The organism is Pseudomonas syringae group sp. 243L2, assembly GCF_032587875.1.
Classification (GTDB): domain Bacteria; phylum Pseudomonadota; class Gammaproteobacteria; order Pseudomonadales; family Pseudomonadaceae; genus Aquipseudomonas; species Aquipseudomonas amygdali.
Window position 1 is genome coordinate 57,672 of sequence record NZ_JAWHPL010000031.1, and the last position, 54,883, is coordinate 112,554.

Below are 54,883 nucleotides of genomic sequence, written 5' to 3' on the forward strand. Positions count from 1 at the left end.
CCTTGTGGATGAAGTAACGGTCGTACAGGGTTTGCAGGCCCAGGTAGGTGAACTGCTGATCGCGCTCGTGGTTGATGGCCTTGCCGAGTTTTTCGAGGTCGAATTCGGCCAGTACAGGGTTGAGCAGTTCGAACTTGATACCGGTGGCGACGTAGGCAGGCAGCGCCTTGGCGTACAGGTCGGCCATTTCGTGGTGGGTGGCGCTGTCGGCGACACCGAGGAAACCCAGGCCTTCGGCGCGCAGGGTGTCCATCAGCAGGCGGGCGGTGACGAACGAGTAGTTCGGCTCACGCTCGACCAGGGTACGTGCGGTCATGACCAGTGCGGTGTTGACGTCTTTCAGCGCCACGCCGTCATACAGGTTTTTCAGGGTTTCGGTCTGGATCAGGTTGGCGTCGACTTCAGCCAGGCCTTCACACGCTTCGGTAACGATGGTGTTCAGACGACCCATGTCCAGCGGCGCAAAGCTGCCGTCGGCGAGGGTGATGCGGATCGACGGGTGAGCCTGGACCTGATCTTCAGGGGCACGAACGGCACGCTCCTTGGCGCGCGAATCACGGTAGATGACGTAGTCGCGAGCCACTTTCTGCTCGCCGGCACGCATCAGCGCCAGTTCGACCTGATCCTGGATTTCTTCGATGTGGATGGTGCCGCCCGAAGGCATGCGCCGTTTGAACGTGGCGCTGACCTGTTCGGTCAGGCGTGCAACGGTGTCGTGGATGCGCGACGAGGCGGCAGCGTTGCCGCCCTCAACTGCAAGAAACGCCTTGGTGATGGCAACGGTGATCTTGTCATCCGTGTAAGGAACGACAGTGCCGTTACGCTTGATCACGCGCAGTTGACCGGGAGCAGTGGCAGACAGGTCCTGTGGGGTCTGGCTGGCCTGCGGCGCGCCGGTCGGCGAGTTCTCGCGAGTTGTGTCTGTTTGCATGTGTGACTCCACGTTCCTTTAAGTTTGTTCGGGCATTGCTGCCCACCGTTTCGTTTCGAGCAGTAAGTCGCAAAAGGCGACTCAAGGGCTCCAAAACGAAGGTGGAAGCGGGAGGTGCAGCCGCTTCCAGGTTTTGAAGCCAAAAAGGACCGGGCTGTGCCCGATCCTTTGAAAATCTGATGAAGAATGCGTGTTCGATGTTGCAAAACGTATACGGGATGGCTCTGGCTCAAGCGCGAGCGGTTTGGGTGCCTAAACCGGCTTGAAGTTCAACCCCTCAGACGCAACAAAAATGCTTGAATTTCCCATTTGAGTTGTGCTGGTGTTTTTGCGAAAAACCCCACATGTAGGGTGTGTCTCGTCGCCGGGCTACAAGATAATGCGTTTTGGACATGAATTGCAACGCACCGCCTGTGGATAAAGTGTGTGTAGTTTGTGTATGAATCGCACACCATGCGTGTAGGCCGCATAACTACTGGATCGTGACCGTTTGTCACCGATTTCTGTAGGTGCTGGCGACAGGTTGCTGATTTTTGAGGGCGCGAACCCTATCACAAAAAAACGCTGCTGCAAGACCTGTCTGGCATGTGATGTGCTAAGCCGCGCCGGGTGTCGTGCGAGGTGGGCGGCGGTTGCTACACTCGCCTGCGACGCGGTGCCGCAACCCTTGTTTTGAATAACAACAATGGGTCAATCACAACAAGGGGAGATTGCTTTGGAGCCACACACCTGGCATGTACTGATTGTCGAAGATGACCAGCGACTGGCCGAGCTGACCAGCGATTACCTGCACAACAACGGCCTGCGCGTGAGCATTGAGGGCAATGGCGCGCTGGCGGCGGCGCGAATCATTGCCGAACAGCCGGATCTGGTGATTCTCGACCTGATGCTGCCCGGTGAGGACGGTTTCAGTATCTGTCGCTCGGTACGTGACCGTTACGACGGGCCGATTCTGATGCTCACCGCGCGCACTGATGACACCGATCATATTCAGGGGCTCGATACCGGGGCTGACGATTTCGTCTGCAAACCGGTGCATCCGCGCGTGCTGCTGGCGCGTATTCATGCCTTGCTGCGCCGCAGTGAAGCGCCGCAGGTGCCTGCTGCAGAGCTGCGGCGGTTGGTGTTCGGCCCGTTGGTGGTGGACAACGCCCTGCGCGAGGCCTGGCTGCGCGAGCAGAGCATCGAACTGACCGGCGCCGAATTCGACCTGCTGTGGCTGCTGGTGGCCAACGCCGGGCGCACGCTGTCCCGCGAGGAAATCTTCACTGCGCTGCGCGGTGTAGGTTATGACGGGCAGGATCGCTCTATCGACGTGCGTATCTCGCGCATCCGCCCGAAAATCGGCGACGACCCCATCCACCCGCGTCTGATCAAGACCGTGCGCAGCAAGGGCTATCTGTTTGTGCCCGAAGCGGCGCAGGACATGAGCGGCCACGTGTTCAGCGGCTGACCTTATGAACTCGATCTTTCTGCGGATCTACGGCGGCATGCTCGGCGTACTGGTGCTGGTCGCGCTGCTTGGCGTGTTCGCCCTGCACGTGCTCAATCAGTCGCGCGGCGAGCAATACCGCGAACGTCTGGCCCACGGCACCTTTACGGTGATGGCCGATAACCTTGTGCCGCTCAACGACATCGAGCGCCGCCGCGCCCTGGCGATCTGGGAGCGCTTGCTGGGGATTCCCCTCAGCCTGCAAAGCATCGAGCAGGCTGGACTGGACAGCGGCGCGCGCGGTCGTCTGGCGCGTGGGCAGGTGGTGGTCGAGCAGATCGGCCCGCACGCCGCCAGGGTCTATCGTCAGTTGAACGACAAGGAGCCGCTGCTGCTGAGCGGCGAGGTGCAGCAGATCACCGAGCAACTGGCGCGAGCCACTATTTACCTGCTGATCGACGAGCTGGTGCGCTTTCCGGTCGATGAGCAACCGGCGCGCCTGCAAGCCCTGCGCATCGACAAGGGCTTTGGTTTCGACTTGCATCTACTGGCGCTGGACCAGGCTGACCTGGACGATGACCAGCGCCGCCGCATCTATGAAGGCGACACGGTGATGGCGCTGGGCAAGGGCGGCGACTCGATCCGCGTGCTGGCCGGAATCGTCGACACCAACTGGGTGCTGGAAATCGGCCCGCTGTATCAGATGAACCCTTATCCGCTGCACTGGCTACTGGTGATCGCCTTGATGGGCCTGTGTTTCATCGGTCTGGTAGTGTATTTGCTGGTGCGGCGTCTGGAGCGACGGGTGCTGGAGCTGGAAGCGGCGGCAACGCAGATTGCTCAAGGCAGCTTGCAAACCCGCGTGCCGACCGAGGGTTCCGACTCGGTGGGGCGTGTGGCGGCAGCGTTCAACAGCATGGCCGAGCATCTGCAGCGCTCGTTGATGATCCAGCGCGAGCTGGTGCGTGCGGTGTCTCACGAGCTACGCACGCCGGTTGCACGCTTGCGTTTCGGTCTGGAGATGGTCAGCGACGCCACCACTCCCGAGGCGCGACGCAAATACATGCGCGGCATGGACAGCGATATTCAGGACCTCGACAAACTGGTCGATGAAATGCTCACTTACGCGCGCCTTGAGCAAGGCGCGCCGACCCTGAACTTCCAGCGTGTCGATCTGGATGCGCTGATCGATCAGGTGATCGCCGAACTGGCACCCTTGCGCGCCGACGTGCGGGTTTCACGGGGCGAATGTTTGACCTCTGAAGAGGGCGAAGCCGCCTGGGTCGAGGCAGAACCGCGTTATCTGCATCGTGCGGTACAGAACCTGGTGAGCAACGCGATGCGCCATGCGGAAAACGAGGTGCGTATCAGTTACCGACTGGAGGCGCAGCAGTGCCGTATTGATGTGGACGACGACGGTCCCGGCGTCCCGGAAGAGGCATGGGAGCAGATTTTCACGCCGTTCATGCGTATTGATGACAGCCGCACCCGAGCGTCAGGCGGGCATGGGTTGGGCCTGTCGATTGTGCGGCGGATCATCCATTGGCACGAAGGTCGCGCGCTGATTGGCCATAGTGTCAGCCTGGGTGGCGCGTGTTTCAGCCTGTCCTGGCCACGTACGCAGGTGCCGCGTTGAGTGCTCAGCTGTTCAGTGGTCCGCTTGAGCGCTTCGGGCAGACGTTGCTGGCGGCAGATGATTCGCGCCCTGATTCGCGCCCTGTAGTGGCGTTGCCTGATCTGCTGCAAACCGAGCGGCTTGATCAGTTACTGCTGAGCATTTACGGGCCGCAGTTGATGCCCAGCCAATTGCCGGTGCTGGTGTCGCAGTGGGCCAAGTTTTACTTCATGCAGATTATTCCGCCGGTGCTGGTTGCCAGTCTGGTGCATGGCTGGCATTGGCCGTTGGCGCTTGAGCAGGTCGCACTGGCAGTGGATGAACGTGGCCTGCCGAATGGCGTTCGTTTGGCGGGGAAGGGAGAGGCCTGGCGGGGCATTCCGGCTGATCCGTTTCAACAGTTTGCCGGATTGCTTGATGACAATCTGCAGCCCTTTATTGCCGCATTGAGCGCCTATGGCGGGCTGCCCTGCGCGGTGTTGTGGAGCAGCGCCGGGGATTATCTGGAAGGCTGTCTTGTGCAACTGGCCACGTGCAGCACTGTGTCATTGGCGCCAGGGCTGGCGCTGTTGAGCGAGAGGAAAAGGCCAGATGGGCGGGCCAATCCTCTGTTTCAGGCAGTGCGTTACGTTCCGCAGGCGCAGGGTGGTGAACCGCGCAGGCAACGGCGTGTGTGCTGCCTGAGTCATCGTGTGGAGTGGGTCGGGCGTTGCGAGCATTGTCCGCTGCCCGGCTGATCAGCCTTCGACTGCGACCAGACTCAACAGATGATCACCCAGCACACTGAACTGGCCGTCGAGTTCCTTGCCTGCGTGCCACTCGCTGGACAGATCGATGAGCAGGCGCAAGCGGGCGCTGCCGTCGGCGGACCATTCAAGCAGTTGCGCGTCTTCAAAATAGAAGCGCTTTTGCACGATGGGATAGAGCGCCTTGAACAGCGCTTCCTTGATCGAAAAGGTCAGGGTCACGCGCAACGCGACTTGATCCTGCGCGCCTGCTGCCATGTCGGCCAGCTCGGCAGCCGTCAAAATTTCCCCGGCCAGTCGCGAGGCACGGTCATGGCTCAGCAGGTTTTCCGTGTCCAGCCCCAGCCCGCGCCATTGTCGCTTGTGCGCCACCACAGCGGCGGCCCAGCCGGTGCTATGGGTGATCGAGCCACAGACATCAGCGGGCCAGACCGGCGCGCGGTCTTCACCCACAGCAGGAACATGCAGACGGCCATCCAGTTGGCGCATGGCTTCGCGGGCACAGAGCCGACCGGCGAGAAATTCGGCCTGACGCTTGGCGACCGAGCGCTGAATGCTCGCAGGCATCTGCACCGCACAGCGCTGAAAATCGCCGTCGATCAGCGTGTGCGGATCAAACCGCCCACTGACCAGCATCGCGCCCGGCAGCGCATGCGGCAACGGCCAGTGCTGAACGAGTTCGGGACAGCAGACGGGAAGGTCGGGTAATTGAGTCATGGGCGGCATTTTGCCGGGGGAACGGGTTTGAGGGAAGGGCACTGGTAACTATCCGCGCCCTTCTTGGCGACGCAGAGCGTCGCGACCTGCATTACCACGCTGGAGCGTGGGAACGAGAATCCCACTATCGTGCGTCGCTCCGCGTCGCATGCGTTTCCGGACGCTCCGCGTCCTCTTGACGACGCAGAGCGTCGAGATCTGCATTCCCACGCTGGAGCGTGGGAACGAGAATCCAACTATCGTGCGACGCTCCGCGTCGCATGCCGTTCCGGACGCTCCGCGTCCTCTTGGCGACGCAGAGCGTCGCGACCTGCATTCCCAAGCTGGAGCGTGGGAACGAGAATCCAACTATCGTGCGTCGCTCTGCGTCGCATGCCGTTCCGGACGCTCCGCGTCCTCTTGCGACGCAGAGCGTCGCGACCTGCATTACCACGCTGGAGCGTGGGAACGAGAATTTCAACTATCGTGCGTCGCTCTGCGTCGCATGCCGTTCCGGACGCTCCGCGTCCTCTTGACGACGCTGGGCGTCGCGACCTGCATTACCACGCTGGAGCGTGGGAACGAGAATCCCACTATCGTGCGTCGCTCCGCGTCGCATGCGTTTCCGGACGCTCCGCGTCCTCTTGACGACGCAGAGCGTCGAGATCTGCATTCCCACGCTGGAGCGTGCGGAACGAGAATCCAACTATCGTGCGACGCTCCGCGTCGCATGCCGTTCCGGACGCTCCGCGTCCTCTTGGCGACGCAGAGCGTCGCGACCTGCATTCCCAAGCTGGAGCGTGGGAACGAGAATCTCAACTATCGTGCGTCGCTCCGCGTCGAATGCCGTTCTGGACGCTCTGCGTCCTCTTTGCCAGGTAGAGCAAAAAGCTGGTCACACTTTCATCATTTCCACCCACTCAGTCGGGATGTACCGTTCGGGCCTCTGATGATTCAAGGACGAACTCATGGGCCGAAGCCGGTACACCATCACCGAACGTGAAAAACCCCACTTTCTGACCTGTACGGTGGTGGAGTGGTTGCCGCTTTTTACCCGGCCTGCTCTGGTGGACGTTCTGTTGAACGCATGGCGCTATCAACAGGCTCATCAAGGACTGCAGCTCTTCGGGTATGTCGTCCTGGAAAACCATCTGCACTTCGTGGCTCAAGCCCCCGAGCTAGATAAATGTGTGAATAGTTTCAAGTCTTTCACTGCCCGGCAGATAATCCACGTCCTCGAGAAAGCGAATGCCCAGAGCGCGCTTCAGCGTCTGCGCTTTGTCAAACCCATGCACAAGACCGACAGGGTTTATCAGGTCTGGCAGGAAGGGGCTCATGCGGAGCTTGTGTGGAATGAAGCGGTGATGCGTCAGAAGCTCGATTACATTCACCACAACCCGGTAAAGAGGGGTTATGTGGATGTCGGTGAGCACTGGAGATACTCCAGCGCTCGCGATTATGAGGGGCAGCGCGGTTTGATCGATATTCAGCGCTGGTATTAGCGAATTGATGCGACGCAGAGTGTGCGGAACGAGAATCCAGCTATCGTGCGTCGCTCTGCGTCGCATGCCTTTCCGGACGCTCCGCGTCCTCTTGACGACGCAGAGCGTCGAGACCTGCATTCCTACGCTGGAGCGTGCGGAACGATCATCTCAACTATCGTGCGACGCTCCGTGCAGAAGAAGCATCTGCTAGTCAACCAAATATCTTCTTGAAGAACACCTGCATGTCTGACCAGGAGCTCTGGTCGGCAGCCTTGTCGTAGCCGATGTCCGGGCCGCCGTGGTCGCCGTGGCTCAGGCGGTCGGCGTCGGGGTTGGTGAAGCCGTGTTTGGCACCGTCGATGCTGACGAATTTATAGTCAGCCTTGGCGTCGTCCATTTCCTTTTTAAAGGCTGCGACGTTTTCAGCGGTGACCATGCTGTCTTTGGCACCGTGCTCGACCAGCATCGGCACTTTGATGCCCGGTTTGGCCGGGGTATTGGTGACCAGTGCGCCGTGGAAGCTCACTACGCCCAGCAACGGTTCGCCGCGCCGCGCCGCGTCCAGCACGATCTTGCCGCCGAAGCAGTAACCGATCGCTGCAATTTTTTTCGGGTCGGTCTGAGGTTGCTTCTTCAATTGCTCCAGCCCGGCATCAAAGCGCTTGTCAGCCGCATCGCTGTCCTTCAGCGCAGCCTGCATGAATGCCATCGCGTCCTTCGGGTGCTCGGTGTTCTTGCCTTCGCCGTACATGTCGATAGCCATGGCGCTGTAGCCCAGGGCAGCCAGGTCGCGGGCGCGGCGCTTGGCGTAGTCGTTCAGGCCCCACCACTCGTGAACCACCAGAACACCGGGGCGTGGACCTTTTACCGCGTCGTCGTAAGCGTAGTAACCCACCAGTTTGGTTCCGTCGGCACTCTTGTAATCGATCTGCTCGGTCTTGATCGCTGCCTGAGCGAGTCCGGTCAGGCCCATCATGATCATTGCAATCCACACACGCATGGTCAGCTCCTTTTGATAGTTTGAGGTCGCAAACAACCATAGCCGATTCCGCTGCATCCGGTGTAGATGACTGTTCAGCGCCGGTTCATGCCGTGTTCAGTCGGGGTTCAGCCCGGCGCGATTACTGTTGGGCCGTACCTTGACAGCGTCCCCGAGCGCAAAAGGAGTCGATATGTTGAATCTCAACAAGTTTTTCCTGGCCTTGGCTTTTCTGGGTGGCAGCGCCGCAGCGCAGGCGGGCGATGGTCGGCTTGACGTGGCTCGTATCGAGTTCGGCAAGACCAGCGAAAGGCTTGATGACGCCAACAGCTGGGGGCATGCGCTCGGGGAACAGGCACATACCAATGTTTCTGTGGGCACACTTTATTCACCGCCGGTTTACGGCACCCTGACAGGGACTCACAATGGTGTGCCTGTCAGCCGCGAAATCCTGCTGGGCAGCTATGATGTGACACAACACGTGCCCGTCAGCGCCCGCCTGTTGAGTACTGATGCGACGATGTCGTTTCATTCTTTGTCTTGAGGCTGCGATTGTGCCTGGGAGAGCTGCATGAAGTTGTTGGTAGTTGAGGATGAAGCGCTGCTGCGCCATCACTTGCGAACCCGTCTGACCGAAGCGGGACATGTGGTGGAAGCGGTGGCCAACGCTGAAGAGGCGTTGTATCAGGTCACGCAATTCAATCACGACCTGGCCGTGATTGATCTGGGCTTGCCGGGCATCGGTGGGCTGGACCTGATTCGGCAGTTGCGCACCGTGGGCAAGGCGTTTCCGATTCTGATCCTGACCGCGCGCGGCAATTGGCAGGACAAGGTCGAAGGGCTGGCGGCCGGCGCTGACGACTACGTGGTCAAACCCTTCCAGTTCGAAGAACTGGAAGCGCGGCTCAACGCCTTGTTGCGGCGTTCCAGCGGCTTCATTCAGTCCACCATCACGGCTGGCCCGCTGCTGCTGGACCTCAATCGCAAGCACGCCGCGCTGGCTGAACAACCGCTGGCGCTGACCGCCTACGAATACCGCATCCTTGAATACCTGATGCTCCATCACCAGCAAGTGGTGCCCAAAGAGCGCCTGATGGAGCAGCTGTATCCTGATGACGACGAGCGCGACCCAAACGTGATCGAAGTGCTGGTCGGCCGCCTGCGGCGCAAGCTGGACAGCAACGTGGCGTTCAAACCTATCGAAACCGTGCGCGGCATGGGCTACCTGTTCAATGAGCGCTGTACGTGATTCGTTCGCTTCGCCTGCGCCTGATGCTGGGTGCCGCCACTCTGGCGGTGATCTTCATGCTGCTGATGCTGCCTGCTTTGCAGGGGGCGTTCAGCCTGGCGCTGCGCGGGGCGATAGAGCAACGCCTGGCTTCCGACGTGACCACCATGATTTCAGCGGCGCGCGTCGAAGACGGTCATCTATTGATGCCGTCCGTACTGCCGGGCGAACAGTTCAACCTGCCGGGCAGTCGTCTGCTGGGCTACATCTATAACCGCCAGGGACAGATGGTCTGGCGCTCACTGTCCACCGAAGGCGAGAACATCGACTACCGCCCGCAGTATGACGGGCAGGGCAGCGAGTTCACCAAGATCAAGGAAATCAATGGCGATGAGTATTTCGTCTATGACGTCGAGATCCGGCTGCTCGGCGGGCGCAATGCCGCGTTCAGTATCGTCGCCGTGCAGCCCTTGCGTGGCTATCAGGAAACCATCGACGGTTTGCGCCGCAAGCTCTATCTGGGCTTTGGCGCAGCACTGGCGGTGCTGCTCGGGTTGCTGTGGATGGGCCTGACCTGGGGGTTGCGTGCCTTGCGCGGCTTGAGCCAGGAACTGGATCAGGTGGAAGCCGGCGTGCGCGACAGTCTGAGCGAGGAGCATCCCAGCGAACTGCTGCGTCTGACCGACTCGCTCAACCGCCTGCTGCGCAGCGAACGTGAACAGCGGATTCGTTACCGCGATTCGCTGGATGACCTGGCCCACAGCCTGAAAACACCGCTGGCGGTCTTGCAGGGGGTCAGCGAAAACATCGCCAAGCGTCCCGAGGATGTCGAGCAGGCGTGGGTGCTGCAATCGCAGATCGAGCGCATGAGCCAACAGATCGGCTATCAACTGCAACGGGCCAGCCTGCGCAAGAGCGGTCTGGTGCGCCATCACGTCATGCTGCGGCCTGTGGTCGAAAGCCTGTGCAACACACTCGACAAGGTGTATCGCGACAAACAGGTCAAGGCCACGCTGGACCTGCCGGAGCATTGTCAGGTGCACATGGAAGAGGGCGCGTTGCTGGAAATGCTCGGCAACCTGCTGGAAAACGCCTATCGGCTATGCCTGAGCGAAGTACGCGTGAGCTTTACCCGCTCAGCGGACGGCGATGAACTGTGCGTCGAAGACGACGGTCCCGGCGTTCCGCAGAGCCAGCGCGCGCGCATTCTCGAGCGTGGCGAACGCCTGGACCGCCAGAACCCTGGGCAAGGCATTGGTCTGGCGGTGGTCAAGGACATCATCGAAAGCTACGGCGCACAACTGACCCTGGGCGATTCCCCGCTGGGCGGCGCGGCGTTCAGGATTCATTTCCTGGCGCAGTGAGGGTGTGTTCGTCCAGTTTCAAGAGCGTCCAGAACGGCATGCCAACGCGGAGCATTGGCACGATAGTGTTATCACACCTGTCGTTCCTCACGCTCCAGCGTGGGAATGCCGTGCGTGACGCTCTGCGTCACACCTCTGCGCGTCACCGAGCACTCCTGTCACCACAGAAAGACGGCGGATACCCGCCACTGTGTGCCTATTTTTCCCACCATACGGCGGAAAACCGCCACGTCTTTTTCGGATTGCGTCTACCGTTACCCGTCTGCGCCTTGTAATGCGGGGTTTTGATGGCTATTTGATTCTATGGCACGCCTATTGCTATCTACATGGCAGAGGCCTGCCTTGTGCAGCTCGACAAAACAAATCCCTCCAGTGCAGGAGGGTTAGCGCTTTATAGGCTCGCGTGCATCAGGTGAAGATGCCGACGACGCCCTTGAGGAAAACTGCAATGACGACTCGTCAGCCCATCTACAAATCCCTCTATTTTCAGGTAATCGTTGCGATTGTCATCGGTATCCTGATCGGTCACTTCTACCCGGACACCGGCAAGGCTCTAAAGCCGCTGGGTGACGGGTTTATCAAACTGATCAAGATGGTTATCGCGCCGATCATCTTCTGTACCGTCGTCAGCGGCATCGCCGGCATGCAGAACATGAAGTCGGTCGGCAAGACCGGCGGTTATGCGCTGCTGTACTTCGAGATCGTTTCGACCATCGCTCTGTTGATCGGTCTGATCGTCGTCAACGTGGTTCAGCCGGGTGCCGGCATGAACATCGACGTCAGCACGCTCGACGCTTCCAAGATCGCGGCTTATGTGACTGCCGGTCAGGATCAGAGCATTGTCGGCTTCATCCTCAACGTGATTCCGAACACCATCGTCGGCGCGTTTGCCAACGGCGATATCCTGCAAGTCCTGATGTTCTCGGTGATCTTCGGCTTCGCCCTGCATCGTCTGGGTTCGTACGGCAAGCCGGTTCTGGACTTCATCGATCGCTTCGCCCACGTGATGTTCAACATCATCAACATGATCATGAAGCTTGCACCCATCGGTGCGTTTGGTGCCATGGCCTTCACCATCGGTGCCTACGGCGTAAGCTCGCTGGTGCAGTTGGGTCAGTTGATGATCTGCTTCTACATCACCTGCGCGCTGTTCGTGGTGCTGGTGCTGGGTGCCATCTGCCGCGCTCACGGTTTCAGCATCTTCAAGCTGGTTCGCTACATCCGTGAAGAGCTGTTGATCGTACTGGGTACTTCCTCGTCGGAATCGGCCCTGCCACGCATGCTGATCAAGATGGAGCGTCTGGGCGCCAAAAAATCTGTCGTGGGTCTGGTTATCCCGACGGGTTACTCGTTCAACCTCGACGGTACGTCGATCTACCTGACCATGGCTGCCGTGTTCATCGCTCAGGCGACCAACACCCATATGGACATCACCCACCAGATCACTTTGTTGCTGGTGTTGCTGCTGTCCTCCAAGGGTGCGGCTGGCGTAACCGGTAGCGGCTTCATCGTTCTGGCTGCAACCCTGTCGGCTGTCGGCCACCTGCCGGTTGCCGGTCTGGCGCTGATTCTGGGTATCGACCGCTTCATGTCCGAAGCCCGCGCCCTGACCAACCTGATAGGTAACGCGGTTGCAACCGTTGTGGTTGCCAAGTGGGTCGGCGAGCTGGACACCGACAAGCTGCAGTCCGAGCTGACTTCCGGTGGCTCTGCCATTTTGGAAACCCGTCCTGAAGACGACCTCGGCGTTGCCGAAGGCCCGACTCCAGCCGGTGCGGTGAACACCACCAAAACCGTCTGATTAACCGTCAGGCCATAAAAAACCCATCTTCGGATGGGTTTTTTTATGCCTGTCGTTTGTCTGGGGAGTTATTCCGTGCGCGTCTCGCCGCTGAACACCAACGGCTCGCGGCAGCGGCGGCACAGGTAGCGCCGACCCTTGCGAACCATGCTGTGGCGCTGGGCAGTGAACGGAAAGTCGCTGTCCGGGCAAGGGCAGCGGTAGATGTAACGGATCACGCTGCGTCGCTTGACGGCGTAGGTGTGGCAGCGGTTGGGTGGCAGTTCATAGACGCCGCGCATGATCAGTTGCCATTCTTCGCCATGTGGCTGGATGCTGCCGCCAAACAGCTGGTGGGCAATCAGGTGCGCGACTTCGTGCGGCACGGTCTGGCGCAGGAAGTCTTCGGCGTTTTCCTTGTAGAGCTGCGGATTGAAGCGCAGCAGGTTTTCGTGCAGGTGAGCGACACCTGCCTTCTGGCCGCGCAACTGGAAACTGACCACTGGGCGTTTAAAGGTGCGCTTGAAGAAGGTTTCGGCTTGTTGGTAACAGGTTTCAACGCGTGAATTGAGTTGGTCGGGCATGCTTTAGGATTCTCCAGTGCGCCAAGTATGCCGCAATGTGACTACGCTCTGAAAATGCCGGCCGCCCGGTGGTCGTTTTTGATCAAGGGCGATTGCCAGTCTGAACAGCACGCGCGCAGCATATTTAACCAAAGGTCGGTTATAGGTAAAATGCCCGGCTTTTCTCAAGCTACCGTCAGCGGATATTTCCATAAATGGGCACCCTTTCAGTCAATCAGAACAAACTGCAGAAACGTCTGCGTCGGCTGGCCGGCGAGGCCGTTGCCGACTTCAACATGATCGAAGAGGGTGACAAGGTCATGGTCTGCCTGTCCGGCGGCAAGGACAGTTACACCATGCTCGATGTGCTGATGCACTTGCAGAAAGTCGCGCCAATCAAATTCGACATCGTGGCCGTCAACATGGACCAGAAGCAGCCTGGCTTCCCCGAGCACGTGCTGCCTGCGTATCTGAAAGAGCTGGGTATCGAGTACCACATCGTCGAGAAAGACACCTATTCAGTGGTCAAGGAATTGATTCCTGAAGGCAAGACGACCTGTTCGCTGTGTTCACGGCTGCGTCGTGGCACGCTGTATACCTTCGCTGATGAAATAGGTGCTACCAAGATGGCACTGGGGCATCATCGAGACGATATCGTCGAGACGTTCTTCCTCAACATGTTTTTCAACGGCTCGCTCAAGGCCATGCCACCCAAGCTGCGTGCCGACGATGGCCGTAACGTGGTGATTCGTCCATTGGCGTATTGCCATGAAAAGGACATTCAGGCCTATTCGGACCTTAAACAGTTTCCGATCATCCCGTGCAACCTCTGCGGCTCTCAGGAGAACCTGCAACGTCAGGTGGTCAAGGACATGTTGATCGACTGGGAGCGCAAGACACCGGGTCGCACGGAAAGCATCTTCCGCGCCCTGCAGAACGTACAGCCCTCGCAACTGGCTGACCGCAACCTGTTCGACTTCAGCAACCTGCGCATCGACGAAACCGCTGCGTCGCGGTTCGTCAATGTGGTGAATATCTGAGGGTGCTCAGTGGTTGACGGTGAACGCCAGCATGGCTGACAGCTGGCACATCGGCCGACCGCTTTCTGCGTGCCATTGGTTGAACACGTCCTGCACAATTGCCTGATCGCGTTTGCTGGTAGGCACGCGGTCAACAATATCCTGCGCGTTCAGCGCGGCCACCACGTCCCAGGTCGGAATGAACGTGTCCTTGCCGATCATGCGCAGAAAGCGTGGCGCTGACAGTCCGCCCATCTGGTTGCCGTGTTTGGCAATGTACTGCCACAAGCCAGTGATGTTATCGACCGGCCACTCGGCGACGAATTTGCCGAAACTGCCGTGTTCCTGTTCGATGTCCAGAATCAGTTGCGCATTGCGCGGCACGCTCTTGAGTTTGCCCAGGTGACGGATGATGCGCGCATCCTGCATCAGCCGCTCCAGGTGATCAGCCCCCATCAGCACGACTTTTTCCGGGTCGAAGCGGAAGAAGACTTCCTCGAACGCCGGCCATTTAGAGTCCACCAGGCTGTGTTTCAGGCCTGCGCGAAACACGCGCAGGGCCATGGTCGACAGATAGCGGTCGGCGCTGATGGCTTGCAGTTGTTTCGGTGTCTTCGGGGTCGGCAGGTGGGCTTCCAGTGCTTTGGCGGAGCCGAATCGATTCAGGCAATACTCGTTCAGCCATTTGTAGTCTTGCATCGGTTCTCCAAAGAAATTCAACAGGCAGGTCAAGGGTTCAGACCGACCCTTGCGCTGCAAGTTTGCGATTTAACTGAAAGCGTCAGACCACGCCCTGCCGATTCAGCTGCGTGCTGTGTCCAGCTGCAACGCGGTTTTGGCCAGGCGCTGGCCCAGTGCACGGCACAGGTCAGTCTCATGGCGGTCCAGCGCGCGCTTGCCATCGGCACCGGCGTGATGACTGGCACCATAAGGCGTGCCACCCCCTGCGGTTTCCAGCAGCGCCGATTCGCTGTAGGGCAGACCCATGATCAGCATGCCGTGGTGCAGCAACGGCAGCAGCATCGACATCAGCGTGGTTTCCTGGCCGCCGTGCAGGCTGGCAGTGGAAGTGAAGACGCCTGCGGGTTTGCCGACCAGTGCGCCGGTCAGCCAAAGGTTGCTGGTACCGTCGAGAAAGTATTTCAGCGGGGCGGCCATGTTGCCGAAGCGCGTCGGGCTGCCCAGCGCCAGGCCTGAGCAGTTTTTCAGGTCGTCGAGGGTCGCGTACAGCGCGCCGTTTTCCGGGATCTCAGGGGCGGTCGCTTCGCAGTCGGCGGAAACGGCAGGAACGGTGCGCAGCCGAGCTTCCATGCCGCCCAGCTCGATACCGCGGGCAATCTGCCGGGCCATTTCGCTGGTGGAACCGTTGCGGCTGTAATAGAGGACCAGAATGTAAGGTGTGCTCACGGCAGCAGCTCCAGGATGTTCTCGGGTGGGCGGCCAATCACAGCCTTGTCGCCTGCGACCAGAATTGGCCGCTCGATCAGTTTGGGGTGCGCGGCCATGGCGGCGATCAGTTGCTCGTCGCTCAGGCTCGGGTCGGCCAGGTTGAGTTGCTTGTAATCATCTTCGCCGGTACGCAGCAGTTGCCGGGCAGTGATGCCCAGCTTGCCGAGCAGATCGCGCAAACGCTCTGCGTCGGGCGGGGTTTCCAGGTACAGGACGATATCGGGCGTCAGGCCGCGGGCCTGAAGCAGTTCCAGCGCGCCGCGGGATTTGCTGCAGCGCGGGTTGTGATACAGCGTCAGATCGGTCATTTGCACGTCGCATCTTGTGTGGGGTGGCGTATTCTAACCAGCGATGGCACTGTCCGACATATCGAATGGTCAATAGTCGTAGCCTGGATATAAGTGATTGCAGGTTGAACGGGGCGAGGAAGGAAACAAATGGCAAGGCGATTAACAGCAGCAGTGATACTTTTCGGCAGCTTGCTGCTCAGCGGATGTGGCGTGGACCTGGGCAATGACCAGAACGGCCAGAAGGTGGCCAGCGAGCGAATCAAGGGGCATTGGCTGGTGGTGAACTACTGGGCCGAATGGTGTGGTCCGTGCCGTACCGAGGTGCCGGAATTCAACGCATTGTCCGAACAGCTCAAGGACAAGAAGGTCACGGTGCTGGGTGTCAACTTTGACAATCTGCAGGGCGACGAGCTGAAAAACGCTGCCAATGCACTGGGTATCAAATTCACCGTGCTGGCTCAGGACCCAGCCGAGCAGTACAGCCTGCCGCCCTCCGAAGCGCTGCCGGTGACCTACATCATCGACGACAAGGGCAAGATGCGCGAGCAACTGCTCGGTGAGCAGTCAGCCGCGACCGTTATCCAGAAGCTCAAGGCATTGCGCGGCGAGGGGTGATCGGATCGATTTTCGACGCTCTGCGCCGCAACGAGGACGCGGAGCGTCCAGAACGGCATGCGACGCGGAGCGTCGCACGATAGTGAAATGCGCGAGCAGTCGGCTGTTATCCAGGCGTTGCGCAGAACATCGCACGATAGTCGGGATTATCGTTCCCTACGCTCCAGCGTGGGAATGCAGGTCGCAGACGCTCTGCGCCGCACGATAGTGCAATGCGCGAGCAGTCGGCTGTGATCCGGGCGTTGCGCAGAACATCGCACGATAGTCGGGATTATCGTTCCCTACGCTCCAGCGTGGGAATGCAGGTCGCGACGCTCTGCGTCGCAAGAGGACGCGGAGCGTCCAGAACGGCATGCGACGCGGAGCGTCGCACGATAGTGAAATGCGCGAGCAGTCGGCTGTGATCCAGGCGTTGCGCAGAATATCGCACGATAGTCGGGATTATCGTTCCCTACGCTCCAGCGTGGGAATGCAGGTCGCGACGCTCTGCGTCGCAAGAGGACGCGGAGCGTCCAGAACGGCATGCGACGCGGAGCGCCGCACGATAGTGAAACGCGCGAGCAGTCGGCTGTTATCCAGGCGTTGCGCAGAACATCGCACGATAGTCGGGATTATCGTTCCCTGCGCTCCAGCGTGGGAATGCAGGTCGCGACGCTCTGCGCCGTAACGAGGACGCGGAGCGTCCAGAACGGCATGCGACGCGGAGCGACGCATGCGATAGTGAAACGCGCGAGCAGTCGGCTGTGATCCAGGCGTTGCGCAGAACATCGCACGATAGTCGGGATTATCGTTCCCTGCGCTCCAGCGTGGGAATGCAGGTCGCGACGCTCTGCGTCGAAAGAGGACGCGGAGCGTCCAGAACGGCATGCGACGCGGAGCGTCGCACGATAGTGCGATAGTGAAATGCGCGAGCAGTCGGCTGTGATCCAGGCGTTGCGCAGAACATCGCACGATAGTCGGGATTATCGTTCCCTACGCTCCAGCGTGGGAATGCAGGTCGCGACGCTCTGCGTCGCAAGAGGACGCGGAGCGTCCAGAACGGCATGCGACGCGGAGCGTCGCACGATAGTGAAATGCGCGAGCAGTCGGCTGTGATCCAGGCGTTGCGCGGGGCGTCGCAGGATAGTGATCGTTCCCTACGCTCCAGCGTGGGAATGCAGTTCTAGACGCTCTGCGTCGCAAGTTACGCGGAGCTTCGGATCAGCTATCTTCCAGCCAGAAGCGCAGCGGCTTGCCTTGGGTTGGCCACAGGCGCAGTTGCTCGATGGGCGAGATGTCCCAGCGCTGCACGCTGCTGATGGCTTTGATGAAGCGTTGTTCCTGCTCCATCAGCGCGGGGGCGCACATCTTGCGGGTTTTGCCCACCGGGCCGAAGCTGATGCTGTGGTCGTTCAGCGTATACGGCGCGAACCAGTGGTTGCAGCCTGCATTGCCATATGCGCGGCCATCGGCGCCCAGGGTCATGGTAAGGCGGCTGTTGTCGATTAGCGGACGTTCGCCGATCCACTCCGTTACATAACTGTGATCCTGCTGGATCGACAGCGGGTCAGCGGTACAACCGGCCAGCAGCGCGCCGCCGATCAGGCTCAGGAGCGCAAACTGTTTCATGCCGCTTTCTCCTGGCACTTCTTGCAGAGGTGCTTCTCGCCTTCGGTTTTCCAGCCCAGCTCCGCGATGCGCGCGATGGCGGCAGGTTTCTGCGCCTTGACGCCCAGCTTGCTCTCTACCATGAACTCGAAATTCAGTTCAGCGGCGCAGCTGTCGCAATTCACTTTCCACTGATGAATCGCCAACTCGTCGAACACCGGACCTTTGGCCACTGCAATCCATTGGCCCGGCGGGTTGATCAGGTGCCGGACTTTCTCGACGGTCAGGCGCATGTGCAGGCTTTTGCTGCCTTTGATCGTCACCAGCAACTGGTCGTTGTCGTGAATCGAGCCGCCGTTACCGGTGACCTGATAGCGACCGGGCGCCAAAGTGCGGCATTCGGTCAAGGTGTGCTGCGGGTTGAGCATGCTGTAGCGAAAATCGTGTTCGACCATGGGTCCTCCAAAATTGCGCGCATCCTATCATGCTCTACGCCTTCAGGATCGGACGCCGGGCACCCGCACCGGCATTGCTGCGCTGAAGTGTGAGGAGCGAGCGTTACCATTACGCTGTCACCCGCGCCTCGGATTCCAGGCGAATGATGGCTTTGTCCAAATCGTCCAGAGCTTCTTCGGTGTGCGCGGCGTTCTGCTTGAGCAGGGTCTCGGCGCGTTGACAGGCGGTGCGCAGCTGTGGGACGCCGCAGTAGCGCGTTGCGCCGTGCAGACGGTGAATGCGTTCGATCAGCGCCTGTACATCCTGGTTGGCCCGCGCCGCACGGATGGCCTCGCGGTCGGCGGCCAGCGAGGCCAGCAGCATGGCCAGCATGTCGGCGGCGAGATCCGCTTTGCCCGCAGCCAGGCGCAGCCCTTCTTCATGATCGAGCACCAGCGGCCCGACGTGCCCTTCAGGTGCTTCGTTCTGGCGTTCTGGCGCAGGGTTGCGCAGTGCCAGCCCCGTCCACTTGAGGACCACCTGTGCCAGCTGCCGCTCGCTGATCGGTTTGGTCAGGTAGTCATCCATGCCACTTTGCAGCAGCGAGCGTTTTTCATTGGCCATCGCGTGGGCGGTAAGTGCCACGATCGGCAGTGAGCTCTGGTTGCGTTCAGCTTCCCAGGCACGAATCGCCTCGGTGGCCTGACGCCCGTCCATACCGGGCATCTGCACGTCCATCAACACCAGATCGAACGCTTCCTGCTGCACCGCATTGACCGCTGCATAGCCGCCCTCGACGGCCACGACTTCTGCGCCCATGTCTTCGAGCAGGGTCTGCACCAGCAGCAGGTTGGCCGGGTTGTCATCCACGCACAGCACCCGCGGCGCGCGGCTAGACAACGGCGGACCAATATCGGCGCGGATCGCCCGCGGCGCGATCAGTTCGGACAGCGCTTTTTGCAGTTTGCGGGTACAGGCGGGCTTGGCCTGCAATTGCGTGTAGACATCGTGGACCGCCAACTGGAACAGCGCGTGCTCGGTGGTCGGACATAGCACCATGACCTTGCAGTTGAGGTTTTCCAGATCCCAGATGTGCTGGCGCAACCGTTCCGGGGAAATTTCCAGCGCCGTCACGCCGAGCACCGCCAGATCGATGGCCGACGGGGTCTCGTGCGCCGCCGTCACCCCGTTGAGCAGGTTTTCCAGGTTGTTGAACACGATGGTTTGCAGACCGCAGTCTTCCAGCTGATGCTCCAGCGCCTGCCGCGCCAGGTCATGGTGTTCAAGCACTGCTGCGCGCAGCCCTTCCAGCGGGATGTTGAACGATTCTTCCTTGTCTTCGCGGGCCTTGGGCAGTTTCAGGCTGATCCAGAACTCCGAACCTTCGCCCGGCGTGCTGTCGACACCGATTTCGCCGCCCATCTGTTCGATCAGGCGCTTGGAAATCACCAGGCCCAGACCCGTGCCGCCCGGCTGGCGCGAGAGCGAATTGTCGGCCTGGCTGAACGCCTGGAACAGCGCCCGCACATCCTGACTGGACAGGCCGATGCCGGTGTCCTGCACGCTGATGCGCAGTTGCGCGTGCTCTTCGGTTTCGTCTTCAAGCATAGCGCGGGCGACGATGGTGCCTTCGCGGGTGAACTTGATCGCGTTGCTGACCAGGTTGGTCAGAATCTGCCGCAGGCGCAACGGGTCGCCGGACAGCGCCAGTGGTGTATCGCGGTACACCAGACTGACCAGTTCCAGCTGTTTGGCATGCGCCGCCGGGGCGAGGATGGTCAAGGTGTCCTGCAGCAGATCGCGCAGGTTGAACGGGATGTTGTCGAGCACCAGCTTGCCAGCCTCGATCTTCGAAAAGTCGAGAATCTCGTTGATGATGCTCAACAGGTTGTCGGCCGACTTCTCGATGGTGCCCAGGTAGTCGAACTGACGCGGCGTCAGCTCGCTTTTTTGCAGCAAATGGGTGAAACCCAGAATGCCATTGAGCGGTGTGCGGATTTCGTGGCTCATGTTGGCCAGGAATTCGGACTTGATCCGGCTCGCTTCAAGGGCTTCCTTGCGAGCCAGGTCCAGCTCGATGTTCTGGATTTCGATGGTTTCCAGGTTCTGCCGTACATCCTCGGTCGCCTGATCGATGCTCAGTTGCAGCTCTTCCTGCGCGTTCTGCAAGGTCGCCGCCATGCGATTGATGCCTGACGCCAGTTCGTCCAGTTCCCGACTGCCCAGCGGCGGCAGGCGGGTTTCGAGGTTGCCGTCCTTTAGCTGTGATACCGCCTGCTTGATCTGGCTCATCGGCCCGTTGATGGTGCGGCTCATGCGTACTGCAAGAGTCGCGGTGCAGGCCAGCCCGGCCAGGATCAGCAGCAGGCTGGCAAACAGGCTTCGATAGCCGCGCAACAGCGTGCCGTTATGGGATATTTCAAGTTCGACCCAGCCCAGCAGGGTGTCGGCTTCGGCCGGAATGATCGGGCTGGTCAGGTGGCGTTGATTGCCGAACACCGGGAGCAAATAACGCGTGGCGTCGGTGCCGGTCGAATTGAGCAACTGCGAGCCGCTGCCAATGGGCGAAGGGCTGATCATCGTCGGTCCGGCGTGGGCCAGTGGCGTGCGATCGACGTCGAGAAACGACACGGCGCGCACGTCGGTCTGCTCCAGGGTCTGGGTGGCGATGCGGCTCAGCAGGACCTTGTCCTTGCGCCCCAGTGCGTTGGCGGCCAATGGTGCCAGATCCTGGGCGATCATTTCGCCTCGTTGCAGCAACTGGCTTTGCAGTTCGCTCAACTGCATCCAGGTGAAATAACCACCAAGCATTGCGGCCATCAGGCTGGCAGGCAAAATAGTCAGTAACAGCACACGGCCTTTTATACCCAGCTTGGTCAGCACGCTCGTTCTCCGGCAACACGTATCAGTCCGTCGATATCAGGCATCGGCTGCCTGGCTGTATCGGCACAAGGGGTTGAGTTTAGCCATTTACCGCCAGCATGGGCACCTAACTCTCTGTGCAGGACGAGGCCGCAGTGGAAAAAACAGTGTTTATTCTTTTTGGGAATAAACAGCGCACTTTGCGTGATATGGGCTTTGGCCGTTTGCCGTTATGATAGGCACCCCCCGCAGTCTGGATTGCGAAGACGCCATGACCCTGCAGTATCAAACCATTGCCGATTGCGTCGGCAACACTCCGCTGGTGCGTCTGCAACGCATGGCGGGTAATACCAGCAATACCCTCCTGTTGAAGCTTGAAGGTAATAACCCCGCTGGCTCGGTAAAAGACCGTCCGGCCCTGTCGATGATCACCCGTGCCGAGTTGCGCGGCCAGATCCATCCGGGTGACACGCTGATCGAAGCGACTTCCGGCAATACCGGGATTGCACTGGCCATGGCCGCAGCGATAAAGGGTTACCGGATGATTCTGATCATGCCGGACAACTCCAGTGCCGAACGCAAGGCCGCAATGACCGCCTACGGTGCCGAGCTGATCTCGGTCAGCAAGGACGAGGGCATGGAAGGCGCCCGTGATCTTGCCGAGCGCATGCAGGCCGAAGGCCGCGGCAAGGTGCTCGATCAGTTCGCCAATGGCGACAATCCCGAGGCGCATTACACGTCCACCGGTCCGGAAATCTGGCGGCAGACGGGGGGTACCGTGACCCATTTCGTCAGCTCGATGGGCACCACCGGCACCATCATGGGCACCTCACGCTACCTCAAGGAGCAAAATCCCGAGGTGCAGATCGTCGGTCTGCAACCGATGGAGGGCGCTTCGATCCCCGGTATTCGCCGCTGGCCGCATGAATACCTGCCGAAGATTTACCAGTCGGACCGCGTCGATCGCATTATCGACATGGGCCAGACCGAGGCCGAAGACACCATGCGCCGACTGGCGCGCGAAGAAGGCATCTTCTGTGGCGTGTCGTCCGGCGGCTCGGTCGCTGGAGCACTGCGCATTTCCCGTGAAGTCGAAAATGCCGTGATTGTGGCGATCATCTGTGACCGAGGCGACCGCTACCTGTCGACCGGCATCTACGATTCGCCCAACTGATGGCCAAGCATGAACGAGGTCTGCGCTTTCAGCCCACGGGCGGCGTCAAGACCGTGCAGATTCCTGCCGGTAAAAAACAGCGGCTGACTATCGAGCGCCTGTCCGATGACGGTCGCGGTATCGCTTTTCTCGACGGCAAGACCTGGTTTGTCGCCGGCAGTCTGGCGGGCGAGGAGGTCGAGGCGCGAGTGCTCAATGCGCGCGGCAAGGTTGTCGAGGCGCGCACCGAGCGGGTCTTCACCGCCAGCACCATGCGTCGCGCTCCGGCCTGTGAGTATTTCGGTCGCTGCGGCGGCTGCAGTGTTCAGCATGTGCCCCACGAAGAACAGCTTGCCCTGAAACAGCGCATGCTTGCCGAGCAACTGTTGCGGGTGGCGAACGTGGTGCCGGATGAATGGGCTGCGCCGTTGAGCGGTGCCGAGCTGGCCTATCGTCGACGCGCGCGGGTCGCGGTTCGCTGGGATGCCAAGGCCAAAAGGCTGGACGTGGGGTTCCGCGCAGCCGCCAGTCAGGACATCGTCAGCATCGAACACTGTCCGGTGCTGGTACAGGCCTTGCAACCCATCATGAATGAGTTGCCTGGCATGCTGAAAAACTTCAGCAAACCGCAGGCGCTGGGTCACGTCGAGTTGTTCAGTGGGGTTGCGACTGCCGTGTTGTTGCGCCACACCGCGCCGCTTGCCGAGGCCGACCTGGCGCTGTTGCAGGCGTTTTGCTCCAAGCACGGCGCGCAGCTCTGGCTGCACGGCGAGGGCGAGCCCCAACCGGCCAGCCCCGGCGATACGCTGGGTTACCGGCTGGAGCCGTGGAACCTGCAACTGGCCTGGCGACCGGGAGATTTCATTCAGGTCAACGCGGCGGTTAACACCGCGATGATCGAGCAGGCTCTGCAATGGCTGGCGCCTGCCAAAGATGAACGGGTAATGGACCTGTTTTGCGGTCTGGGCAATTTTGCCTTGCCACTGGCGGGTCTGGCGAAGGAAGTGGTGGCGGTCGAAGGCGTTGCGACCATGGTCGAGCGTGCAGCCGTCAACGCAATGAGTAATGATCTGCACAATGTGCAGTTTTTTCAGGCGGATCTTTCCCAGCCGCTGACACACGCCGACTGGGCGGCGGAAGGGTTTTCTGCGGTACTCTTGGACCCACCGCGTGACGGGGCCTTTGAAGTGGTTCGCCAGATCAGAAAAACGGGTGCCCGGCGACTGCTTTATGTTTCATGCAACCCGGCAACTTTGGCTCGTGACACGGTCGAACTGATCAGTCAGGGCTACCGATTAAAACGTGCCGGAATCCTCGATATGTTTCCACAGACGGCGCATGTCGAGGCGATGGCTTTATTTGAAATGAGTAAGTGAGCAGCGTTCACTGGATCGAGGTCGCTGCTGACAGGGAACCTCATTTAATCCGACTGGCCCGCGAATGCCGGTCCTTGCTTGCCCGGCAAGTGGCATTCGCTCAGAAGGCTGGCGACTGATGGCGCTATTCATCGCGCCGTAGGGAAGGTAAGCAGCATGGTACAGGTGAGAGCGAACCAGCCGATAAACACAGACGGCAGTATCAATCTCGACGCGTGGCTCGATCATATTGTCAGCGTCGACCTGGTCCTGGACCGGGAAGTCATGAAACAGGCCTGTGAGTTTGCCCGGCAAGCCGAGCAGAACGACAAGGCCCACAAGAATCACTGGGCAGAGGGCACCTCCAGTTTCCAGACCGGTCTGGAAATCGCGGAGATCCTGGCTGACCTCAAGCTGGATCAGGACTCGCTGGTTGCGGCGGTCATTTACCGCGGCGTGCGTGAAGGTGTCATCCCTTTGCCGGAGGTCGAGCAGCGTTTCGGCGCGACGGTCGCCAAACTGATCGACGGCGTGCTGCGCATGGCCGCGATCAGCGCCAGTCTCAGCCCTCGTCAATCCCTGGTGCTGGGCAGTCAGGCGCAGGTCGAAAACCTGCGCAAGATGCTCGTGGCGATGGTCGACGACGTTCGCGTTGCGCTGATCAAACTGGCCGAGCGCACTTGCGCGATTCGTGCGGTAAAGAACGCCGACGACGAGAAACGCAACCGTGTGGCCCGGGAAGTCTTCGACATCTACGCGCCGCTGGCCCATCGTCTGGGTATCGGGCATATCAAGTGGGAGCTGGAAGACCTGTCTTTCCGCTACCTGGAGCCTGATCAGTACAAGCAGATCGCCAAGCTGCTGCACGAGCGCCGGCTGGACCGAGAGCGCTTCATCAGCGATGTCATGTCCCAGCTCGACAACGAACTGCAAGCCACCGGCGTGACGGCTGACATCAGTGGCCGAGCCAAACATATCTATTCCATCTGGCGCAAAATGCAGCGCAAAGGCCTGGCATTCAGCCAGATCTATGACGTGCGCGCGTTGCGTGTACTGGTCCCGGAAATGCGCGATTGCTATACCGCGCTGGGCATTGTGCACACCTTGTGGCGGCATATTCCCAAAGAGTTCGACGATTACATCGCCAACCCCAAGGAAAACGGCTATCGCTCGCTGCACACAGCGGTCATCGGGCCGGAAGGCAAGGTGCTGGAAGTGCAGATCCGCACCCACGCCATGCACGAAGAGGCCGAACTGGGCGTTTGCGCGCACTGGCGCTATAAAGGCACCGACGTCAAATCCGGCTCCAATCATTACGAAGAGAAAATTTCCTGGCTGCGTCAGGTACTTGAGTGGCATGAAGAGCTGGGTGACATCGGTGGCCTGGCAGATCAGCTGCGGGTTGATATCGAGCCTGACCGGGTCTACGTCTTCACCCCTGATGGCCACGCCATCGACCTGCCCAAGGGCGCGACACCGCTGGACTTTGCCTATCGGGTGCACACCGAAATCGGCCATAACTGCCGTGGTGCGAAGATCAACGGCCGCATCGTACCGCTCAACTACAGCCTGCAGACCGGCGAGCAGGTCGAGATCATCACCAGCAAGCACGGCACGCCGAGCCGTGACTGGCTGAACTCCAACCTCGGTTACATCACGACCTCGCGGGCGCGCGCCAAGATTGTTCACTGGTTCAAATTGCAGGCCCGCGACCAGAACGTTGCGGCCGGTAAAACCCTTATCGAACGCGAACTGGCGCGCCTGGCATTGCCGCAGGTCGACTTCGACAAGCTGGCGGACAAGGCCAACCACAAGACCGCCGACGACATGTTTGCCGCCCTGGGCGCGGGTGATCTGCGTCTGGCGCAACTGGTCAATCTGGCTCAGCAGCAGGTTGAACCTGATCGCGTCAATGAACAGCTGGAACTGATCCCGCGCAAAGCTACGGGCTACAAGCCTGGCAAGCGTGGCGATATTCAGATTCAGGGCGTTGGCAACCTGATGACACAGATGGCCGGTTGCTGCCAGCCGCTGCCGGGCGATGCGATTGTCGGTTACATCACCCAGGGCCGTGGCGTCAGCATTCACCGTCAGGATTGCGCTTCGGTGCTGCAACTGGGTGGTCGCGAGCCCGAGCGGATCATTCAGGTCAGCTGGGGGCCGGTGCCGGTGCTCACGTATCCGGTGGACATCATCATTCGCGCCTACGACCGTTCCGGCCTGCTGCGTGACGTCACCCAGGTGCTGCTCAACGAGCGTATCAACGTACTGGCGGTCAACACCCGCTCGAACAAGGAAGACAACACAGCGCTCATGTCGCTGACCATCGAGATTCCGGGCCTGGACGCACTGGGGCGGTTGTTGGGGCGCATTTCCCAGTTGCCGAACATTATCGAAACACGCAGGAACAGGACGCCATAAGCGTTGCCTGCGCTCACAGGGAGCCCCATGTATACAGTTCAAGACCTGCTGAACCTCATGGCCCGGCTGCGTGATCCGCAGTCTGGTTGCCCGTGGGACCTGAAGCAGACCTACGCCAGCATCGTGCCGCATACGCTGGAAGAAGCCTACGAAGTGGCCGATGCCATCGAGCAGGGCGACCTCGACCATCTGAAGGGTGAGCTGGGAGACCTGCTGTTTCAGGTGGTCTTCTATGCCCAGTTGGCCAAGGAAGAAGGCCGGTTTGAATTCGACGACGTCATCGACGGCATTACCCGCAAGTTGCTGCGTCGCCATCCGCACGTGTTTCCGACCGGCGAGTTGTACGCGTCGGCGGAAACGCCGCGCCTGACCGACGAGCAGGTCAACCAGCGTTGGGACGAAATCAAGGCCGAGGAGCGTGCCGAAAAGTCTGGCGCGCCCGAGCAGTTGTCGTTGCTCGATGACGTGCCGGTGGCCTTGCCTGCGTTGAGTCGTGCCGCCAAACTGCAGAAGCGTGCTTCGCAGGTCGGCTTCGACTGGCCTGCAGCGTTGCCGGTGGTCGACAAGGTGCGTGAAGAACTCGATGAAATTCTTGAAGCCATGGTCGACAATGACGCCGAAGGCATTGCCGAGGAAGTCGGCGATTTGCTGTTCAGCGTCGTCAACCTGGCCCGGCACCTTAAAGTCGACCCGGAAACTGCGCTACGCTCGGCCAATAGCAAGTTCGACAGACGCTTCCGATTCATTGAACAGGCATTGCGCCACATCCAGCGTCCTATCGAAGAGTGCTCGCTCGAAGAAATGGACGCATTGTGGGGCGAAGCCAAACGTCAGGAAAAGAGCACGCCCGGCTGCGGCTGAGTGTGCGGTAACGGTATAAGTGAGTAGACAATGAGCCTTTCCCTTCGCGATCAGTTGCTCAAGGCAGGTCTGGTCAACCAAAAGCAGGCCAAGCAGGTCGGCAAAGAAAAGCAGAAAGAGCAGCGTCTGGTGCACAAGGGTCAGGCGCAGGCCGATGACTCGCAAAAGCGTGCGGCTCAGGAAGCGATGGCCGAGAAGGCCAAGCGTGACCAGGATCTCAACCGTCAGCAGCAGGAGAAGGTCGAGCAGAAGGCCCGCGCCGCTCAGGTCAAGCAACTGATCGAGGTGTCGCGTCTGCCCAAGCTGATTACCGAGGATTACTACAACTTCGTTGACGACAAGAAGGTCAAGCGGATCTCGGTCAACGCGTTGGTGCGCAACAAGCTCAGCAGCGGTTCGCTGGCCATCGTTCACCATGGCGGCGGTTACGAGATCATTCCGCGTGAGGCAGCGCTGAAGATCCAGGAGCGCGACCCGCGCCGTATCGTGTTGCTCAACACCCCGACCGAAGCGCCGGATGCCGACGATCCGTACGCTGCGTATCAGGTGCCTGACGACCTGATGTGGTAACGCGCTGACCGGTCAAAACAAAACCCGCATTCAGCGGGTTTTGTCGTTTATTGTTCTGGGGTTTTCTGGCTCAGGGAAGTTGCTTAGTGGTTGCCCTGGCTTTCCAGTGCTTCCAGCTCTTCCTTATAGCGTAGAGCATCGGACTCTACGTGAAACATGCCTACAAGTTGGTCCTGTTGATGCACGTCCCAGATCTGGATGCCGTCGGCAACGGCTTCGTGAGAGAGGTGGGCGTCGTCGCGTTCAGTAACTCTGACAGTCATAGTAGTAAGCTCCTGACTTTGGTGGCCTGAGTGGTTAGGCCTCTGGATACTGCGGCGATGTGTCGCAGGACTCTTTTATAGAATTTGTTAGCTGCCTAAGTAAATAGCCTGTTCAGGTTCCCGAGTGAGCAAAAAATGGTCGTTTGCCTACAGCCCTTACATGGCGAGGCTTGCAGCTTGGTTGCGGCAAAGTGAAGGATTTTTCATGTGCCTTTAGCGGTGCAAAAAGATGACGCGGAGCGTCAAGAACGGCATTCCCACGCGGAGCGTAGGGAACGATAGGTGTCCGTATAGCGCGAGGTTCGGCGTCGGGGCATTCCCACCCGGAGCGTAGGGCGCGCCAGGTGTCCGGGAGAGCACCGCCACTATCGTGCGACGCTCTGCGTCGGCATGCAGTTCTGGACGCTCTGCGTCCTCTTGTTTGCAGCCAATAACTTGTTTGCAGCCAATAAAAAGCCCCGCTAATAAGCGGGGCTCTGTATGGCAAGCGGTCAGGGCAATCAGCTGCCTTTGACGGCCTTACCGTTCACGGTGCCGTCGAGCAGCACGATGTTGTATTCCTTACCGTCGGTTTCGACCTGTTGCAGGCGCACTAGCAGGTAATCCCAGTCCTTGGCGAACCACAGCACGGTGGTGCGCTTGCTTTGCGTCGGGTCACGCACGCGCTCGACCTTGATCGCATCGACCTGGCCAGTCTTGGTGGTAACCTTTTCCGAGCCCAGTACGCGGAAGTCGTAGGTGTCTACTTCATCACCGTCGACCACCTGGTAGCTCATGCTCTTCTTGCCATCAGCGATGTCGTGTTGCAACGCCAGCTGATACGTGGACTTGTCGAGGATGCCGCGGTTGAGCGGCAGCTTGATCGCATCGCCACGGTCGGTGCCGGTGACGAACTTGGTGTTCCAGTCGAACGCCAGATCAACCTTTTTGGATTTGCCCAGGCCGCTGCGTTCGAAGCTGTAGGTCTGTGGCAGCAAGGTTTCCTTGTCGACCTTCAGCGTGCTGACTTCAGTCAGGCTGGCAATCATCATCGATGCCTTGAAGCTCAGGGTCCAGGTGCCATTGGCACCGGCTTCCAGGCTGCGTTCAGCGGTGCCACTCATGGGCAGCTGTTTCCAGTCGGCGGTGTAGCTGGCGGAGAAAGGTTGAAGGTCTGCGGCCTGTACGGCAGGCAAGGCGAGCAGAGCGAAAGCGAAGAGCAGAGCGCGACGCATAGTATCTCCTAATGTCGAATCAGATGGCCGCTGGCCGGGAGTAACTGGCTATCGAGTAACGCACCTTGTTCACCAAGGCTCAGTCGGCCCTCGGCAAACCAGCGAATGGCCAGTGGGTAAATACGGTGCTCTTGAACATGAACCCGTTGCGCGAGCGTTGTGGGCGTGTCGTGCAACTGTACCGAAATAACTGCCTGTACGACCAGTGGGCCGCCATCGAGTTCCTCGGTGACGAAATGCACGCTGCAGCCATGCTCGGCGTCACCAGCCTCCAGAGCACGCTTGTGCGTGTGCAAGCCTTTGTAACGCGGCAGCAGGGAAGGGTGAATATTCAGAAGGCGACCATGGAAATGGCGCACGAAGCCTGCGCTGAGAATGCGCATGAACCCGGCCAGTACTACCAACTGTGGCTGGAAAGTGTCGATCAGTTCGATCAGCGCTGCATCGAAGGCTTCGCGGCCTTCATAAGCAGTGTGATCCAGCACGCAGGCTTCGATGCCCGCATCCCTGGCGCGCTGCAGGCCGAACGCATCGGCGCGGTTGGAAATCACCGCGCGGATGCGGACCGGGCTGGACCCGTCCTTGAAACTGTCGATCATCGCTTGCAGGTTGCCGCCGGTGCCGGACAGCAGCACCACGACATCGCAGGTGGCTGGCATCAATGCGCCTTGAGGTTTTTCAGCTCGACTTGTGCTGCACCTTCGGCAGCGGTAGCGATCTGACCGATCACCCATGGCTGCTCGCCAGCTTCGCGCAGAACCTTCAACGCGGCTTCAACGTGTTCCTGAGCAACGCAGATGACCATGCCCACGCCGCAGTTCAGCACGCGGTGCATTTCGTTTTCTGCGACGTTGCCTTGCTGCTGCAGCCAGTCGAACACGGCCGGACGCTGCCAGCTGGCAACATCGACAACGGCCTGAGCGCCCTGCGGCAGAACACGCGGGATGTTGTCGAGCAGGCCGCCACCGGTGATGTGGGCCATGGCCTTGACCGCGCCGGTTTCCTTGATCAGCTTGAGCAGCGGCTTGACGTAGATGCGGGTTGGCGCCATCAGCAGCTCGGTCAATGGCTTGCCGTCCAGCTGGATGCTTTCGATATCGGCATCGGCCACTTCGATGATCTTGCGGATCAGCGAATAACCGTTGGAGTGCGGGCCGGACGATGGCAGGGCCAGCAGGGCATCACCGGCAGCGACTTTCGAACCGTCAATGATCTCGGCCTTTTCCACGACGCCGACGCAGAAGCCAGCCAGGTCGTAGTCTTCGCCTTCGTACATGCCCGGCATTTCAGCGGTTTCGCCGCCGACCAGCGAGCAGCCAGCCAGTTCGCAGCCAGCGCCGATGCCGGTGACGACCTGGGCAGCGGTGTCGACGTTCAGTTTGCCGGTGGCATAGTAATCAAGGAAGAACAAAGGCTCTGCGCCGCAGACCACCAGATCGTTGACGCACATGGCGACCAGATCGATACCGATGGTGTCGTGCTTGTTCAGGTTCAGGGCCAGACGCAGCTTGGTGCCCACGCCGTCGGTGCCGGAAACCAGGACCGGTTGCTTGTAGCCGGCCGGGATTTCGCAGAGGGCGCCGAAGCCTCCCAGGCCGCCCATGACTTCCGGACGCTTGGTGCGCTTGGCGACGCTCTTGATGCGTTCGACCAATGCTTCACCGGCGTCGATGTCTACACCGGCGTCTTTATAGCTCAGGGAGGGTTGCTTGCTCATAAAAAATCCAGGCCTTTAGGGGGGATTCGGAGGTATCGACCGCTGCGTTGGGACCCGTTCAGCACCGCGCTGTCATGCGATGGTAATGTTGGGCCGTGGCGATTGCCGGTCTGCGAAGGCGCGCGATTTTATCAGGCTTGCTCCCCAGGGGCCATCCTTGCGCCGACAACAGGGCGGTGTTGCGCCAAATAAACCTGATCCGGCGTCTCCCGTCAGTGCGAGTGCCGCCGTTTAAGGTGTACTTTATGCGCAAATTGAATGATTGGTGGTTCAAGGCTGTCCCAGACTTGTACTCCTCCTGAAACAGCTTCTTTTTACTTTTTTCCGTTCGGGAACTGTCCATGCGTTTTTCCAGAGTTCTTCTAGTCGGCTGTCTGTCCCTGATCAGCCTCCCCAGCCTTGCCGAAACGGTCAGCAACCTTTATCAGGTCCGCGAGCCGGTGACTGGTCAGTCGCCCGATGAGCGCACACGGGCCACCCAGGCCGCGGTCGAAACGCTGGTGCTGCGCCTGACCGGTGACGCCAAGGCTGCGCAGGGTTCGGCCATCGCCGCGCTGCGCAAAGATCCGCAGCAAATCATCAGCCAGTACGGCTACGAGGCCGGTCCGCCGGAAACCCTGCTGGTGGACTTCGATCCGGCGACCACCGACCGTGCGTTGCGTGATGCCGGCCTGTCGATCTGGGGCAGCAATCGCCCGTCGATCCTCGGCTGGTGGCTGAACGACTCGGTCGAAGGCTCGAATCTGGTCGGTGACGGTCAGGCCGCTGCTGAACCACTGCGCCGGGCTGCGCAACACCGCGGTTTGCCGTTGCGTTTACCGCTGGCTGATTTGAGCGAGCAGGGCATCGGTAACGCCAAGACACTGGAAGGCACTGATGCCGCACCGCTCAAGGAAGCCTCCGAGCGTTACGGTGCTGACGCGATACTGGCGGTGCACGCCAAGGAAGACGCAGGCCAGTGGCAGGGCAAATGGCGCTTGTGGCTGGGCGATCAGCGCGAGCAGGGCACTGCGACCGGGGCTACTTCCGAAGCCTTGGCAGACGCTGTGCTGCTGTCGGTCAGCCAGCGTCTGGCCCCACGTTTCGTCGCCAAGCCCGGTGCCTCGACGGGCCTGTTGGTGCAGGTTCAGGGCATGACACTGGAGCGCTATGCACAACTGCTTCAGTTACTTGATCCGTTCGGCGTGCGTCTGAGTTCTGTTGACGGCGATAAGGTGGTGTTTGAGGTCAGTGGCAGCACCGATCAGCTACGCTCGCAGTTGTCGCTGGCCAAATTGCAGGAAGTGCCCGCAGCCGAGGCAGCCGCCGCCGCAACACCGCCTGCTGCGCCTGTCGATGCGACTGCGCCGGTTGCGCCAGCCAATGGGGCTGCTTCGGCACCTGCGCCCGCAGCGATGATTGTTCCGGCGTCTGCACCACAGCTTTATTTCCGCTGGTAAACCGGCAAAGCGCTTTTCCATTGGGTTGAGGGATGTTGATGACTGATACACGGCGTTGGTTCTGGATCGGCGGCCTGGCCTTGCTGGTCGCATTCGTGGTGCTGTTGCACACGATCCTCACCCCTTTTCTGGTGGCGCTGCTGCTGGCCTACATGGGCGATCCACTGGTGGATCGTCTGGAGCGCGCGGGGCTGTCCAGAACCTTGAGCGTGGTGGCGGTGTTCGGTCTGTTCACGCTGGTGCTGATGGCCTTGCTGCTGGTGCTGGTGCCGATGCTGGCCAAGCAGTTGTTTCGTCTCTATGAGCTGGCCCCGCAGATCCTCGACTGGCTGCAACACTCGGCGTTGCCGTGGGTGCAGGCCAAGTTCGGTCTGGCAGACGGGTTCTGGAAGTTCGACAAGATCAAGGCAGCCATCTCCGAGCACATGGGGCAGGCTGGGGATATCGTCTCTGTGGTGCTGTCTCAGGCTACGGCGTCGAGCCTGGCGCTGATCGGCTGGCTGACCAATCTGGTGCTGATCCCGGTGGTGTGTTTCTACCTGTTGCGTGACTGGGACATCATGACCGGCAAGATCCGCGGTCTGCTGCCGCGTCAGCGTGAAGGTCAAATCGTCAAGCTGGCGGGCGAGTGCCATGAGGTGCTGGGCGCGTTCATACGCGGGCAATTGCTGGTCATGGTCGGTCTCGGGGTGATCTACGCGGCCGGTCTGATGCTGGTCGGGCTGGAACTGGGCCTGTTGATCGGGGTGATCGCCGGTCTGGCAGCCATCGTGCCTTATATGGGCTTTGTGATCGGCATTGGTTCGGCGCTGGTCGCCGGGTTGTTCCAGTTTGGCGGCGACCTGTACCCGATGATGGGGATTGTTGCGGTGTTCATGATCGGTCAGGCCCTCGAAGGGATGGTGCTGACGCCATTGCTGGTAGGGGATCGCATCGGTCTGCACCCGGTGGCGGTGATCTTCGCGATTCTGGCGGGTGGCGAGCTGTTCGGTTTCACCGGCATTCTGCTGGCGTTGCCGGTCGCTGCAGTGATCATGGTGCTGGTGCGCCACATGCACGACGTTTATAAAGACTCGGAAATCTATGCAGGTGCGGAAAATCCCGAGCTGTAAGGGCATCGCACGCCTCTTCACTGCCCGGTGAAGAGGCTTGTGCAGGCAATGCATGCATCACCTCAAAACGCCCTTTCTCGACCCGCGCTTTACGCACCCTGACGCAAACCTTTGATTTTGCTTGAGGTCTGTCGCATTGTGCGACCCGCTTCACGGGTATAAACTTTGCGCTCTTTACACAGAGGCCCTTGACGGTTTGCATGAGCCGTTAGTCAGCATGAAACCGATTCAGCTGCCCCTGAGTGTGCGTCTGCGTGATGACGCCACTTTCGTCAATTACTATCCAGGCGCCAATGCCGCTGCACTCGGCTATGTCGAGCGGCTGTGCGAAGCCGACGCTGGCTGGACCGAAAGCCTCATCTATCTGTGGGGCAAGGATGGAGTAGGGCGCACGCACCTGCTTCAGGCTGCGTGCCTGCGTTTCGAGCAGCTGGGCGAACCTGCGGTGTATCTGCCGCTTGCCGAAGTTATCGATGAAGGTATCGAGCTGTTCGACCATCTTGAACAGTACGAACTGGTGTGCCTGGATGACCTGCAAGCCATTGTCGGCAAGCCGGAGTGGGAAGAAGCCCTGTTTCACCTGTTCAACCGTTTGCGTGACAGCGGGCGTCGTCTGCTCATTGCAGCGTCCAAATCGCCCCGCGAACTGCCGGTCAAACTTCCCGATCTGAAATCCCGTCTGACCATGGCTCTGGTATTCCAGATGCGTGGCCTGTCCGACGAAGACAAACTGCGCGCGCTGCAACTGCGTGCGTCACGGCGCGGCCTGCACCTCACCGATGAGGTAGGCCATTTCATTTTGACGCGTGGTACGCGCAGCATGAGCGCTCTGTTCGAATTGCTTGAGCGCCTTGATCAAGCGTCACTCCAGGAAAAGCGCAAGCTGACCATTCCCTTCCTTAAAGAGACGCTGGGGTGGTAGATCAGGCGCTGTTGATGCAAACGGCGGCAGCCTTGCGCCATGCACAACGGATTCTGGTGATCACCGGGGCAGGCCTGTCGGCTGATTCGGGCCTGCCGACCTATCGCGGCGTCGGCGGGCTGTACAACGGCAAGACCGACGACGGCCTGCCTATAGAGATGGCCTTGTCCGGGCCGATGCTGCGCAGTGACCCCGAGCTGTGCTGGAAATACATCGCCGAGCTGGGCAAGGCCTGTCTGAGAGGTGAGCCCAACGTCGCGCATTACGCCATCGCCCAGTTGCAGCGCATCAAACCCGAGTGCTGGGTGCTGACCCAGAACGTCGACGGCTATCACCGCGCCGCTGGCAGCCCACCGGAACGCCTGATCGAAATTCACGGGCAGCTCTCGCCACTGTTTTGCCAATCCTGTGGCGCTGAAGATCCGCAATTGAGTGAGCACTTGCAGCGTCCTTTGCCCCCTTTATGCCCGGCATGTAGTGGCGTTATGCGACCGCCCGTCGTTCTTTTTCAGGAAATGCTCCCTGAAAAGGCACTGGAAACACTGTATGAACAACTGGCTAAAGGCTATGACGCAGTCCTGAGTATTGGTACCACGGCAAGCTTCCCCTACATTCACGAACCTGTCATTCGCACCAGAGTTTCCGGGGGTTTTACGGCGGAAATCAATCCGCAGCCGACCGATCACAGCGCACAGATGGACGTCTTTTTGCAGTGCCGGGCAGCACATGTCATGGCGGAACTCATAAGTCACATCTAGTTCGATTGAATTTGCAAATCACCTTCATAAAAGGCATAGTCTCGCCATCTTAACTAGTCAGCCACGGTTGTGCCCATGCAGGTTGTTCGCTTCGCACCCCTCGTGCCTCTCGCACTCGTTACATTCCTCTTCGGTTGCTCGGCCAATATGCCGGTCGCACAGCAAGAACAGGCTCAGCCCGTTGCGCGTTATCAGAGCGCGGCAAACGCTCAGTCCGCAGCACGTCGCGCCGACGCCGCGGCCTTGCAGGACGAGATTGCCACCGAAGACGAGCTTGCTCACTTCGCCGACAACAAGTCCTACCAGCTGCCGGTTCTGGCCGACAGTATCCTGGAACGTGGCAAATCCCTGATCGGCACTCGTTACAAGTTCGGCGGCACATCGACTTCCTCGGGTTTCGATTGCAGCGGCTTCATTGGCTACCTGTTTCGCGAAGAGGCTGGTATGAGCCTGCCGCGTTCCACGCGTGAAATGATCAACGTTGACGCACCGCTGGTATCGCGTAAAAACCTTCAGCCTGGCGATGTGCTGTTCTTCAGTACCCGTGGCCGTGGTCGCGTAAGCCATGCAGCGATCTACGCCGGTAACCAGCAGTTCATTCACTCCAGCAGCCGTCGCAGTGGCGGTGTACGCATCGACAGCCTCGATGACGCCTACTGGAGCAAGACCTTTATCGAGGCCAAGCGGCCTCTGGCAATGGCACCGGGTACAGTCGCGGTGAAGTCGACACCTGATGCCACGCAGACAACGGCGATGACTTCGACTACAGTCAAGACCGCGCCAAAGCGGCGTAAATAAAATAGAACGTGCAGAACAAGACCTTCGGGTCTTTCTGCGTTTTTGAGCTTCTCGGCAGCGTAAGCCGCATCCGGATAGGTTGTTGTGGTTATGTCGATTGCGTTGCGCCTGATAGTTATTTCTGTTGCTGCGTTACTGGGTGCCTGCGCCAGTGCGCCGCCACCGCCCAAAGCACCCCGGGTCGTTCAGCGTCCGGTGGTCACTGCTCCCCCTCAGATTCTTTCTCCGGCTGCCGAAGACGTGCTGTTTCGTGCGTTGGGGCTGGTTGGCACGCCTTATCGCTGGGGTGGCAACACGCCTGACTCCGGTTTTGATTGCAGCGGTCTTATAGGTTATGTCTATCGTGATGCCGCGGGCATTTCCCTGCCGCGTTCCACGCGCGAGATGATCGTGATGGGTGCGCCGAATATCCGTCGCGAGCAATTGCAGTCAGGAGATCTGGTGTTCTTCGCCACCTCGGGCGGCTCGCAGGTGTCCCACGCGGGCATCTACGTCGGCGAAGGCCGCTTCGTACATGCCCCGGCCAGCGGCGGCACGGTCAAGCTCGACAGCCTCGACAAGCCTTACTGGCAGAAAGCCTACCTCAACGCCAAGCGCGTCATTCAGCCGTCCAGTCTGGCGCAGATTCGGCCATAGCGCGTCGCCTGCTCGCGGTCTGACCAGAACTTATCGTGCGGCGCTCCGCGTCGCATGCCTTTCCGGACGCTCTGCGTCCTCTTGCGACGCGGAGCGTCGAGAACTGCATTCCCACGCTGGAGCGTGCGGAACGATAACTCGACTGCCGTACGGCGCTCTGCGTCGACATGCCTTTCCAGGCGTGCGGAACGATCATCGCAACTATCGTGCGACGCGGAGCGTCGAGACCTGCATTCCCACGCTGGAGCGTAGGGAACGATAATCTCAACTAACGTACGACGCTCTGCGTCAACCCTCTACGCTCAGCGTTATTGAGCTGCCTTGGCCGAGGTCACGCGCCAGATTTTGTTGCCGACATCATCTGCCACCAGCAAGCCGCCGCGCTGATCATTGACCACGCCAACCGGGCGGCCCATGGCTTTTTCGTCTTTGTTGAGGAAACCGGTCAGCACATCGACCGGAGCACCGTTGGGCTTGCCGCCGCTGAAGGGCACGAACACCACTTTATAGCCGCTGTGCGGTTTGCGATTCCATGAGCCGTGCTGGCCAATGAACAGGCCTTCGTTGAACGGCGCCGCCAGCGTCTTGCCATCGGCGAATACCAACCCTAACGAGGCCGTATGCGGGCCGACTGCGTAATCCGGTGCGATGGCCTTGGCGACCAGTGCCGGGTTCTGCGGTTTGACGCGCTCGTCGACATGCTGGCCGTAGTAGCTGTAGGGCCAGCCGTAGAAAGCGCCATCCTGCACCGAGGTCACGTAGTCTGGCACCAGGTCGCTGCCGATTTCGTCACGCTCGTTGACCGCCGTCCACAGCTTGCCGGTTTTGGGTTCCCAGTCCATGCCGTTGGGGTTGCGAAGGCCCGAGGCAAAAATGCGTTGATTGCCGGTGGCAGCGTCCACTTCCCAGATGGCTGCACGACCTTCTTCCTTGTCCATGCCGTTCTCGGCCACGTTGCTGTTGGAGCCCACTGTGACGTACAGCTTGCTGCCATCCTTGCTGGCGATGACGTTTTTGGTCCAGTGATGGTTGAGCGTGCCGCCCGGCAGGTCGACCACTTTGGTCGGCTGCGCGCTGATCGAGGTCTGGCCCGCTTCATACGGGAAGCTGATCAGGCGGTCGGTGTCGGCGACATAGAGCTTGTTGCCCACTAGCGTCATGCCAAACGGCGAATTGAGGTTTTGCAGGAACACGGTGCGGGTCTCTGCGACGCCGTCCTTGTCCATGTCGCGCAGCAGAGTAATGCGGTTGGCGCTTGGCACGCCCGCACCGGCGCGGCCCATGACTTTTTCCATTACCCAGCCGCGAATACCCTTGGAATCATCCGGTTTGGCCGGCGAATTGGTTTCCGCCACCAACACGTCGCCATTGGGCAATACATACAGCCAGCGCGGGTGGTCGAGGTTTTCGGCGAACGCTGCCACTTGTGTGCCCGGCGCGGCGACCGGTTTTGCGCCTTTTTCCCAGCCTACGGCAGGGGCGATGTTGACGGTCGGGATCAGCGTCTTGTTAGGCTCCGGCAGTTTGGGCGAGGGGCCTGTTCCATCCGAGACTTGCAGGGTCGAAGACTCGCCGCAGGCAGCGAGGCCACCGGCAACCAGAAGCAACACTGCGTAGTGGGGTCTGAGTCTGAACATGGTGAATCTCCATAAACAAGGGCGTGGTCCGATAATTGATAGAGGCACTGCGAACCGTCTGGGTTCAATCACGTTTCACAGCGTCGGTGTCGATTGACGCTCCCAGCCCAACCCTCTACCCTTCGCGGTTTGTTTCAGGTGCTCTGCAATCCTTGATTGGCAGGGTGAAACAGGGAAGCCGGTGTGGATCAATCGATCCGATCCCGGCGCTGCCCCCGCAACGGTAAATGAGTCAAGGCTGTGCCTGACGCCACTGTGTTTCGACATGGGAAGGCGCGCAGCCGGGGTAACCCGCTCATGAGCCCGGAGACCGGCCTGAACCACTCAATGGCATCACGGAGGGTGATGCTCTGTGCAGGGCGTTGCCGTGCTGTCCAGTGCTGTCCTTCCGTCTGTTGTCGACTGCCACGAGCGGAGAACCCGGATGAACGAATCCCCCGAACGCGACGAACGCCATCTTGCGCGCATGCTGCGCAAGAAAGCCGTGATGGACGAGCGCATTGCCAGCTCACCCAACGAGTGCGGCCTGCTGCTGGTCTTGACCGGCAACGGCAAAGGCAAGAGCAGCTCGGCATTCGGCATGCTTGCCAGGGCCATGGGCCACGACATGCAGTGCGGCGTGGTGCAGTTCATCAAGGGCCGCAACAGCACTGGCGAAGAAATGTTTTTCCGCCGTTTCCCCGAGCAGGTGCGCTATCACGTGATGGGCGAGGGCTTCACCTGGGAAACCCAGGATCGCCAGCGTGACATTGCCGCTGCCGAAGCCGCCTGGGCCGTGTCTCAGGAAATGCTTCGCGACCCGGCCATTGGTCTGGTGGTGCTCGACGAACTGAACATTGCCCTCAAGCATGGTTACCTCGACCTTGAACAGGTGCTGAGTGACCTGCAGGCCCGCCCACCTATGCAGCATGTGCTGGTGACCGGCCGCGGTGCCAAACCCGAATTGATCGACCTGGCTGATACGGTTTCCGATATCGGCGTGGTCAAGCATGCGTTCCAGGCCGGTATCCGTGCGCAGAAAGGTATCGAGCTGTGAATAATCCTTTATTGGGCGCACTGCAATGAGAGCACTGCAATGAGAGCTCCGCGCGATTGCCCGGCGGTTTTGATCGCCGCGCCTGCCTCCGGGCAAGGCAAGACTACCGTCACCGCGGCACTGGCACGTTTGCACCGCAACCAGGGCCGCAAGGTCCGGGTGTTCAAGTGCGGGCCGGATTTTCTCGACCCGATGATTCTCGAGCGGGCCAGCGGCGCACCGGTCTACCAGCTGGACATGTGGATGGTCGGTGCCGACGAAAGCCGTCGCCTGTTGTGGGAAGCCGCAGATGAGGCTGACCTGATCCTGATCGAAGGCGTCATGGGGTTGTTCGACGGCACACCGTCCAGCGCTGATCTGGCCCGCCACTTTGGCGTACCGGTGTTGGGGGTGATCGACGGCACGGCGATGGCGCAGACGTTTGGCGCGCTGGCGCTCGGGCTGGCGCGTTATCAGCCGGATCTGCCGTTTGCCGGCGTGCTGGCCAATCGGGTTGGCACGGTACGCCACGCGCAGTTGCTGGAAAACAGTCTGACCGAAGGCCTGCGCTGGTATGGCGCACTGTCCCGGGAAGTCGGTTTCGAATTGCCCAGCCGCCATCTGGGGCTGGTCCAGGCCAGCGAACTCAATGATCTGGATGTGCGGCTGGACATGGCTGCCGCCGCGCTGGCCAGCACCTGCGAAGTGGCCTTGCCGCCAGCCGTAACCTTTACCGCGCCCGACCCGGTTCAGGTCGAGCCGCTGCTCAGCGGTGTGCGCATCGCCATTGCCCGCGACGAGGCCTTTGCCTTTCTGTACGGCGCAAGCCTGGACCTGCTGCGAAACATGGGCGCAGAGCTGAGTTTCTTCTCGCCGATCCATGATCGTGAGCTGCCCGACGCCGACAGCCTGTACCTGCCGGGTGGCTACCCGGAGTTGCACCACGTTGCTTTGGCGGAAAACCTGACGATGCAGGCATCGATCAGGGCGCACCATATCGCTGGCAAGCCGATTCTGGCCGAGTGCGGCGGCATGCTTTATTTACTCGAAGCCCTGACCGATGTGGAGGGCGTGCGCGCCGAACTGGTCGGCTTGCTGTCCGGTGAGGCGGTCATGCAGAAGCGTCTGGCGGCGCTGGCCTTGCAAGCGGTTGAGCTGCCCGAGGGTACGTTGCACGGTCACACGTATCACCATTCGCTGACCAGCACCGAGTTGCAGCCGATTGCCCGTGGCGTGAGCCCCAACGGCGGGCGTGGCGCAGAGGCAGTCTACCGCCTGGGTCGTCTGACCGCGTCCTACGTGCATTTCTATTTCCCTTCCTGCCCTCAGGCGATTGCGGCGCTGTTCAAACCATGACCGAACAAGCGTTCAGCCCTGAAGAGCGGGCTGCGGTGTACCGGGCCATCGCCGAGCGTCGCGACATGCGCCACTTCGTCGGCGGTACGGTGGCGCCCGAGTTGCTGGCGCGCTTGCTGGAAGCCGCACACCAGGCACCCAGTGTCGGGCTGATGCAGCCGTGGCGCTTCATTCGCATCAGCGATCCGGCGTTGCGCGGAAAAATGCAGGCGCAGGTAGAAGATGAACGTATCCGCACTGCCCAGGCACTGGGCGAGCGCACCGACGAGTTCATGAAACTCAAGGTCGAAGGAATCAATGACTGCGCAGAGGTGTTGGTCGCCGCACTGATGGAAGGCCGTGAACAGCATATTTTCGGCCGCCGCACCTTGCCGGAAATGGACATGGCATCGCTGTCCTGCGCGATCCAGAACCTGTGGCTGGCATCGCGTGCCGAGGGGCTGGGCATGGGCTGGGTGTCGCTGTTCGACCCCGAGGCATTGGCCGAACTGCTGGGCATGCCTGACGGCGCGAAGCCGCTGGCGATCATTTGCCTGGGGCCGGTCAAGGAATTCTATCCTGCGCCAATGCTGGTGATGGAAGGCTGGGCGCAGGCGCGTCCGCTGCACGAGCTGCTGTACGAGAATCAATGGGGAGTGAATCAATGAGTGTGGCGCTGTTGAGCGTCGCCGGGGTCGCACTGGATGCGCTGCTCGGTGAGCCAAAACGATGGCATCCGCTGGTAGCGTTCGGCAACTTCGCCAATCGGGTCGAGCAGCGTTTCAACAGCGGTGGCCGTGGCTGGCGCAGTCATGGCGTTACCGCCTGGGTTATCACCGTAATGCCGTTGACGCTGCTGGCCACGCTACTGAGCTGGTTGCCCGGTATTGGCTGGCTGGTCGAGGTTCTGGCGCTGTATTGCGCGCTGGGCATGCGCAGCCTGGGCGAACATGTTCAGCCGGTGGCGCAAGCGTTGCGCAGTGACGATCTGGTCGAGGCACGCCAGCGGGTCGGTTATCTGGTCAGTCGCCAGACCAGCGAACTGGATGCCACCGAAGTGGCCCGCGCAGCTACCGAATCAGTGCTGGAGAACGGCAGTGATGCGGTGTTCGCCGCGCTGTTCTGGTTTGTCGTGGCCGGTGCGCCCGGCGTGGTGCTGTACCGGCTGAGCAACACGCTGGACGCCATGTGGGGCTACCGCAACGAGCGCTTCGAGCGTTTCGGCTGGGCTGCGGCAAGGATCGACGATGTGCTCAACTACCTTCCTGCACGCCTTGTGGCATTGACTTACGCCTTGCTGGGCAAGACCCGGCTGGCGCTGCGCTGCTGGCGTACGCAGGCCCCGGCCTGGGACAGTCCGAATGCAGGTCCGGTGATGGCCGCTGGCGCGGGTGCGCTGGGTGTCGAACTGGGCGGGGCGGCGATCTATCACGGCGAGCTGCATCAGCGTCCGCAATTGGGTGAAGGTGCACCTGCCGATGCAGACTCCATTGATCGCGGCTGGCAACTGGTGCAGCGCGGCGTCTGGTTGTGGTTGCTGGTCATATGCGTGGTAGCTGAATTCTATGCTTGAGCACGGCGGTCGGTTGCGCGCCGCAGCGCAGCATTACGGTATCGAACTGGCTGACTGGCTGGACCTGTCCACGGGCATTGCACCCTGGTCGTGGCCCATCCCGGAGATTCCGACGCGTGCATGGGCGCGTTTGCCCGAGACCGATGATGGCCTGGAAGCAGCGGCCTGCCGCTATTACGGCGTACCTCGCTTATTGCCGGTGTCCGGCTCGCAGGCCGCGATTCAAGCGTTACCGCGGGTACGCAGCGGAGGTCGGGTTGGCGTGCTGTCGCCCTGCTACGCCGAGCATGCACATGCATGGCGCAAGAACGGCTTCGTGGTCCGCGAGATAGGCGAGCAGGAGGTCGAATACTTTCTCGACTCTCTTGATGTGCTGGTGGTGGTCAATCCGAACAATCCGACCGGCCTGCACCTGAGCGCCGAGCGCCTGCTGGAGTGGCATGCACGACTGGCCGAGCGCGGTGGCTGGCTGGTCGTCGATGAGGCGTTCATGGATAACACGCCGGGCCTGAGCCTGGCTGCCGAAACGTGGCGCACCGGGCTGATTGTGCTGCGCTCGTTCGGCAAGTTTTTTGGCCTGGCCGGTGTCAGGCTCGGTTTTGTCATGGCCGAGCCGGTATTGCTGAGGATGCTGGCGCAGGAAATCGGCCCATGGTCGGTCAGCGGGCCAACACGAATCATCGGTCAGGTGTGCCTCAATGATCAGGAAGGGCACGCCCGTCAGCGTCAACGCAGCGAGCAGGCTCGCGAGCGTCTGGTGGCTTTGCTCGACCAGTACGGGCTGAGCCCGCAGGGCGGCTGTGCGCTGTTTCAGTGGCGGTTGACCCCTGAAGCGCAAACGCTCTATGAGTTCTGTGCGCGACGTGGCGTATTGTTGCGTCTTTTCAAGGGCGGCACACCCGAGTCCGCCAGCCTGCGCTTCGGTCTGCCCCGCGACGAGGCCGACTGGCTGCGTTTGCACACTGTTCTGCTTGAATACCGCAAGGAATACCCATGACCACGCTGATGGTACAAGGCACCACCTCCGACGCCGGCAAAAGCACACTGGTGACGGCACTGTGCCGCTGGCTGACCCGACAGGGCGTCAAGGTCGTGCCATTCAAACCGCAGAACATGGCGCTCAACAGCGCTGTAACGGCGGACGGCGGCGAAATCGGCCGCGCCCAGGCGGTGCAGGCGCAGGCGTGCTTTCTGGAGCCGCACACCGACATGAACCCGGTGCTGCTCAAGCCCAACAGTGATACCGGTGCGCAGGTGATCATTCACGGCCGCGCCGTCACTACCATGAATGCGGTGGCTTACCACGGCTATAAAGAGATCGCCATGCAGGCGGTGCTGGAGTCGCATCAGCGGTTGGGGGAAAGCTACCCGGTGATCATGGTAGAAGGCGCGGGCTCTCCGGCCGAGATCAACCTGCGCGCCAACGATATCGCCAACATGGGCTTTGCCGAGGCGGTCGACTGCCCGGTGCTATTGATTGCCGACATCAATCGCGGCGGAGTCTTTGCCCATCTGGTCGGCACGCTAGAGTTGCTGTCGCCCAGCGAACAGGCGCGGGTCAAGGGGTTCATCATCAATCGTTTTCGCGGCGACATCGCCTTGCTGCAGCCAGGCCTGGACTGGCTGGAGGCGCGCACCGGCAAACCGGTGGTTGGCGTGTTGCCTTATGTGATGGACCTTCACCTGGAGGCCGAAGACGGTCTCGATCAGCGTCAGACCGACAAGGTCGAGCATGTGCTGAACGTGGTGGTCCCGGTGCTGCCTCGCATCAGTAATCACACTGATTTCGACCCGCTGCGCCTGCACCCTCAGGTCAATCTGCAGTTCATCGGTCCCGGCCAGGCGATTCCTCCTGCGGACCTGATCATTCTGCCCGGCTCGAAAAGCGTGCGCAGCGATCTGAACTACCTGCGTAACAGTGGCTGGGACACCGCCATCGAGCGGCATTTGCGTTATGGCGGCAAGCTGATGGGGATCTGCGGCGGCCTGCAAATGCTCGGTGAGCAGGTGCACGATCCTCTCGGGCTGGAAGGCGCAGCCGGGTCCAGCGCCGGGTTTGGCCTACTGGCAATGAGCACGGTGCTGGAAGCGGAAAAGCAACTGCGCAATGTGCGCGGTCGTCTGACCCTGGAAGACGCCGAGGTCAGCGGCTACGAAATTCATGCCGGGGTAACGACAGGGCCGGCGCTGGAGCAGGCTGCCGTGCAACTGGACGACGGGCGTTGCGATGGCGCGCAGAGTGTCGACGGGCAGGTGCTCGGGACTTACCTGCACGGCCTGTTCGAATCACCTGCGGCCTGTAGCGCGTTACTGCGCTGGGCGGGATTGGCGAACGTGCAGTCCGTCGACTATCACGCCCTGCGCGAGCGCGACATAGAACGTCTGGCGGACCTGGTGGAAAAACACCTGGACGGCCAGCTGCTTCGCGAATTGTGCGGTCTGGGGGCAAACTGAAATGCTGCAACTAATCCTTGGCGGTGCACGTTCCGGCAAGAGTCGCCTGGCTGAGAAACTGGCTGCCGACTCAGCGCTGAAGGTGATCTACATCGCCACTAGCCAGCCTCTCGATGGCGAAATGAACCAGCGCGTGGCCAGCCATCGCGCCCGTCGCCCCGAGCACTGGGGGCTGGTCGAAGAACCGCTCGAGCTGGCGCGGGTGCTGCGCGAAAATGCGGCGCCCGATTGCTGCCTGCTAGTCGATTGCCTGACCCTCTGGCTGACCAATCTGCTGATGCTCGACAACCCCGAGCGCCTGCTTCAAGAACGTGAATCCCTGCTCGACAGCCTTGCCGGGCTGCCGGGTGAAATCATTTTTGTCAGCAACGAAACCGGGCTTGGCGTCGTGCCGCTCGGCGAACTGACCCGTCGCTATGTCGATGAAGCCGGCCTGTTGCATCAGGCGCTGGCCGAGCGTTGCCAGCGTGTCGTGTTGACCGTTGCCGGCTTGCCCCTGACGTTGAAAGGAACCGCGCTATGAGTAATTCCTGGTGGCTCAAGCCTGCACAGGCCATTGATGTACCGATGCGCGAGGCGGCACTGGCCCGTCAGCAACAGTTGACCAAGCCGGCGGGTTCGCTGGCACAACTGGAGCGTCTGGCGGTACAGCTTGCCGGCCTGCAAGGGCGCGAGCGTCCGGCTGCCGACAAATTGTGGATCGCGATCTTTGCCGGCGATCATGGTGTGGTGGCCGAAGGTGTATCGGCCTATCCACAGGAAGTCACCGGCCAGATGCTGCATAACTTCGTCAACGGTGGCGCAGCGATCAGCGTGCTGGCGCGCCAGCTCTCGGCGCAGCTGGACGTGGTGGATCTGGGTACCGTGGCGCCTCTGGATTTGCCGGGCGTGCGTCATTTGCGCATCGGCGCGGGCACCGCCAATTTCGCCCACGGGCCAGCCATGAGCGCCGAACAGGGGCTTGCTGCTCTACAGGCCGGGCGCGACAGCGTGTTGCGCGCCAAGGCGATCGGCACCGAGCTGTTTATCGGTGGCGAGATGGGCATCGGCAATACCACGGCGGCCAGCGCCGTCGCCTGCTCGGTGCTGGAATGTGCCGCGCCGTTGCTGGTCGGTCCCGGCACCGGGCTGAACGCCGAGGGCATCGAGCACAAGACCCGTGTCATCGAACGCGCACTGGCGCTGCATGCCGAGCAGGCGGGCGACCCGCTGCATAGCCTGTTCTGCCTAGGTGGTTTCGAGATTGCCGCGCTGACTGGCGCTTATCTGGCCTGTGCGCAGGAAGGCATCGTGGCGCTGGTCGACGGTTTCATTTGCAGCGTGGCCGCGTTGGTGGCGGTGCGCCTGAATCCGTCTTGCCGCAACTGGCTGTTGTTCGGCCACCGTGGCGCCGAACCGGGCCACCGGCACTTGCTGGAAACGCTACAGGCCGAACCGCTGCTGGACCTCGGCTTGCGTCTGGGCGAGGGCAGTGGCGCAGCGTTGGCGGTGCCGTTGGTGCGTCTGGCCTGTGAGTTGCACAACGGCATGGCAACGTTTGCCGAAGCGGCAGTGGCGGATCGCCCCGCATGACCTTGCGTCTGGACTTGCTGCGTCATGGCGAAACAGAGCTGGGCGGTGGTCTGCGCGGCAGCCTCGACGATGCTCTGACCGAACTCGGCTGGCAGCAGATGCGTGCGGCAGTGGCCGATGGCGGTCCCTGGGAACGGATTGTCAGCTCGCCTTTGCAGCGCTGTGCACGTTTTTCCGAAGAGCTGGCGCAGCGCCTGTCGCTGCCCATGCAACTGGAGCCTGGTTTGCAGGAGCTGCATTTCGGCGACTGGGAAGGCCACAGCCCTGCGCAGCTCATGGAAACCGATGCCGAAGGCTTGGGCCTGTTCTGGGCCGATCCCTACGCCTTCACGCCGCCCAATGGCGAGCCAGTGATCGATTTTTCGACACGGGTGCTGAATGCGGTGGCGCGTCTGCATAAGGTGTATGCCGATGAACGCGTGTTACTGGTCAGTCACGGTGGTGTGATGCGTCTGCTGCTGGCGCAGGCGCGTGGGCTGCCGCGCGAGCAACTGTTGCAGGTAGTGGTCGGCCATGGCGCACTGCTGTCGATTCAGGTCGCTGTTGATGGCGTAATCACGGAGGTCTGAGATGCTGCCGTTCTGGATCGCCTTGCAATTTCTCGGCAGCCTGCCCATTCGTCTGCCCGGCATGCCGCGCCCGGAAGAGCTTGGGCGTTCGTTGTTGTTCTACCCGCTGGTAGGCGTGGTGTTCGGCATGCTGCTGCTGAGTTTCAGCGCGCTACTCAGTGGTACGCCGCTCATGCTGCATGCCGCGTTGGTACTCAGCGCCTGGGTGCTGCTCAGTGGCGGCTTGCATCTGGACGGTCTGGCCGACAGTGCCGACGCCTGGCTGGGCGGTTTTGGTGATCGCGAACGTACCTTGCAGATCATGAAGGACCCGCGTAGCGGGCCGATTGCCGTGGTCACGCTGGTGCTGGTGCTGCTGCTCAAATTTGCAGCGATTCTGGCGCTGATCGAAAGTCACAGCAGTATCGGGCTGCTGTTGGCGCCGCTGATCGGACGCGCTGCCATGCTTGGGCTGTTTCTGGGCACACCATATGTGCGTTCCGGGGGATTGGGGCAGGCGCTCGCCGATCACCTGCCGCGTGGCCCTGGACGCAAGGTTTTGGCCGCCACTGCCATTGCGTGCGTGCTGCTCGCCGGCTGGTCAGGGGTAGCTGTATTGCTGGTCTGCGCCGTTTGTTTCTTCTGGCTGCGGCAGTTGATGATGCGCCGTCTGGGCGGCTGCACCGGCGATACGGCCGGGGCATTGCTCGAGCTGCTGGAATTGGCGGTGCTGCTGACGCTGGCGCTGCTTTGAGACCCTGCACAACGCTTTGTTGACAGCTTTTACCGGCAGCGCGTAGCTTCGCGATTCGCAGGTAAAACCATGTAACAAAGTGCAGGGAGCTTAACCATGACATCGATCTGGCGTACCAGCGGCTGGGTTCTGCTGGGCAGTGCGTTGATCCTTGCGCTTTCGCTGGGCACGCGGCACGGTTTCGGCCTGTTTCTGGCGCCCATGAGCGCGGATTTTGGCTGGGGGCGTGAGGTCTTTGCCTTTGCCATCGCCTTGCAGAACCTTATGTGGGGTCTGGCGCAGCCGTTCGCCGGGGCGCTGGCAGATCGATTTGGCGCGGCCAAAGTCGTCTTCGTTGGCGGTGTGCTGTATGCGGCAGGGCTATTGTGCATGAGTATGGCTGATTCGTCTCTGAGTCTTTCCCTTAGTGCTGGTTTGCTGATCGGTATTGGTCTGTCCGGCACGTCTTTTTCGGTCATTCTGGGTGTCGTCGGGCGCGCGCTGCCTGCGGAAAAACGCAGCATGGGCATGGGGATCGCCAGCGCGGCGGGTTCATTCGGCCAGTTCGCCATGTTGCCCGGCACACTGGGTTTGATCAGCTGGTTGGGCTGGTCCGGTGCCTTGCTGGTGCTGGGCTTGATGGTGGCTCTGATCCTGCCCTTGGTAGGCATGCTCAAGGATACGCCGAGCGTGTCTACCGGTATCGAGCTGACGCTGGGCGAGGCGCTGCGTGAAGCCTGCTCGCATTCGGGGTTCTGGCTGCTGGCACTGGGTTTCTTCGTCTGTGGCTTTCAAGTGGTGTTCATCGGCGTGCACCTGCCAGCCTATCTGGTGGATCAACACTTGCCCGCCAAGGTCGGTACAACGGTGCTGGCCTTGATCGGGTTGTTCAATATCTTTGGCACCTACACCGCTGGCTGGTTGGGCGGGCGCATGTCCAAACCTCGATTGTTGACCGCGCTTTATCTGTTGCGCGCGGTGGTGATCGTGTTGTTTCTCTGGGTCCCGTTGAGCCAGACCACTGCCTATCTGTTCGGCGTAGCAATGGGCCTGCTGTGGCTGTCGACTGTGCCGCTGACCAACGGCACGGTCGCGACACTGTTTGGTGTGCGTAACCTGTCGATGCTGGGCGGTATCGTCTTTCTGTTTCACCAGTTAGGCGCATTCCTCGGCGGCTGGCTGGGCGGGCTGGTGTATGACCGTACCGGCAACTACGACCTTGTCTGGCAAGTCTCGATACTGCTGAGTCTGCTGGCCGCCGCGTTGAACTGGCCGGTGCGTGAGCGCCCGGTGGCCAGGTTGCAGGCGCAGGGTAGCCTGGCATGAGCCGTCGCTGGCCTCTACTGGCGGCGGTGCTCGCAGGCGCGGTGGTGTTGGGGCTGGTCTGGTGGGCCTGGCAGCACGTTGGGCTGGCTGCGTTGCAACTGGGAATGGGCGCTTGCTAGGCAGACAGCCTGGCATGGGGTAGCGTGTCGACAAACGACAACATTATCCAGGGCCGCCATGATGAACATTCGCTTTGTTTCGATTCCTCTTCTGCTGCTGGCCATGAGTGGCGCTGCAATGGCTGCCGACTGTCCGCCGCTGCTGCAGGGCGAGTTGCCCAAGCTGCGCGCCAAGGAAAACATCGACCTGTGCAAACGCTTTGCCGGCAAGCCGCTGGTGGTGGTCAACACCGCCAGTTTCTGTGGCTTTGCCCCACAGTTCAAAGGGCTTGAAGAGCTGAGTCAGCGCTACAAGGGGCAGGGGCTTGAGGTGTTGGGCGTGCCGTCCAATGACTTCAAACAGGAAGCCAAGGATGGTGAGGAGACCGCCAAGGTCTGCTACGTCAATTACGGCGTGACTTTCACCATGACCGAGCCGCAGGCCGTACGCGGCGATGATGCGACCCATTTGTTCAAGGTGCTGGCCGAGCAAAGCAGTGCGCCGCGCTGGAATTTCTACAAGTACGTGGTTGATCGCCAGGGTAAAGTCATTGCCAACTTCTCCAGCATGACCAAGCCGGATGATCCTGAGCTGATCGCAGCCATTGAAAAGGCGATTGCGTCGAAGCCTTAGGGCGGGCTTGAGTGTTGTCTGAATCTGCCTGGCATCGCAGAAGCCTTGTGTGACGCGGAGCGCCACAAAGAGGACGCAGAGCGTCCAGAACTGCATGCCGACGCGGAGCGTCGGCACGATAGTCAGTCATGAGGCAGAGCATCTGTACGGTAGCCAGTCAATGACGCGGAGTATCTGTGCGGCAGTCAATCAATGCGGGTCTGAGCGCACCAGGCACGCAATAAAAAGCCCGTAACCATTACTGGTTGCGGGCTTTTTTCAGCCTGGCAGTTGCTATCAGAAGCGATAGGTGACCGAAGTGCCCAGGCCGTGAGCGGTGTTGCGGTAGTCAGCGCTGTACGAACCTTTGGTCGCGCTGGAGTCGCGGATCTTGGTTTCGTCTTCACGCAGGTACGAGTACGCCACGTCGATGGTCAGGTCGTCGGTCGGGCTCCAGCCTGCACCGAAACTGATGATCTTGCGATCGCCAGTCGGGATGCGTGGGGAGCGGTTGACGTTGTTGGTCGGCGACTGATCAACGGAGAAACCTGTGCGCAGGGTCCACTCTTTATTGACCTTGTACGAGGCACCGATGGCGTGCGCCCAGGTGTCGTGCCAGTTCTGTTCTTCGGTGATGGTGCCGATTGGGCCGGCAGAACCGCCCAGCAGAGCAGGGACGCCATCGTTGTTGACGGTGATGTCCTGCAGGCGGCTCCAGCGAGTCCAGGTACTGCCTGCGTAAACAGTCCAGTTCTCGTCGAGTTGCTGGGTGATAGAAAAGTCAACCGACTCAGGCGTGGAGATGTCCAGCGAAGCATCGTACTTCTGGCCGCCGAACGGGCCGAAACCCGAGCCTTCGATCTTGGTCTTGCCCTTGAGCTTGTAATCGACCTTGGAGTGGTAAGTCAGGCCCAGACGAGTGGTGTCGGTAGCCTGCACCAGAATGCCGGCATTGAAGCCGATTGCGGTGTCATCGCCTTCGATCTTTACCTTGCCGTCATTACGGCCCGGTGTTGCGGCGTTCAATGTTGCCGAGGTCAGTTCACCGTCGATGCGGTTGATGGTCGGGCCGAAACCGATGGAAACCTTGTCATTGAATGCATAGCTGACAGTTGGCTGGAAGGTCACGATCTGGACGTGACTCTTGTCGCCCCAGTAGCGGCCGGCGAAGCCTTTTTCGTAATCAGTGACCAGGCCGAACGGGACGTACACGCCCAGACCAAATGCCCAGTGATCATCGATAGGTTTGACGTAATAGCCCATTGGCACGCCGACCACCGGAACCATGTCACCGTCGTTGCTGCCGCCGAATGTGCCGCGACCGTTGTTGATGTCGGTCTTGGCGATCACGGCTGCGGCGCCGACGCTGATTTGTTCGCGTTTGATTCGGGACATGCCGGCAGGGTTGCCGAATACGGTGCTTGCATCATCGGCTGACGAGGAGCGACCTGCAAAGCCTGTGCCCATGCCGCTGATGCTTTGTTCGTTTAGGGCAAAACCGGCTGCAAGCAGTTGAGAAGAAGCCAGACCCAGGGCGAGTCCAAGTGTTGTCCGGTTCAGTGTTTTTGTCATTATTTTCATTATTAGAACTCCTTGTTGTTCACCGGTCGAAAATTACCAACATTTTCGATGGCGCGCTATAGGCTGAGGAGCCCGATTTAGAGCTATTCTTGTAGGACAATCTTGATGAAGCCGTGGGAATTGCAATTTAGACGAAGTCCCAGTGCTGCACATTGGTTAATGTCGTCAATTCAATATAGAGCGGGCATAAAAAAGCCCCGCTTTGCAGGGCGGGGCTTTTGGCGAGCAGTGAATCGTTTGCGTCAGGCGATGAGTGCTTGACGAGTACGCTCGATCACGGCTTGCAGCGGTTCGGCGCTTGCGTACTGATCGGGGTACAGGCGTTCGCTGTGACGGGCGATGCCGTGTTCGTTGACGATTGTAAAACTGAAACAGCCTTTGCGAGCGGCCATGATCAGGCAGTTCATCGGGGCAAAAGCATTGGTCAATGTGTGAATTGCGTGTTGGGTTTGAGTATTCATATTCAAGGTGTTTCCTGAAACAACACGGAACAATACCGTGCATAAATAAAGATTCCAGTAAACGCGGGCCGACATTTGATACAAAAGCCTGGCTGGGCGGAGAACCTGACTGGAACAAAGACAGGCAGTTGAAGCGCGCTTTATCGTATGGCGCTCTGGCTGACCGGTAGGTACTTAGGAGGGCAGGCAACACAACAGGAGCAAAGGTTCTACGCTCCGGGTGAAGATCCTGATCAATTGCAGGCTGGTTGAAGCAGACCATGAGAGCCATGACTGCACTGTCACCCCAAATGGTGCATCAGCGCGAAAGGTTCATGTCTGGAAACCATCGAGGTGGTCGATCCCTTGTTGCCAACATTCTCGTCGCATGGAGGAGTGTCTGTCGGGGGACTTGTCGACCGGAATTGATTTTCAGCTTGGTACTAACGGCGGTGATGCTACCCGCCATTTCGAAGTATTGCAAGCGTCGGTAAATAAAATTCACCAGTGCCCGACCATACGGAAGATCAGCACGGTCACGGATGCGACCATCGAGCAGCCGAGCAGGTAGGCAGCGATGGTCAGGCGCAGGGACTTGCGGCCTTCGATGGCGCGCATGATGTCGCCTGTCTTGTTGATACGTCCATTGCTCAGGTCGCTGCAGATGATCAGTAGCAGGGCAATTGCAGACAACAGCACGCTGTAGGCGAAGACGCCGCCGTCCGGCGGTGGCAGGACAATACTGGTGGCCAGGGCGACGATGCAGACGGCCATCAGCAGCAGGAAGAACTTCACTATCTCCTTCATGGGGCCTTCACTGAATCCTTGGTGGCTGATATTTGGTCTTTTTTGGCAGTGATTGGACCGCGAGATGCATGATTTGTCGCCTGCATTGTTTTCAAGGCGTCTGGTGAGGTGTGGACTGCGTCGGCGACAGGTCGATCCCAGTGGTTGAAAGGCTGCTGAAAGCCACGTATTCATTGAGAATAAGATGCAATCGAGCAACAATCATATGATGCCCGAAATGGCTGAAAAGAGCCCCGGCAAGGAGTTGTGCACATTAGCTGAACAAGCTGCCATATCACTGTCACAAGCGTTGCTAAGGGTTTGATTTATGATGGTGAATTATTAAGTCAATGAAAAACATCGTTTTTTTTAGCTGGTGAAAAAATCGTCAGTTTGAGCGCAGGCCGCATCCTGCTTGCGTTTGCGGAAGTTAAAGGGGGGTTGTCCACTGAGTTATCCACAGCTTCTGTGGATTGTCCCGGCTGAAATGTCCCCGAAATGGGGGCTGTGCACGTTGCTGAAAGCGCGTACAATCCGTTCCCCCGATTTGCCCCCGCCTGTTGATCTTGCCTCGCCCTAGACGACGTTTCTGCTGCACTATCACGCGCTTACCCACACTGCCGCTGGCGATGATTCAGCCTGCATGGAGTCTTTATGGCACTGGACCTGAACAGCCTGTTACTGGGGCTTGCTGCAGCTGCTGTGCCCTTGTTGGCATTGCTCTGGCAGTTGCAGCGTCGTCTGGCACTTCGTCAGGCCGAGAGCGCGCTGCTGGACGAGCGCCTGAGCATGGCGCAGATGGCGCAGGAAGGCCTCAATGCGCAACTGGATGCCTGCCGCGACGAGGTGAGTGACCTCAGCCAGGCCAATGCGGCCAAACAGGCCGACCTTGCAGCGCTGCGGCGCGAGGTCGAGTTGCTGCGTCAGGAAGGCGATAGCGCTCGCGAAACGGCGCATGCCTGGAATCATGAGCGTGCCGGCAGAGAAGCCGAGTTGCGTCGTCTGGATGCGCAGTGCGCGGCATTGAATGCCGAGTTGCGTGAACAGCAGGACAGCCATCAGCAGCGCCTGAATGACCTGCAGGGTTCCCGGGATGAGCTGCGCGCGCAGTTCGCCGAGTTGGCAGGCAAGATCTTTGATGAGCGTGAGCAGCGTTTTGCCGAAACCAGCCAGCAGCAACTGGGGCAATTGCTCACACCGCTCAAGGAGCGCATCCAGTCGTTCGAAAAGCGCGTCGAGGAAAGTTATCAGAACGAAGCCCGCGAACGTTTTTCGCTGGCGAAGGAGCTGGAGCGTCTGCAGCAGTTGAATCAACGTTTGAGCGATGAAGCCACCAACCTGACGCGCGCCCTGAAAGGGCAGAAGACCCAGGGTAACTGGGGTGAACTGATTCTTGAGCGGGTGCTGGAGCATGCCGGGCTTGAAAAGGGCCGTGAATACCAGACGCAAATAAGCCTCAAGGGGCCGGATGGCGAGCGCTTTCAGCCTGATGTGCTGATCATGCTGCCCGGTGACAAACAAGTGGTGGTCGATGCCAAGGTCAGCCTGACGGCTTATCAGCAGTACGTATCGGCTGATGACGACGTTATCGGTCAGGCTGCGCTCAAGCAACATGTGCTGTCGCTGCGCAATCACGTCAAAGGCCTCTCGGGCAAGGATTACAAGCGTCTTGAGGGGCTTCACAGTCTGGATTTCGTTCTACTCTTCGTGCCTATCGAAGCGGCTTTTTCTGCAGCCTTGCAGGCGGAGCCGAATCTGTTTCAGGAAGCTTTTGATCGCAACATCGTGATTGTCAGCCCCACCACACTGCTGGCCACCTTGCGGGTCATCGACAGCCTGTGGAAGCAGGAACGTCAGAGCCAGAACGCGCGCGAGATTGCCGAGCGGGCAGGTTGGCTGTACGACAAGTTTGTGTTGTTCATTCAGGATCTGGACGAGGTAGGCAACCGTCTGCAGCAACTGGACAAGGCCTACTCGGCGGCGCGCAACAAGCTGACGGAGGGGCGCGGCAACCTGATAAGCCGTAGCGAGCAACTCAAGCTGCTGGGTGCGCGTGCCAGCAAGAGTCTGCCCGCGGACTTGCTCGAACGGGCTATGACTGACAATGACGGCCTGATCAGTCCGCCTGAATGATCAGTTTGGCTCGTCGGCGCAACGTTCAGTAACAGGCCGTCCGTCGCAAAGACTAGAAGCGAGCCTGTACAAATGTCACATTGGCTGTATCGGAAAATTGTTTTCCGTAGCACTCGGCTAACGGTTCATTTGCTTCTATGATCTCTAGTGAGTGATGTGTACAGATTGACTGCCGGGTATTTCCCTCAAGGGGGCTCTATGAATAGCAAACTGCAAGAATGGCTCCATGACGCAGGCGTTGCATTGGGTCTTATAGAACGACCAAAACTGCAGCCCATTCCGGTTCGTGCCGATGATGATCGTCGTCGCCAACGCCGGTAAACCTCTCGCCTGACCCTCTTCGCTGGGCAGCGCGCATATTGAATCTGGTCGGGACGCACAGGAGTGTCCCGATACAAGGCTGGCATTCAACGCCGATGTCCGGGTTTTCCCTTGGTTTTGTTGCCTTCGTTTCCCATCAACAGAATTAGCTCGATGATCATGTGCAGGGAAAAGTCCTCGGGCTTTGTGATGGCCTGTTCCTTGATCTGGTCAGGAAACGCGAAGTTGAAGACGTCCCCCAGCGCCGCGAACAGGCACGCTATGTCATCGTCCTCAAAAGCCAGGTCGATGAAGGTGGCATCTTCGTGAATCATGCTTTTATCCACTAGAATGATGCCTAGTGCGTCAAACACCTTCTGTTTGATTTCTTCGCGATTCATGAAAGCCCCTGAGGTTGATCTTGTCAGATTCAGCAGGCGTACTT

General features: G+C 60.1%; 55 protein-coding genes and 1 riboswitch (1 of these 56 running past the window's edge). Of the genes, 36 read left to right on the forward strand and 19 right to left on the reverse strand.

All coding sequences use genetic code 11. The features are described from left to right. On the reverse strand, positions 1–931 hold the 5' portion of the coding sequence (locus tag RYB66_RS20245) for a ribonucleoside-diphosphate reductase subunit alpha (RefSeq protein ID WP_002554636.1). 1,982 nt of this gene lie to the left of the window's left edge; 931 of the gene's 2,913 nt are visible here — the first part of the coding sequence; it begins with the start codon at positions 929–931; its stop codon lies beyond the left edge, outside the window. A gap of 685 nt (positions 932–1,616) precedes the next feature. Here RYB66_RS20245 and RYB66_RS20250 point away from each other — a divergent pair. Genes RYB66_RS20250 through fhuF form a run of 3 tightly spaced genes read left to right on the forward strand, consistent with a single transcriptional unit; the run spans position 1,617 to position 4,715 of the window. Next, positions 1,617–2,384: a response regulator transcription factor gene (locus RYB66_RS20250; protein WP_161794678.1), complete on the forward strand. Its 768-nt coding sequence runs from the start codon at positions 1,617–1,619 to the stop codon at positions 2,382–2,384. A 4-nt stretch (positions 2,385–2,388) separates the two neighbouring features. Then, positions 2,389–3,999 carry an ATP-binding protein gene (locus RYB66_RS20255; protein WP_117139702.1) on the forward strand — a complete coding sequence of 537 codons (1,611 nt, stop codon included), beginning with the start codon at positions 2,389–2,391 and terminating at the stop codon, positions 3,997–3,999. After that, complete coding sequence (gene fhuF / locus RYB66_RS20260; protein WP_316895281.1) at positions 3,957–4,715, forward strand: siderophore-iron reductase FhuF; 759 nt, start codon at positions 3,957–3,959, stop codon at positions 4,713–4,715. The genes RYB66_RS20255 and fhuF overlap by 43 nt, the downstream gene beginning before the upstream one ends. On the opposite strand, the gene RYB66_RS20265 is transcribed toward fhuF, so the two are convergent. Continuing rightward, entirely contained in the window at positions 4,716–5,441 is a 726-nt protein-coding gene (locus RYB66_RS20265; protein WP_316895283.1) for a 4'-phosphopantetheinyl transferase, read from the reverse strand. 947 nt (positions 5,442–6,388) lie between these two features. Here RYB66_RS20265 and RYB66_RS20270 point away from each other — a divergent pair. Continuing rightward, positions 6,389–6,922, forward strand: coding sequence for an REP-associated tyrosine transposase (locus tag RYB66_RS20270; protein ID WP_316891737.1), 534 nt, complete (start codon positions 6,389–6,391; stop codon positions 6,920–6,922). A 193-nt stretch (positions 6,923–7,115) separates the two neighbouring features. Here RYB66_RS20270 and RYB66_RS20275 read toward each other — a convergent pair whose 3' ends face one another. Then, positions 7,116–7,904 (reverse strand): dienelactone hydrolase family protein, encoded by a 789-nt coding sequence (locus RYB66_RS20275; RefSeq protein ID WP_134929822.1) that lies wholly within the window; start codon positions 7,902–7,904, stop codon positions 7,116–7,118. 172 nt (positions 7,905–8,076) lie between these two features. Here RYB66_RS20275 and RYB66_RS20280 point away from each other — a divergent pair, with 172 nt between their 5' ends. The 4 genes from RYB66_RS20280 (at position 8,077) to RYB66_RS20295 (ending at position 12,276) form a co-directional block, all read left to right on the forward strand. Further along, on the forward strand, positions 8,077–8,427 hold the full coding sequence (locus RYB66_RS20280; RefSeq protein WP_002554630.1) for a hypothetical protein: 351 nt from the start codon (positions 8,077–8,079) through the stop codon (positions 8,425–8,427). A 27-nt stretch (positions 8,428–8,454) separates the two neighbouring features. After that, entirely contained in the window at positions 8,455–9,132 is a 678-nt protein-coding gene (locus RYB66_RS20285) for a response regulator (protein WP_002554629.1), read from the forward strand. Further along, on the forward strand, positions 9,129–10,475 hold the full coding sequence (locus RYB66_RS20290) for an ATP-binding protein (RefSeq protein WP_004665996.1): 1,347 nt from the start codon (positions 9,129–9,131) through the stop codon (positions 10,473–10,475). Before RYB66_RS20285 ends, RYB66_RS20290 begins: the two co-directional genes overlap by 4 nt. 448 nt (positions 10,476–10,923) lie before the next feature. Then, on the forward strand, positions 10,924–12,276 hold the full coding sequence (locus RYB66_RS20295) for a dicarboxylate/amino acid:cation symporter (RefSeq protein WP_316895287.1): 1,353 nt from the start codon (positions 10,924–10,926) through the stop codon (positions 12,274–12,276). Positions 12,277–12,344: 68 nt separating this feature from the next. Here RYB66_RS20295 and RYB66_RS20300 read toward each other — a convergent pair whose 3' ends face one another. Continuing rightward, positions 12,345–12,839 carry a SprT family zinc-dependent metalloprotease gene (locus tag RYB66_RS20300; RefSeq protein ID WP_002554626.1) on the reverse strand — a complete coding sequence of 165 codons (495 nt, stop codon included), beginning with the start codon at positions 12,837–12,839 and terminating at the stop codon, positions 12,345–12,347. 194 nt (positions 12,840–13,033) lie between these two features. Here RYB66_RS20300 and ttcA point away from each other — a divergent pair, with 194 nt between their 5' ends. Beyond that, positions 13,034–13,858: a tRNA 2-thiocytidine(32) synthetase TtcA gene (gene ttcA, locus RYB66_RS20305; RefSeq protein WP_002554625.1), complete on the forward strand. Its 825-nt coding sequence runs from the start codon at positions 13,034–13,036 to the stop codon at positions 13,856–13,858. A gap of 6 nt (positions 13,859–13,864) precedes the next feature. Here the strand turns inward: ttcA and RYB66_RS20310 are convergent, their stop codons facing one another. The 3 genes from RYB66_RS20310 to arsC all read right to left on the reverse strand — a co-directional run bounded on the left by RYB66_RS20310 (position 13,865) and on the right by arsC (position 15,594). Beyond that, complete coding sequence (locus RYB66_RS20310) at positions 13,865–14,536, reverse strand: DNA-3-methyladenine glycosylase I (RefSeq protein ID WP_316895289.1); 672 nt, start codon at positions 14,534–14,536, stop codon at positions 13,865–13,867. A 102-nt stretch (positions 14,537–14,638) separates the two neighbouring features. After that, the gene (wrbA, locus tag RYB66_RS20315; RefSeq protein WP_005744747.1) at positions 14,639–15,244 is read right to left on the reverse strand and encodes an NAD(P)H:quinone oxidoreductase; all 606 of its coding nucleotides are present in this window, start codon (positions 15,242–15,244) and stop codon (positions 14,639–14,641) included. Continuing rightward, positions 15,241–15,594, reverse strand: a complete 354-nt coding sequence (arsC, locus tag RYB66_RS20320) for an arsenate reductase (glutaredoxin) (protein WP_002554622.1) — start codon at positions 15,592–15,594, stop codon at positions 15,241–15,243. The genes wrbA and arsC overlap by 4 nt, the downstream gene beginning before the upstream one ends. A 129-nt stretch (positions 15,595–15,723) precedes the next feature. On the opposite strand from arsC, the gene RYB66_RS20325 reads away from it, so the two are divergent. Further along, on the forward strand, positions 15,724–16,191 hold the full coding sequence (locus tag RYB66_RS20325) for a TlpA disulfide reductase family protein (RefSeq protein ID WP_011169249.1): 468 nt from the start codon (positions 15,724–15,726) through the stop codon (positions 16,189–16,191). A gap of 1,200 nt (positions 16,192–17,391) precedes the next feature. Here RYB66_RS20325 and RYB66_RS20330 read toward each other — a convergent pair. From RYB66_RS20330 to RYB66_RS20340, 3 genes are all read right to left on the reverse strand, one after another. Next, positions 17,392–17,799, reverse strand: coding sequence for an META domain-containing protein (locus RYB66_RS20330; RefSeq protein WP_316895292.1), 408 nt, complete (start codon positions 17,797–17,799; stop codon positions 17,392–17,394). Further along, a complete protein-coding gene (locus RYB66_RS20335) occupies positions 17,796–18,233 on the reverse strand; it encodes a hypothetical protein (protein WP_002554619.1) in 438 nt (145 codons plus the stop codon). The genes RYB66_RS20330 and RYB66_RS20335 overlap by 4 nt, the downstream gene beginning before the upstream one ends. 109 nt (positions 18,234–18,342) lie before the next feature. Beyond that, positions 18,343–21,096: a response regulator gene (locus tag RYB66_RS20340; protein WP_316895294.1), complete on the reverse strand. Its 2,754-nt coding sequence runs from the start codon at positions 21,094–21,096 to the stop codon at positions 18,343–18,345. A gap of 250 nt (positions 21,097–21,346) precedes the next feature. Here RYB66_RS20340 and cysM point away from each other — a divergent pair, with 250 nt between their 5' ends. The 5 genes from cysM to RYB66_RS20365 all read left to right on the forward strand — a co-directional run bounded on the left by cysM (position 21,347) and on the right by RYB66_RS20365 (position 27,435). Then, positions 21,347–22,249: a cysteine synthase CysM gene (cysM, locus tag RYB66_RS20345; protein ID WP_002554618.1), complete on the forward strand. Its 903-nt coding sequence runs from the start codon at positions 21,347–21,349 to the stop codon at positions 22,247–22,249. After that, positions 22,249–23,604, forward strand: a complete 1,356-nt coding sequence (gene rlmD, locus RYB66_RS20350) for a 23S rRNA (uracil(1939)-C(5))-methyltransferase RlmD (protein ID WP_122258346.1) — start codon at positions 22,249–22,251, stop codon at positions 23,602–23,604. Before cysM ends, rlmD begins: the two co-directional genes overlap by 1 nt. Before the next feature lie 156 nt (positions 23,605–23,760). Continuing rightward, positions 23,761–26,004, forward strand: a complete 2,244-nt coding sequence (gene relA, locus RYB66_RS20355; RefSeq protein WP_004657204.1) for a GTP diphosphokinase — start codon at positions 23,761–23,763, stop codon at positions 26,002–26,004. Between the two features lie 27 nt (positions 26,005–26,031). Continuing rightward, a complete protein-coding gene (gene mazG / locus RYB66_RS20360) occupies positions 26,032–26,865 on the forward strand; it encodes a nucleoside triphosphate pyrophosphohydrolase (protein WP_316895295.1) in 834 nt (277 codons plus the stop codon). A gap of 30 nt (positions 26,866–26,895) precedes the next feature. Further along, a complete protein-coding gene (locus RYB66_RS20365; RefSeq protein WP_316895297.1) occupies positions 26,896–27,435 on the forward strand; it encodes a DUF2058 domain-containing protein in 540 nt (179 codons plus the stop codon). Between the two features lie 83 nt (positions 27,436–27,518). Here the strand turns inward: RYB66_RS20365 and RYB66_RS20370 are convergent, their stop codons facing one another. The 4 genes from RYB66_RS20370 to purM form a co-directional block, all read right to left on the reverse strand. Beyond that, a complete protein-coding gene (locus tag RYB66_RS20370; RefSeq protein ID WP_002554613.1) occupies positions 27,519–27,698 on the reverse strand; it encodes a hypothetical protein in 180 nt (59 codons plus the stop codon). A 500-nt stretch (positions 27,699–28,198) separates the two neighbouring features. After that, positions 28,199–28,912 (reverse strand): DUF3108 domain-containing protein, encoded by a 714-nt coding sequence (locus tag RYB66_RS20375; protein ID WP_004665988.1) that lies wholly within the window; start codon positions 28,910–28,912, stop codon positions 28,199–28,201. A gap of 8 nt (positions 28,913–28,920) precedes the next feature. After that, positions 28,921–29,571: a phosphoribosylglycinamide formyltransferase gene (gene purN / locus RYB66_RS20380; protein WP_005783262.1), complete on the reverse strand. Its 651-nt coding sequence runs from the start codon at positions 29,569–29,571 to the stop codon at positions 28,921–28,923. After that, positions 29,571–30,629, reverse strand: coding sequence for a phosphoribosylformylglycinamidine cyclo-ligase (gene purM / locus RYB66_RS20385; RefSeq protein ID WP_016982705.1), 1,059 nt, complete (start codon positions 30,627–30,629; stop codon positions 29,571–29,573). The genes purN and purM overlap by 1 nt, the downstream gene beginning before the upstream one ends. A 341-nt stretch (positions 30,630–30,970) precedes the next feature. On the opposite strand from purM, the gene RYB66_RS20390 reads away from it, so the two are divergent. From RYB66_RS20390 to RYB66_RS20415, 6 genes are all read left to right on the forward strand, one after another. Further along, a complete protein-coding gene (locus tag RYB66_RS20390; protein WP_016982703.1) occupies positions 30,971–32,068 on the forward strand; it encodes a DUF2066 domain-containing protein in 1,098 nt (365 codons plus the stop codon). 38 nt (positions 32,069–32,106) lie between these two features. After that, complete coding sequence (locus RYB66_RS20395) at positions 32,107–33,180, forward strand: AI-2E family transporter (RefSeq protein ID WP_316895299.1); 1,074 nt, start codon at positions 32,107–32,109, stop codon at positions 33,178–33,180. Positions 33,181–33,397: 217 nt separating this feature from the next. Next, the gene (gene hda / locus RYB66_RS20400) at positions 33,398–34,102 is read left to right on the forward strand and encodes a DnaA regulatory inactivator Hda (RefSeq protein WP_002554607.1); all 705 of its coding nucleotides are present in this window, start codon (positions 33,398–33,400) and stop codon (positions 34,100–34,102) included. Beyond that, positions 34,096–34,860: an NAD-dependent deacylase gene (locus RYB66_RS20405; protein ID WP_316895301.1), complete on the forward strand. Its 765-nt coding sequence runs from the start codon at positions 34,096–34,098 to the stop codon at positions 34,858–34,860. Before hda ends, RYB66_RS20405 begins: the two co-directional genes overlap by 7 nt. A 75-nt stretch (positions 34,861–34,935) precedes the next feature. Then, the gene (locus RYB66_RS20410; RefSeq protein ID WP_002554605.1) at positions 34,936–35,658 is read left to right on the forward strand and encodes a C40 family peptidase; all 723 of its coding nucleotides are present in this window, start codon (positions 34,936–34,938) and stop codon (positions 35,656–35,658) included. A gap of 90 nt (positions 35,659–35,748) precedes the next feature. After that, positions 35,749–36,294, forward strand: a complete 546-nt coding sequence (locus RYB66_RS20415) for a C40 family peptidase (protein WP_004657225.1) — start codon at positions 35,749–35,751, stop codon at positions 36,292–36,294. 308 nt (positions 36,295–36,602) lie between these two features. Here the strand turns inward: RYB66_RS20415 and RYB66_RS20420 are convergent, their stop codons facing one another. Continuing rightward, positions 36,603–37,931: a sorbosone dehydrogenase family protein gene (locus RYB66_RS20420; RefSeq protein ID WP_316895303.1), complete on the reverse strand. Its 1,329-nt coding sequence runs from the start codon at positions 37,929–37,931 to the stop codon at positions 36,603–36,605. A gap of 119 nt (positions 37,932–38,050) precedes the next feature. Then, positions 38,051–38,265, forward strand: a riboswitch (cobalamin riboswitch). Between the two features lie 90 nt (positions 38,266–38,355). On the opposite strand from RYB66_RS20420, the gene cobO reads away from it, so the two are divergent. The 13 genes from cobO (at position 38,356) to RYB66_RS20485 (ending at position 49,219) form a co-directional block, all read left to right on the forward strand. Further along, positions 38,356–38,967: a cob(I)yrinic acid a,c-diamide adenosyltransferase gene (gene cobO / locus RYB66_RS20425; RefSeq protein ID WP_316895305.1), complete on the forward strand. Its 612-nt coding sequence runs from the start codon at positions 38,356–38,358 to the stop codon at positions 38,965–38,967. A gap of 39 nt (positions 38,968–39,006) precedes the next feature. After that, a complete protein-coding gene (locus RYB66_RS20430; RefSeq protein ID WP_004657233.1) occupies positions 39,007–40,302 on the forward strand; it encodes a cobyrinate a,c-diamide synthase in 1,296 nt (431 codons plus the stop codon). Next, on the forward strand, positions 40,299–40,949 hold the full coding sequence (gene bluB / locus RYB66_RS20435; RefSeq protein ID WP_004657236.1) for a 5,6-dimethylbenzimidazole synthase: 651 nt from the start codon (positions 40,299–40,301) through the stop codon (positions 40,947–40,949). The genes RYB66_RS20430 and bluB overlap by 4 nt, the downstream gene beginning before the upstream one ends. Then, positions 40,946–41,854, forward strand: a complete 909-nt coding sequence (gene cbiB, locus RYB66_RS20440) for an adenosylcobinamide-phosphate synthase CbiB (protein WP_316895307.1) — start codon at positions 40,946–40,948, stop codon at positions 41,852–41,854. The genes bluB and cbiB overlap by 4 nt, the downstream gene beginning before the upstream one ends. Further along, positions 41,847–42,851 (forward strand): threonine-phosphate decarboxylase CobD, encoded by a 1,005-nt coding sequence (cobD, locus tag RYB66_RS20445; protein WP_005782613.1) that lies wholly within the window; start codon positions 41,847–41,849, stop codon positions 42,849–42,851. The genes cbiB and cobD overlap by 8 nt, the downstream gene beginning before the upstream one ends. Beyond that, entirely contained in the window at positions 42,848–44,308 is a 1,461-nt protein-coding gene (locus RYB66_RS20450) for a cobyric acid synthase (RefSeq protein WP_316895309.1), read from the forward strand. The genes cobD and RYB66_RS20450 overlap by 4 nt, the downstream gene beginning before the upstream one ends. A gap of 1 nt (position 44,309) precedes the next feature. Beyond that, a complete protein-coding gene (gene cobU, locus RYB66_RS20455; protein WP_054078258.1) occupies positions 44,310–44,831 on the forward strand; it encodes a bifunctional adenosylcobinamide kinase/adenosylcobinamide-phosphate guanylyltransferase in 522 nt (173 codons plus the stop codon). Beyond that, positions 44,828–45,880 (forward strand): nicotinate-nucleotide--dimethylbenzimidazole phosphoribosyltransferase, encoded by a 1,053-nt coding sequence (gene cobT / locus RYB66_RS20460; RefSeq protein ID WP_316895311.1) that lies wholly within the window; start codon positions 44,828–44,830, stop codon positions 45,878–45,880. Before cobU ends, cobT begins: the two co-directional genes overlap by 4 nt. Beyond that, on the forward strand, positions 45,877–46,449 hold the full coding sequence (gene cobC / locus RYB66_RS20465) for an alpha-ribazole phosphatase family protein (protein WP_316895313.1): 573 nt from the start codon (positions 45,877–45,879) through the stop codon (positions 46,447–46,449). The genes cobT and cobC overlap by 4 nt, the downstream gene beginning before the upstream one ends. Position 46,450: 1 nt before the next feature. After that, positions 46,451–47,182, forward strand: coding sequence for an adenosylcobinamide-GDP ribazoletransferase (locus RYB66_RS20470; protein WP_316895315.1), 732 nt, complete (start codon positions 46,451–46,453; stop codon positions 47,180–47,182). Between the two features lie 96 nt (positions 47,183–47,278). Next, positions 47,279–48,487: an MFS transporter gene (locus RYB66_RS20475; protein ID WP_410478415.1), complete on the forward strand. Its 1,209-nt coding sequence runs from the start codon at positions 47,279–47,281 to the stop codon at positions 48,485–48,487. Then, positions 48,484–48,606, forward strand: a complete 123-nt coding sequence (locus RYB66_RS20480; RefSeq protein WP_002554591.1) for a hypothetical protein — start codon at positions 48,484–48,486, stop codon at positions 48,604–48,606. Before RYB66_RS20475 ends, RYB66_RS20480 begins: the two co-directional genes overlap by 4 nt. A 61-nt stretch (positions 48,607–48,667) precedes the next feature. Then, a complete protein-coding gene (locus tag RYB66_RS20485; protein WP_002554590.1) occupies positions 48,668–49,219 on the forward strand; it encodes a glutathione peroxidase in 552 nt (183 codons plus the stop codon). 276 nt (positions 49,220–49,495) lie between these two features. Here the strand turns inward: RYB66_RS20485 and RYB66_RS20490 are convergent, their stop codons facing one another. From RYB66_RS20490 to RYB66_RS20500, 3 genes are all read right to left on the reverse strand, one after another. Beyond that, positions 49,496–50,779 (reverse strand): OmpP1/FadL family transporter, encoded by a 1,284-nt coding sequence (locus RYB66_RS20490; protein ID WP_410478416.1) that lies wholly within the window; start codon positions 50,777–50,779, stop codon positions 49,496–49,498. 242 nt (positions 50,780–51,021) lie between these two features. Next, entirely contained in the window at positions 51,022–51,240 is a 219-nt protein-coding gene (locus RYB66_RS20495) for a hypothetical protein (RefSeq protein WP_002554588.1), read from the reverse strand. A 480-nt stretch (positions 51,241–51,720) separates the two neighbouring features. Beyond that, a complete protein-coding gene (locus RYB66_RS20500; protein ID WP_005744718.1) occupies positions 51,721–52,026 on the reverse strand; it encodes a hypothetical protein in 306 nt (101 codons plus the stop codon). 747 nt (positions 52,027–52,773) lie between these two features. Between RYB66_RS20500 and rmuC the strand changes: the two genes are divergently transcribed. Together rmuC and RYB66_RS20510 are read left to right on the forward strand one after the other, a co-directional pair. After that, the gene (gene rmuC / locus RYB66_RS20505; RefSeq protein WP_162836993.1) at positions 52,774–54,138 is read left to right on the forward strand and encodes a DNA recombination protein RmuC; all 1,365 of its coding nucleotides are present in this window, start codon (positions 52,774–52,776) and stop codon (positions 54,136–54,138) included. 198 nt (positions 54,139–54,336) lie between these two features. Beyond that, positions 54,337–54,459: a PA1414 family protein gene (locus RYB66_RS20510; protein WP_101165338.1), complete on the forward strand. Its 123-nt coding sequence runs from the start codon at positions 54,337–54,339 to the stop codon at positions 54,457–54,459. 86 nt (positions 54,460–54,545) lie between these two features. Here the strand turns inward: RYB66_RS20510 and RYB66_RS20515 are convergent, their stop codons facing one another. After that, entirely contained in the window at positions 54,546–54,839 is a 294-nt protein-coding gene (locus RYB66_RS20515; protein ID WP_016981431.1) for a hypothetical protein, read from the reverse strand. Positions 54,840–54,883 lie beyond the last annotated feature (44 nt).

Coding starts and splice junctions, on each gene's coding strand:
- RYB66_RS20250 (WP_161794678.1), top strand. CDS start 1,617: ATGGGTCAATCACAACAAGGGGAGATTGCTTTGGAGCCACACACCTGG.
- RYB66_RS20255 (WP_117139702.1), top strand. CDS start 2,389: ATGAACTCGATCTTTCTGCGGATCTACGGCGGCATGCTCGGCGTACTG.
- RYB66_RS20265 (WP_316895283.1), bottom strand. CDS start 5,441: ATGACTCAATTACCCGACCTTCCCGTCTGCTGTCCCGAACTCGTTCAG.
- RYB66_RS20270 (WP_316891737.1), top strand. CDS start 6,389: ATGGGCCGAAGCCGGTACACCATCACCGAACGTGAAAAACCCCACTTT.
- RYB66_RS20275 (WP_134929822.1), bottom strand. CDS start 7,904: ATGCGTGTGTGGATTGCAATGATCATGATGGGCCTGACCGGACTCGCT.
- RYB66_RS20280 (WP_002554630.1), top strand. CDS start 8,077: ATGTTGAATCTCAACAAGTTTTTCCTGGCCTTGGCTTTTCTGGGTGGC.
- RYB66_RS20285 (WP_002554629.1), top strand. CDS start 8,455: ATGAAGTTGTTGGTAGTTGAGGATGAAGCGCTGCTGCGCCATCACTTG.
- RYB66_RS20295 (WP_316895287.1), top strand. CDS start 10,924: ATGACGACTCGTCAGCCCATCTACAAATCCCTCTATTTTCAGGTAATC.
- RYB66_RS20300 (WP_002554626.1), bottom strand. CDS start 12,839: ATGCCCGACCAACTCAATTCACGCGTTGAAACCTGTTACCAACAAGCC.
- ttcA (WP_002554625.1), top strand. CDS start 13,034: ATGGGCACCCTTTCAGTCAATCAGAACAAACTGCAGAAACGTCTGCGT.
- RYB66_RS20310 (WP_316895289.1), bottom strand. CDS start 14,536: ATGCAAGACTACAAATGGCTGAACGAGTATTGCCTGAATCGATTCGGC.
- arsC (WP_002554622.1), bottom strand. CDS start 15,594: ATGACCGATCTGACGCTGTATCACAACCCGCGCTGCAGCAAATCCCGC.
- RYB66_RS20325 (WP_011169249.1), top strand. CDS start 15,724: ATGGCAAGGCGATTAACAGCAGCAGTGATACTTTTCGGCAGCTTGCTG.
- RYB66_RS20330 (WP_316895292.1), bottom strand. CDS start 17,799: ATGAAACAGTTTGCGCTCCTGAGCCTGATCGGCGGCGCGCTGCTGGCC.
- RYB66_RS20335 (WP_002554619.1), bottom strand. CDS start 18,233: ATGGTCGAACACGATTTTCGCTACAGCATGCTCAACCCGCAGCACACC.
- cysM (WP_002554618.1), top strand. CDS start 21,347: ATGACCCTGCAGTATCAAACCATTGCCGATTGCGTCGGCAACACTCCG.
- rlmD (WP_122258346.1), top strand. CDS start 22,249: ATGGCCAAGCATGAACGAGGTCTGCGCTTTCAGCCCACGGGCGGCGTC.
- relA (WP_004657204.1), top strand. CDS start 23,761: ATGGTACAGGTGAGAGCGAACCAGCCGATAAACACAGACGGCAGTATC.
- mazG (WP_316895295.1), top strand. CDS start 26,032: ATGTATACAGTTCAAGACCTGCTGAACCTCATGGCCCGGCTGCGTGAT.
- RYB66_RS20365 (WP_316895297.1), top strand. CDS start 26,896: ATGAGCCTTTCCCTTCGCGATCAGTTGCTCAAGGCAGGTCTGGTCAAC.
- RYB66_RS20370 (WP_002554613.1), bottom strand. CDS start 27,698: ATGACTGTCAGAGTTACTGAACGCGACGACGCCCACCTCTCTCACGAA.
- RYB66_RS20375 (WP_004665988.1), bottom strand. CDS start 28,912: ATGCGTCGCGCTCTGCTCTTCGCTTTCGCTCTGCTCGCCTTGCCTGCC.
- purN (WP_005783262.1), bottom strand. CDS start 29,571: ATGCCAGCCACCTGCGATGTCGTGGTGCTGCTGTCCGGCACCGGCGGC.
- purM (WP_016982705.1), bottom strand. CDS start 30,629: ATGAGCAAGCAACCCTCCCTGAGCTATAAAGACGCCGGTGTAGACATC.
- RYB66_RS20390 (WP_016982703.1), top strand. CDS start 30,971: ATGCGTTTTTCCAGAGTTCTTCTAGTCGGCTGTCTGTCCCTGATCAGC.
- RYB66_RS20395 (WP_316895299.1), top strand. CDS start 32,107: ATGACTGATACACGGCGTTGGTTCTGGATCGGCGGCCTGGCCTTGCTG.
- hda (WP_002554607.1), top strand. CDS start 33,398: ATGAAACCGATTCAGCTGCCCCTGAGTGTGCGTCTGCGTGATGACGCC.
- RYB66_RS20410 (WP_002554605.1), top strand. CDS start 34,936: ATGCAGGTTGTTCGCTTCGCACCCCTCGTGCCTCTCGCACTCGTTACA.
- RYB66_RS20415 (WP_004657225.1), top strand. CDS start 35,749: ATGTCGATTGCGTTGCGCCTGATAGTTATTTCTGTTGCTGCGTTACTG.
- RYB66_RS20420 (WP_316895303.1), bottom strand. CDS start 37,931: ATGTTCAGACTCAGACCCCACTACGCAGTGTTGCTTCTGGTTGCCGGT.
- cobO (WP_316895305.1), top strand. CDS start 38,356: ATGAACGAATCCCCCGAACGCGACGAACGCCATCTTGCGCGCATGCTG.
- RYB66_RS20430 (WP_004657233.1), top strand. CDS start 39,007: ATGAGAGCTCCGCGCGATTGCCCGGCGGTTTTGATCGCCGCGCCTGCC.
- bluB (WP_004657236.1), top strand. CDS start 40,299: ATGACCGAACAAGCGTTCAGCCCTGAAGAGCGGGCTGCGGTGTACCGG.
- cbiB (WP_316895307.1), top strand. CDS start 40,946: ATGAGTGTGGCGCTGTTGAGCGTCGCCGGGGTCGCACTGGATGCGCTG.
- cobD (WP_005782613.1), top strand. CDS start 41,847: ATGCTTGAGCACGGCGGTCGGTTGCGCGCCGCAGCGCAGCATTACGGT.
- RYB66_RS20450 (WP_316895309.1), top strand. CDS start 42,848: ATGACCACGCTGATGGTACAAGGCACCACCTCCGACGCCGGCAAAAGC.
- cobU (WP_054078258.1), top strand. CDS start 44,310: ATGCTGCAACTAATCCTTGGCGGTGCACGTTCCGGCAAGAGTCGCCTG.
- cobT (WP_316895311.1), top strand. CDS start 44,828: ATGAGTAATTCCTGGTGGCTCAAGCCTGCACAGGCCATTGATGTACCG.
- cobC (WP_316895313.1), top strand. CDS start 45,877: ATGACCTTGCGTCTGGACTTGCTGCGTCATGGCGAAACAGAGCTGGGC.
- RYB66_RS20470 (WP_316895315.1), top strand. CDS start 46,451: ATGCTGCCGTTCTGGATCGCCTTGCAATTTCTCGGCAGCCTGCCCATT.
- RYB66_RS20475 (WP_410478415.1), top strand. CDS start 47,279: ATGACATCGATCTGGCGTACCAGCGGCTGGGTTCTGCTGGGCAGTGCG.
- RYB66_RS20480 (WP_002554591.1), top strand. CDS start 48,484: ATGAGCCGTCGCTGGCCTCTACTGGCGGCGGTGCTCGCAGGCGCGGTG.
- RYB66_RS20485 (WP_002554590.1), top strand. CDS start 48,668: ATGAACATTCGCTTTGTTTCGATTCCTCTTCTGCTGCTGGCCATGAGT.
- RYB66_RS20490 (WP_410478416.1), bottom strand. CDS start 50,779: ATGAAAATAATGACAAAAACACTGAACCGGACAACACTTGGACTCGCC.
- RYB66_RS20495 (WP_002554588.1), bottom strand. CDS start 51,240: ATGAATACTCAAACCCAACACGCAATTCACACATTGACCAATGCTTTT.
- RYB66_RS20500 (WP_005744718.1), bottom strand. CDS start 52,026: ATGAAGGAGATAGTGAAGTTCTTCCTGCTGCTGATGGCCGTCTGCATC.
- RYB66_RS20510 (WP_101165338.1), top strand. CDS start 54,337: ATGAATAGCAAACTGCAAGAATGGCTCCATGACGCAGGCGTTGCATTG.
- RYB66_RS20515 (WP_016981431.1), bottom strand. CDS start 54,839: ATGAATCGCGAAGAAATCAAACAGAAGGTGTTTGACGCACTAGGCATC.